This window comes from Paraburkholderia oxyphila NBRC 105797 (assembly GCF_000685075.1).
GTDB classification, from domain to species: domain Bacteria; phylum Pseudomonadota; class Gammaproteobacteria; order Burkholderiales; family Burkholderiaceae; genus Paraburkholderia; species Paraburkholderia oxyphila.
Genome location: NZ_BAYD01000014.1, coordinates 56780 through 114450 on the forward strand (window position 1 = coordinate 56780; position 57671 = coordinate 114450).

The window sequence follows — 57671 nt, forward strand, 5'->3', positions numbered from 1 at the left end:
CGGCCTTGAAACCCGCGAGCGTCGGCTCGTCGTCGCACAGGCTGTAGAGCGAGGCCAGTTGCGTGGGCCAGTCATGAAGCTCCAGCGCGAAGATCTTCAGGCGCTCGACCGTATCGAACGCACCATCCATATTTCCATCCAGTGCCTGCAAGGCGGCATAGCGGCGCAAGACGGTCTCGCCCGGCAGCAGTGCAATCGCGCGCTCGTGCGCAGCGAGCTTGGTGGCGAGCTCCGCGGCGTTGATCGGCATGAGGGTCGCCATGCCGTAATCGCCCCAGGCGCGGAACAGGAACGATGGCTCATCCGCATACTCTTGCGCGGGATGCGAGCCGTAATAGAGGACCTCTGCGCGGTTGTAGTCGCGCACCACCGGCCACAGCGACGCGATCCCGCCGAACACGACCACCGCATACACGGCGCTCGAGACGCCAGGGGACACGAAGCGCAGCGGCCTGGTCTCGAGCAGGCCGAACACGAACATCGCGGGCAGCAGGAAGAACATGTACTGCTGCGGATACTCGACGAGCGCGTGCATGACCAGCGCGCCAATCAGCGCGAAGCCGAAAATGCGCTCTGCCGTATGCGGCGCACGTAGCGCGCGCACAAACCAGGCGACGAGCCCGAGCACGACGATCGCACAGCCCAGCAAGCCGGTCTTGGCCAGCAAGTCGATGAAGATGTCGTGCGAGTTATTGGCGATCTCGACGCCGCCCAGCTTGCGCGCAAGCTCGAACTGATGGATCGGGAAATCTCCCCAACCCACGCCCAGCAGCGGATGCGTCTTGAACATCGTCCAGCCGTAGCGCCATAGGGCGATACGCGGCGCGATCTGGCCGGCATCCTTGAAGCGGTCGGCCGCCGACTGGTCGAGCTGCAACTGATAGTGGACGTTGGCCCAGCGCACGAGCCCATTCACGGCGAAAAAGATCGCGAAAAGCACGACTGGCACGACCCAGGCACGCGCGCTGCCGGCCCACGCCGCTGCGCCGGCGGTATTGCCTGCCTCGCCTTCGGCTCGCACGCCGCGCGTCGCGGACAGCGCCATCCAGAACCCCGCGACCACGATCACGGCCATCTGCAGCCACGGGCCGCGCGACACGGTAAGCGCAAGGCCGCCCGAATAGATGGCCGACAGCACGACCCACAGCAGCACGTTCAGCCGGCGCGTCTGCACGAGATACAGCGCCGCTGCCGTCGCAAACGCGATATAGGTCGCGAGGTGGTTGGCCTGGGCCATGTTGCCGAACGGCCGCCGGTCGAACTGCACGTTATAGGCAACGACGAGCGGCGTGACTTTGGCTTCGAGATGCAGGAGCTGGATGACCTGGCAGAACACCGCAAACAGGCCACCGATCACGAGCGCCCAGGCGCCCCACACCATCGCGGCGCGCGTGAGGTTCACGCGCGTGATGCCGTAGCCCGCGTGAACGGCCATGAAGGCAGCCAGCAGATAGCCCGCGCCCAGCCAGTTCATCGAAGGTTCTGCGACCGGCAGCACGAAAGTCTGCGCGATGAGCAGCAAGCCGAAGGCGAGCGGCACGAGCGCGACTACGGGCGATCTGAACTCGATGGTCGGCCGCGCGGAACGCACCAGCAGCCAGACCCCGGCGCCGACCATCAGATAGAGCGCGAGCGCGGTGAATTCAGCGTAGAACGTCGGGATCGGATAGGTGTGTGCGACGACCGCATAAGGCAGGATCAACGCAACGGCCAGCAAGACGAACGTAAGGTAACGCGCAAAAGGAGAAGGCATGGGTATGGGGGGCGTCAGCAACCGGCGCACTATACAAAACTTTTCCCTCCCTGTGCTGAAGGTTTGCGGACAGCAGACGGACGAAATTCGCCCGCACGTGCCATGGCTTCGATATTTGCGCCGCGCATTGCGCGCCGGCCCCGCATTGGTGCAGCGTGCGTAGCGCATAGCGACACGCACACGCGCGAGCGATCGCGCACCGGACGCCCTCACGGCGTTCGGTGCGCTTGCAAGCGGTCACGCGTGCCTTATACGTACCTTATGGCGTTCCCTATGCGTGCCTGAAACGTACCCTACGCATACCTTTTGCGTGCTCAGGCGCGGCACTCCGGCGGCGCCAGGTTGGCAGGCAGCGTGGCCGCCTCTGCCGGCGTCGGTCCCAGACCCGGTGCGCCAAGCGACGAAGCCGACTTGCCACCCGCGAAGCACTCCCACGTGAGCGTGCCGCCCTGCACGCTGCCTTGCGCGAGCGCTACGCGCGCCGTGGGCGAGTCAGCGTTGTCGGGCACGGAGGGCACCAGCACGATCGTATTGCTGCCCTCGGGTGCGATGCGCGTAGTGAACGCCACGGTGATCTGGCCGGTTGTGTCGTCCACCTGCACCGAGGTGACGTTGCGGGTGGCCGGCGGCGTCGTGTAGCCCGCGCCGAACGCATTGCCGCTCGCAGCGTTCTCGGCCACCGCGAGCCGCGCCGCGGAGGCGAGCGAGAGGCCCTCGCCTACCCGGCTGCGCGCGAGATAGTCCTGATACGCAGGAATGGCATAAGCGGCGATCACCCCGACGATGGCCAGCACGATCATCAATTCGATTAGCGTGAAGCCAGGCGCGGTCCAGCGCCTCGCGAGACGCACGAACGCCCGGCAGGACCGCACGAGTGAAGCCGCGGCATGGGTGGCAAACGCATGTGTTGCGAGAGCGGGCGTTGCAACGGCGGGCATGGCGAAAGCCTCCACAGCACAGACGCGCGAAGCACACGGCCCGGCGGCACGCGAAGCGCGCGGGCCGGAAGCGGAAACGGATGGAGATACGATCATCATCAGGGCTCCTGAAACGAGAAACGCCTGCTCACGAAAAGGTGAACAGGCGCTTCGATCGTATCGGCGGCCCCGTCTGCGCAGCAGTCGGCCGGATGGCTTAGGCGCAGTGCTGTCGGTGCATCGATCGGCGCGCTGGCCGACGCCGTGGTCCGCACGGTGGTCCGCTCAGGACCGCCGGTAAGGCTCCATCATTGCGCTCAATGCGAGCCCTGCGCGCGCCGCTCATGACGGCGCTTGAGCAGATGGCCGAGGGCGACCACGAAGAGCGCGCACGCCACGCTCATTCCATATTCGGCGAGCGGCGTATCGAGCAGCGGCCAGCGGTCGCCGGCCGGATCGTTGATGATCAGCCCGCCCGCGATCCAGCCGAGCAGCGCGGCGCCCAGCGTGATTACCACGGGATAGCGGTCGAGCAGCCTCAGCACGAGCTGGCTGCCCCACACGATCAGCGGGATGCTGACCATCAGGCCGAAGATCACGAGCGCGATGCGGTGGCGCGGATCGGCGGCCTCGGCGGCGCCCGCGATGGCCACGACGTTATCGAGGCTCATCACTGCGTCCGCAACGATTATGGTCTTGATCGCGCCGATCAGCTTGTCGGAGGGCTTCACGTCCGCATGCTCGAGATGCGAAGGCGCAAGCAGGCGCACGCCGATCCACAGCAGCAGCAAACCGCCCGTGAACTTCAGATACGGCACGTTGAGCAGCACGACCGCGAAGGCGATCAGCACGACGCGCAGCACGATCGCGCCGACGGTGCCCCAGACGATGCCGCGCAGGCGCTGCTGCGCGGGCAGGTCGCGGCAGGCGAGCGCGATCACCACGGCGTTGTCACCGCCGAGCAGGATGTCGATGACGATGATCTGAATAACCGCGCCCCAGTGGAGCGACGTGAAGAACTCGAGCATGAAGGCGGGAGCGTGAGTACTGCGATCAGGCGCGACCGCGCGAAAACGCAGCGGCGCACGCCAATAAAAAAGCGAGGCAGCCATGACTGGCTCCCTCGCTTTTCTCCGGAAACCTCGCGAAAGGATTCCGCAAGCATATCAAAAAACGCCTGCGCCCAGCGCGTACGGGACGCGCGAGCACTGGCGAATTTCGAAATTTACAGCGTCGACATTACAGCACCGACTTCAGCAGACGGCCCATTTCCGACGGGTTGCGCGTCACCTTGATGCCGCAGCCGTCCATGATTTCCAGCTTCGCGTCGGCCGTATCCGCACCGCCCGAGATCAGCGCGCCGGCGTGGCCCATGCGCTTGCCCGGAGGCGCCGTGACGCCCGCGATGAAGCCAACCACCGGCTTCTTCATGTTGTCCTTGATCCAGTAAGCGGCGTTCGCTTCGTCCGGACCGCCGATCTCGCCGATCATGATCACGGCGTCCGTATCCGGATCGTCGTTGAACATCTTCATGACGTCGATGTGCTTCAGACCGTTGATCGGGTCGCCGCCGATACCGACTGCCGACGACTGGCCGAGGCCCAGTGCCGTCAGCTGGCCGACTGCTTCATACGTCAGCGTGCCCGAACGCGACACCACGCCGATACGGCCCTTGCGGTGGATGTGACCCGGCATGATGCCGATCTTCAGTTCGTCCGGCGTGATCGTGCCGGGGCAGTTCGGGCCGAGGAGCAGCGTCTTGCGGCCTTCGCGGCGCATACGGTCCTTGACTTCGATCATGTCGCGAACGGGGATGCCTTCCGTGATGCAGATCGCGAGATCGAGGTCGGCTTCCACCGCTTCCCAGATCGCAGCCGCTGCGCCTGCGGGCGGCACGTAGATGACCGAAACGGTCGCGCCGGTGGCTTCCTTCGCTTCACGCACGTTCGCGTAAATAGGAATGCCTTCGAAATCTTCGCCGGCCTTCTTCGGGTTCACGCCCGCGACGAAAGCTTCGCGGCCGTTGGCATATTCACGGCAGGCGCGCGTGTGGAACTGACCGGTCTTGCCGGTGATGCCCTGCGTGATGACCTTGGTGTCTTTGTTGATCAGAATCGACATGTATTGACCTCTGTTCGTTTGGCGTCAAGCGTCGCGCCAGACCGCTTCTTGCGTTGCGGTGTTCGCGCCGTCATCACGCCATTCGTGTCCGCTGAAAATTACTTGCCTTCGGTAGCCGCGACGACCTTCTGCGCAGCCTCTTCCATGCTGTCCGCCGAGATGATCGGCAGGCCCGAATCGGCCAGCATCTTCTTGCCGAGGTCCTCGTTCGTGCCCTTCATGCGCACGACGAGCGGCACATTCAGGTTCACGGCCTTCGAACCGGCGATCACGCCTTCCGCGATCACGTCGCAGCGCATGATGCCGCCGAAGATGTTCACGAGGATCGCCTTCAGGCCCGGGTTCTTGAGCATGAGCTTGAACGCTTCGGTGACCTTCTCGGTCGTCGCGCCACCGCCGACGTCCAGGAAGTTCGCCGGCTCGCCGCCGAACAGCTTGATGGTGTCCATCGTGGCCATTGCAAGGCCCGCGCCGTTCACGAGACAGCCGATGTTGCCGTCGAGCGAGATGTACGCGAGGTCGAACTTCGAGGCTTCGACTTCAGCCGGATCTTCTTCGTCGAGGTCGCGGTAAGCGACGATTTCCGGGTGGCGGAACAGCGCGTTCGAGTCGAAGTTGAACTTCGCGTCGAGTGCGATGACCTTGCCGTCGCCCGTGACGTTCAGCGGGTTGATTTCTGCCAGCGACGCGTCGGTTTCCCAGAATGCCTTGTACAGGCCTTGCAGGATCGCGCGGGCTTGCGGAATCGAAGCAGCCGGCACGCCGATCTTCGCGGCGAGGTCGTCGGCCTGAGCGTCGAGCAGACCCGTCGACGGCTCGACGATGACCTTGTGAATCAGTTCCGGATGCTTTTCCGCAACTTCTTCGATGTCCATGCCGCCTTCGCTCGAACCCATCAGAACGATCTTTTGCGACACGCGATCGACGACGAGGCTGACATACAGTTCCTGCTTGATGTCAGCGCCTTCTTCGATCAGCAGACGATTGACCTTCTGGCCTTCCGGACCGGTCTGGTGCGTGACGAGCTGCATGCCGAGGATCTGGCTCGCGTATTCGCGCACTTGATCCAGCGACTTCGCCACCTTCACGCCGCCGCCCTTGCCGCGACCGCCCGCGTGAATCTGCGCCTTGACGACCCACACCGGGCCGCCCAGCTCTTGAGCGGCCTTGACCGCGTCATCCACCGAAAACACCGGGATGCCGCGCGGGACGGCGACTCCGAATTTCCGCAGGATTTCCTTACCCTGGTACTCGTGAATCTTCATGCGTGATTCCTTCAGTCTGAGAGTTGGAGTGAACTTCGATTCCGCTGTTGTTATTCATGCGCGAGAACGTCGGCCTTGCCCTCCTGGCTCGGGCCTGGGTTGTCGCGCACGCTGGCGGTTTCCGCACCACGCTCTATTGAACGCGGCGCATGGCCATACCAGCGCGGATAAAACTGCTTGACCGCCTCGCCGTCGAACCGCAGCGCGTGGCAGCGGCCGAGCTGGAAAGGCGGCTTTTCGCCGGCGGCTGCGCCGTCGGCAGTCTTGCCAGATTCCGGTCCGGACGCTTCGCCCGGCATTGCGTTCGATGTATCCCACACTGCTCCAACGAACGCCTGGATCGCGACAGTCGGCAACACGCCCAACATTTCGGTGAGGTGCGTGCAACCGGCCGTGCCGGCGAGGAGCCGGCCCGCTTCGCGGCGGAAATTCTGGAGGAGATTGAGCCCGATAAGGGCCCGATAGGCGGGATTGGCGTTCTGGCACTGACCGTCATAAGGCACCCAGTCGGACGACGCTTCTGCGTCGACGACGTTGAGCTTGCGATCGATCGTGATGCGGAGCCAGAGTTCATGGATCGGCAAACCGTTGGGCCGGACACCGGCGGCGAGCGGCACGTCGCGTGGCTTATGGTCGGTCAGACACGCGTCGATGTCCCATAGACCGTCTTCGCGCTCATAGGCGACTGCCCGGATAGCGCGCTGATGACGCAACTGGCGAGGCGCTGGCGAAGAAAGCGGCATGCTAGAGGTAAGACCGGACAGGAAAACCTCTGGATTTTAGCATACCGGGTATTTGAGACAGCGGCGAACCCACAGCGCCCAGCGGGACATGGCCGCAAGCGATTTTTGAGCCAGCCGAATCAGTTTTCCGGCCACTCGCCATCGAAGCTGTCTTCCATGCCCTTCAAAATCTTGCCGATGATCGACATCGAAAAGCCGCGCGCGGCCAGAAAGCGGGCCTGACGGGCACGCTCGGCTGGCGTCTCGGGTAGCTGGCCGTACTTCTTCTGCCAGACGGCGCGGGCACGCGCGAGCTCGGTCTCGCGCAACTGCGCGTTCACTTCTTCGATGAGCGCGTCGCCCACGGCATGACGCTTGAGCTCGCTGACGATGCGCCCCGCCCCCACGCGCGCGGCGCGGCGATACACGACGCTTTCCGCAAAGCGGGCGTCGGAGAGCCAGCCTTCGCGTTCGAGCGCGTCGAGCAGCGCTTCGAGTTCGTCGGCGTTTTCGGTGTAGGGCATGAGCTTGCGCGAAAGCTCCGCGCGGCTGTATTCGCGGCGCGAGAGATAGCCGAGCGCACGCCCCTTGAGCGAGCGCTCGGGACGCTGCTTGCTTGATGCCTCGTTCTTGCGAGCGTTGCGCGACATGCGCGAGGTGGAGCTGCGCTCGAAGCGGTCGGCTTCCGGCGCCGGGGGTTCGTGGTGCGCTTCGTGGTGCGCTTCGTGGTGCGCTTCGTGGTGCGCTTCGTGGTGCGCTTCGTGGTGCGCTTCGTGGTGCGCTTCGTGGTGCGCTTCGTGGTGCGCTTCGTGGTGCGCTTCGTGGTGCGCGTCGTGCTGCGATTCGTGTGGTGCTTCGGATGACCCCGCTGCGGACGCATCGAAAAATGCCTCGAACGGCACTTCGAATACCGCCCCGCCTTCGTCGTCCAGATCGTGGGGGGTTGAATGCGCAAAGCCGCGAGCGCCCGCATGGGCGTCGCGGCTTGGTGTGTCGGTGCGCTGCGTGTCGGTGCGCGCGGGAGCGCGGCGCGTGGCGCGCCGCGCCTCACGCGGGTGTTCCGCCTCGTCTGAAGCGGGAGAAGGCGCCGCGGATGTTGCCGCAGGACTGGCCACATCATGCGGCACCGAGGCGGACCCACCCTTGCGCATCACGGTAGTGCTGACTCTCTGGTGCCGATTTCAGAACTCAACTTCGGGACTTATTCTTCTTCGTCCGCGATTTCCACTTCGCCGGTGTCGTTGGCGCCAGCCGGCATCGTGCTCACGCCAAGCGATTCGCGGATGCGGTTTTCGATCTCACGAGCGATGTCCGCATTCTCACGCAGGAATTCGCGCGCGTTGTCCTTGCCCTGGCCAATGCGCTCGCCGTTATAGCTGTACCACGCACCGGCCTTGTCCACGATCTTGGCCTGCACGCCGAGGTCGATGATTTCGCCCTGACGCGAGATGCCTTCGCCGTAGAGGATGTCGAACACGGCTTCGCGGAACGGCGGCGAGACCTTGTTCTTGACGACCTTCACGCGCGTTTCGCTGCCGATGACTTCGTCGTTCTTCTTGATCGAGCCAATACGGCGAATGTCCAGACGCACCGACGAGTAGAACTTGAGCGCGTTGCCGCCCGTGGTGGTTTCCGGGTTGCCGAACATCACGCCGATCTTCATGCGGATCTGGTTGATGAAGATGACCATGCAGTTGGTCTTCTTGATCGTGCCCGTGAGCTTGCGCAGCGCCTGCGACATCAGACGCGCCTGCAGACCCGGCAGCGAGTCGCCCATTTCGCCTTCGATTTCGGCCTTCGGCACGAGCGCCGCGACCGAGTCGATCACGATCATGTCGATCGAGCCCGAGCGCACCAGCGCGTCGGTGATTTCGAGCGCCTGCTCGCCCGTGTCCGGCTGCGAGATGAGCAGCTCCGGCACATTCACGCCGAGCTTGGACGCGTATTGCACGTCGAGCGCGTGTTCCGCGTCGATGAACGCCGCCGTGCCGCCGAGTTTCTGCAATTCGGCGATCACCTGCAGCGTGAGCGTGGTCTTGCCCGACGATTCCGGACCGTAGATCTCGACCACCCGGCCGCGCGGCAAGCCGCCCACGCCGAGCGCGATGTCGAGGCCGAGCGAGCCGGTGGAGACCACCTGGATGTCCTCGACCGCGTCGCCGTCGCCGAGTCGCATGATCGACCCCTTGCCGAACTGCTTTTCGATCTGCGCGAGCGCGGCGGCCAGCGCCTTGCTCTTTTCAGCAGTCAGCCCAGCCGAGCCTTTCTTGCTATCTTCCATGAATCGTCCTTTGCTATGATGAACGGCGTCTGGTGACGAGGCGTGCGTGCCGCTGGTGACAAACCCCGGGCACATACGCGTGAACGCAGACACTGTATAAAAAAACAGTAGTTTTGGCAAGCGTGTTTTCATCAAACCTGCGTGCCGAAACCGCGAATTTTCGGAGACCGCCGCCCGACGCTCACCGGGCTCGCCCCCTGCCGGGAGCGCTGCGCGCAAACGCGAAGCGCAAAACGTGCAGCCAAACGCGGGCTTCAAAGCGCTTCGTTGGCGACGCTGGCGCACATGCGAATTCTCATTGCCGAAGACGACAGCATACTCGCGGACGGCCTCGTCCGATCACTCCGCCAGTCGGGCTATGCCGTCGATCACGTGCGTCACGGCGTGGATGCCGATACAGCGCTGTCGATGCAGTCGTTCGACCTCCTGATCCTCGATCTGGGCCTGCCGAAAATGCCGGGCCTCGAAGTGCTGCGCCGCTTGCGCGCGCGCAATTCCACCCTCCCCGTCCTGATCCTCACCGCCGCCGACAGCGTGGACGAACGCGTGAAAGGCCTCGACCTCGGCGCCGACGACTACATGGCCAAGCCCTTCGCGCTCAACGAGCTCGAGGCGCGCGTGCGTGCGCTCACGCGGCGCGGCGCGGGCGGCGGCCCCACGGTCGTGCGCCATGGCGCGCTCGCGTTCGACCAGGTCGGCCGCGTGGCGCGCATCAACGACCAGGTGCTCGATTTGTCGGCGCGCGAGCTCGGTGTGCTCGAAGTGCTGCTGCAGCGGCTCGGCCGGCTCGTCTCGAAGGAGCAGCTCGTCGATCATCTGTGCGAATGGGGCGAGGAAGTGAGCAACAACGCCATCGAGGTCTATGTGCACCGGCTGCGCAAGAAGCTCGAAACGGGCGGCGTGCGCATCGTGACCGTGCGCGGGCTCGGGTACTGCCTCGAAAAAGAGGCGAATCCGGCGAACGCGCCTGTGAACGCACCGGCAGCGGCCACGGAAAATTCCGCAGCGGCGGCGCGCACCGATACGCCAGGCGCCAATGTCCCGGGCGACGCCGCGCCACCCGCCATGCCGGCCAGCCACTACTACAAATAGCCAGGCGCAACGATGGCCGAGCCCGCTCCCGCCGCACGCCCTGCGCCGGCCACGTCCGGCGCCTCGCCAAGGTCCGCAGGCGAGGCCGGCGCGCTCGACGACGAGGCGCGCGACGCCCGCTACGCCAACCCCTTCGCCCCACCCGACGAAGCCGAAGCCGCCGCGGCGCGCCCGCGCTCGCTGTTCGGCGAGATCCTCGACTGGATGCTCGCGCCGCTGCTGCTGCTCTGGCCGATGAGCATCGCGGTGACCTATCTTGTCGCCAAGTCGATCGCCAACGGTCCGTTCGACCGCGCGCTCGAAACCGACGCCTACGTGCTCGCGCGCCAGATCCATCCGGTCAACGGCGTGGCGGAGCTGACGCTGCCCGACTCCACGCGCGATTTCCTGCGCGCCGACAACGTCGACAGCGTGTACTACCAGGTGCTCGGCAGCCGCGGCGAGCTGGTGGGCGGCGACCGCGAGATGCCGCTGCCGCGCGACGACGACCGCCCGCCCGCCGGCCTCGTGGAGTTCCGCGACGACATGCTGCACGGCATCGACATCCGGGTGGCCTATACGACAGTCGAGCTGCCGAATCTGGCGGGCTCGCAACCCGTGCTCGTGCAGGTGGCCGAGACGCTCGACAAGCGCCGCACGCTCGCCAACGACATCATCAAGGGCGTGATCCTGCCGCAGTTCGTGATCCTGCCGCTCGCGATCCTGCTGGTCTGGTTCGGGCTCTCGCGGGGCCTCGCGCCCTTGCACGCGCTGCAGTCGAACATCCGCATGCGCCGCCCCGACGACCTCTCGCCGCTCGAAGCGCGCCGCGCTCCGCCCGAGATCGAGCCACTCGTCACGTCGTTCAACGACCTGCTCACGCGCCTCGAACAGAACATGCAGCTGCAAAAGCGTTTTATCGCCGATGCCGCCCACCAGATGAAGACGCCGCTCGCGGGCCTGCGCACCCAGGCCGAGCTTGCACTGCGCCAGGACGCGCCCGCCGAAGTGCACCGCTCGCTCGAGCAGATCGCGACGAGCTCCGAGCACGCCGCGCGGCTCGTCACGCAACTGCTCGCGCTCGCGCGCGCCGAGAACCGCATGACGGGGCAAATCTTCATCCCCGTCGACATCGCCGACGTGGCCCGGCACGCGGTGCGCGACTGGGTGCAGCCCGCGCTCGCCAAGCAAATGGACCTGGGCTACGAAGGCCCCGAGCAAGATTCGCACGACAACTACGATGAGAGCGGCGACCACGCCGCGCAGAACCGCGTGGCGCCGGTGCAAGTCGATGGCAACCCCGTGATGCTGCGCGAGATGCTCTCGAACCTGATCGACAACGCGATCCGCTACACGCCCGCCGGCGGCCGCATCACGGTGCGCGTGCGGCCCGAGCCCATGGCGCACGTGGTGCATCTGGAGGTGGAGGACACCGGCATCGGCATTCCCGCGGCCGAGCGCGAGCGCGTGCTCGAACGCTTCTATCGCATCCTCGGGCGCGACGGCGAGGGCAGCGGCCTCGGACTCGCGATCGTGCGCGAGATCGCGACGATGCACGGCGGCACGCTCGCCATCGAGGACAACGTCTACCAGCTCGAACCGCGTCTTGCCGGCACGCTGGTGCGCGTGACGCTGCGTCTGCGCGGCGCAAGCTGACGCCAGCCGGTCGAAACTGACGGCAAAGCGGCCAGAAATGGGGATGGGACTTACCCTTAGCGCGCGCCCACCCAGCCCGCATGAACCCGTCAGATAGAGACAGATGACCGAATGTTAACCACTGTCCGCTGTTAATTTCCAGAAATTAGCGAATCATCGAACGTCGGGAACACGTCTCAAAAAAGCCCCTCCGCCGTCAGAACCCCGTAAGTTTCCATTCCAATAATGCTTCGCAGGACCGCCTCTCGGGCGGCCCCGACCAGCACGTCGGCATATCAAAAAATGGAGACACATATGGCAACCGTTGGCGGACAAGTCTCACACACGCCGATGACCAGCGACGAAAAACGCGTGATCTTCGCGTCGTCGCTAGGCACGGTGTTCGAGTGGTACGACTTCTACCTGGCCGGCTCGCTCGCGGCCTACATCAGCAAGAGCTTCTTCTCCGGCGTGAACCCCACTGCGGGCTTCATCTTCACGTTGCTCGGCTTTGCGGCGGGCTTCGCGGTGCGGCCGTTCGGCGCGATCGTGTTCGGGCGCCTCGGCGACCTCGTGGGCCGCAAGCATACGTTCCTCGTCACCATCGTCATCATGGGCCTGTCCACCTTCGTGGTGGGCTTCCTGCCGGGCTACGCGTCGATCGGCATTGCCGCGCCCGTGATCTTCATCGGCATGCGCCTCTTGCAGGGTCTCGCGCTTGGCGGCGAGTACGGCGGCGCGGCCACCTACGTGGCCGAGCATGCGCCGCCCGGACGCCGCGGCTTCTACACCTCGTGGATCCAGACCACGGCAACGCTCGGCCTGTTCCTCTCGCTGCTCGTGATCCTCGGCGTGCGCACGACGGTGGGCGAAGAGCAGTTCGGCGCGTGGGCATGGCGCATTCCGTTCGTCGCATCGATCCTGCTGCTCGCGGTCTCGGTGTGGATCCGGCTGCAACTCGACGAGTCGCCGGCCTTCAAGCGCATCAAGGCCGAGGGCAAGGTCTCGAAGGCGCCGCTCTCCGAAGCGTTCGGCCAATGGAACAACCTCAAGGTCGTGATCCTCGCGCTGATCGGCGTGACGGCGGGCCAGGCCGTGGTCTGGTACACGGGCCAGTTCTACGCGCTGTTCTTCCTCACGCAGACGCTCAAAGTGGACGGCGCGAGCGCCAACATCCTGATTGCGCTGGCGCTCCTGATCGGCACGCCGTTCTTCCTGTTCTTCGGCGCGCTCTCGGACAAGATCGGCCGCAAGCCCATCATAATGGCCGGCTGCCTGATCGCCGCGCTCGCCTACTTCCCGCTCTTCAAGGCGCTCACGCACTTCGCGAACCCGGCGCTCGAAGCCGCAACGGCCCGCGCGCCGATCGTGGTGATCGCGAACCCGGACGAATGCTCGTTCCAGTTCAACCCGGTGGGCACCTCGAAGTTCACGAGTTCGTGTGACATCGCCAAAAGCGCGCTCTCGAAGGCGGGCCTGAACTACTCGAACGTGGCCGCGCCGGCGGGCACGCTCGCGCAGATCAAGGTGGGCGACACGACCATCGATACGTTCGACGGCAAGGCGCCTGGCGCGAAGGAGGCGGGGGCAACGTTCGAGAAGACGCTCTCGGGTGCGCTGAAATCGGCGGGCTATCCGCACAAGGCCGACCCGGCGCAGCTCAACTGGCCGATGACCGTGGTGATCCTGACCATCCTCGTGATCTTCGTGACGATGGTGTACGGGCCGATCGCGGCGATGCTCGTGGAGATGTTCCCGACGCGCATCCGCTATACGTCGATGTCGCTGCCCTATCACATCGGCAACGGCTGGTTCGGCGGCTTCCTGCCGGCGACGGCCTTCGCGATCGTGGCGGCCAAGGGCGATATCTACTCGGGGCTCTGGTATCCGATCATCATCGCGCTCGCAACCTTCGTGATCGGCATGCTGTTCGTGAAGGAAACCAAGGACTCGGATATCTACGCGCAGGATTGATGCGTTTGTGTTTGTCGTTCTCCGCCGGGTGGGGCCTCTGGCTTTGAGTTTTGCCATGCCTCGCCGGTGGGTTCGGAGAATCTTGAAAAAAGATGGCGATGGGGGTTGACAGCCTCCGGGCGCATTGTCATAATTCGTCTTCTTCGGCGAATTAGCTCAGCCGGTTAGAGCGACGGAATCATAATCCGCAGGTCCGGGGTTCGAATCCCTGATTCGCCACCAAATGTGGAAGCCCGGTAGATCTTTGATCTACCGGGCTTTTTCATTTTCACTTCCGGATCGCCTGATTCGCCCTACAGCAAAGCTAGGTCGATCCGTCCGGATTGCAGCCACTCGCGCAAGCATCCGCCCCAATCCTCGACTCGCTTCAGCCCCACCGGCATCCGCAAGCACCACCCTCGCGCGCTCCAGCAATCAGGCTGCCTCCACGAACCTGATTTACGCCTGTCTGACCGAGCGCATCCTCGGCCTGCCCAGCTCGTTCTGAGACGGAGCCATCATCACGGTGCGACCGCTACCGATCGTTGGGCGGCAAGCATGCCCCGCCGGTGCGTGACCTCCGGCGACACACCAATAAAAGGAGACCAGTCCGTGACCCTTTTTGAACTTGCAAATCCAACGGAGCAAATTCGCGCTCTCCCCGTTGCTCGACGCATTCGCGCCATCGTCGGCGCCTGCTCCGGCAACCTGGTGGAGTGGTACGACTTCTTCATTTACGCCTATACGGCGATCTATTTCGCGTCCCAGTTTTTCCCGAAGGGGGATCAAACCAGCCAATTGATGGCAACTGCCGGCATTTTTGCCGTCGGCTTTCTCATGCGCCCGCTGGGCGGCTGGATCTTTGGCGCCATTGCGGACACCCACGGCCGCAAGCGAGCGATGATTCTGTCCGTCTTTCTGATGTGCGCGGGCTCGCTGGGCATCGCCGTCATACCGACCTATGAAAGCATTGGCGGCTGGGCCCCCGTGCTGCTGCTGATCGCCCGGCTGGCCCAGGGTCTGTCGGTGGGCGCGGAGTATGGCGCCGGTGCCACGTACATCAGCGAGGTGTCCAGCAAGGGCAACCGCGCTTTCTATGGCTCGTTTCAGTACGCCACCATCATTGGCGGTCAACTTTTAGCATTGCTGACCATTACGCTGCTCCAGCATCTGTTCAGCAAAGACGCCATGCATGAATGGGGCTGGCGGATTCCGTTTTTCATCGGCGCCATCTCGTCAGTCGTGGTCGTCTATCTGCGCCGCTCGATGATCGAAACGCTGGACGCCAAGGAAGCCAAACGCAAGGAAGCGGGCTCGATTCGGGGACTTCTGCCGCACAAGTGGGCCGTGTTCGTGACGCTGTTCATCACCATGGGCTGCTCGCTGTTCTTCTACACCTTCACCACCTATATGCAGAAGTTTCTGGTCGTGTCCTCGGGTATCGACTCCAAGACCGTCAGCTTGATCATGACCTCGGCCCTGGTCATCTTCATGTTGCTGCAACCGGTGTTCGGCCTGCTGGGCGACCGCATCGGGACACGCGCGATGATGATGCTGTTTGGCGCACTGGCTGCGGTGGTCGTCGTGCCCCTGATGATGGCGCTCAAGCAAACCACCAGTCCCTGGATCGCATTCGGGCTGGTCATGGTCGGGATGGTGATCGCGGCCTTCTATACCCCCGTCACCGGCATTCTCAAGGCGGACCTGTACCCGCCAAGCGTGCGCGCGCTGGGCGTTGGCTTTCCCTATGCGATTGGCAACGCCCTGTGCGGGGGCACCGCCGAATACGCCGCCCTCTGGCTGCGCTCCGTCAACGTTGAAAGTGCCTTCTTTTACTACGTGGCAATCATGGCCACCCTCACGTTCCTGGCGGCCTGGCTGATGCCCGACTTGCGCAGGCACGGTTATCTGGATGGTGACGGCCAGGTCGAGCAAAACGCAGGCTTACGCTAATGCACGCGCTGGCGCCCGTGTGGAGGAAGATGCTTGCTCCCGCTGACACATGAGACGACTCGCTCCGCTCAACCCTTGATGATCTCGACCCATGCAGCTCTACGATCCTTACTGCAGCGACATCCGCGATGAGATTGCGGTTCTGAAAGACGCCCTCGAGCCGCTACACGCGCAGGGACAATTGCGTAACGTGCTGGAAATCGGCTGTGGCACCGGCGACATGACGCGTCGAATCGCCGACACCTGGCCCGACGCCAAGGTCTGCGGATTGGAGATCGACGCGATACAACTCGAGAAGAACCAGCTGCGCAATCGCCACGGCAACATCACGTATCTCAGCGGACCCGCCGAAGCCATACCGTTTGCAGCGCAGATGTTCGATGCCGTGCTGATGTTCAAGTCGCTTCACCATGTACCCGGCGCATTGCTCGATCAGGCACTGGACGAAATTCACCGCGTGCTGCGGCCGGGCGGTGTCGCGTATTTCGCCGAACCTGTCTTTGCGGGGGAACTGAACGAAATCATCCGCCTGTTTCACGACGAGGAAAATGTCCGGCAAGCCGCGTTCGACGCACTCGTGCGCGCATCGGACGATTCGCGCTGGGACCGCGCGAGAGAAACGCACTACCGCGTTTCCGTCCGGTTTCTGGACTTTGACGACTTCGAGCGCAAGGTCATGCGCGTCACGCACAGCGATTTCCAGCTCACGCCAGAGCGAATCAGCAAGGTCCGGTGCGCGTTCGAGCAGCACATGACGAACGATGGGGCGCATTTCGTGAGACCCATGCGTGCTAATACCCTGGTTAGTGCCCTGTCCAGGGAGCAGCGCTAGCGCCACTCGCAAGTTCCTTCAATAACCAGGAAAGGAGCTAGAACATGCCATTTCGTTATTACGTTTGTTGCTTCAGCGGGAGCAATAAGGTCATCGGGTGCATCGGCGATGAACGAAAACCGTAGTGCTCATAGAACTGCTTCGCACGCTCATTCAACGCATGGACGAGCAGCGCCCGGACACCCGCGTGCTCTGCGACGGACCGCACACGCATTACGGCATCCTGAAGCAAGGCCGCGCCAAGCTTGAAGCCTTGGGCGCGAGCGTCAACCGCGAGCCTTGCGAGCACCATCACCGGCACTGGGTCAGGCATGTTGCGCCGGACGGCGCTAGTCGCCTCCTGGTGTGCAACGGCCCCTGCAGCCAAAGCGTAATACCCGAGTACGTACTGCTCGGGGTTGACCACGACGAAGGTGCGGCTAGCCCCGCTTAGATGGTTGGTCAATGCACGCCGCTTCAGCCAATCATCCAGTGATGGCTCGCCGCAATTGAAATCATCGAGTCGATGCGTCGCGGCGAGCGACTGCGGTGCCGAAAGTTGCATGCTCACGCCTTACCTGAACTCCACGGCGCCTTGACCGCCATCAGGCGCTCAAGGCCCGGATTAGCGTCTTGCGGTGCATCGAGCAACGCGGTGAACTGCCGGAACCTATCTTCGTCCAGGCTGAAAAAGACTTGATCCAACACAATGGTTTGCGCGCGTTCGCACGCGGCTTCCAGCATGAAGTCCGAGCGATTCTTGCCCAGCAGACTAGCGGCATGGTCAATCAAATCTCGCTGCTCGGGCAGCGCACGCAGGTTGATGGAGGCGTCACGCATGGCTTCCCCTTTTTACGTATAGACAACAGATATACATGGTAAGCTTATGTGTAGCTGTTGTCAACACGCGAAAGTTAGGTAAACGCCACACCTCACCCCACCGCCTTCCTCCCCCGCTTGGCCTCATACATCGCCTGATCGGCGCGATCGATCAGCCCGGTCATCTCCACACCGTCCTCGGGCAGCACCGCGAACCCCACGCTCACCCCCAGCTCGATCGACCGCCCCTCGAACTCGAACGGCTCGCGCACTTTCGCCTCGATGCGCCGGCTATGCGCCTCGGCATCCAGACGCGTGCCGATGCCGGGCAGGATCATCGCGAATTCATCTCCGCCCACGCGCGCGGCCGTATCCACGCGGCGGCAATTCTTCGCGATGCGCGCAGCCGTCTCCTTGATCGCCGCGTCTCCGGCCCGGTGGCCGTAGCGGTCGTTGATCGGCTTCAGGCCATCCATGTCGAGATTGAGCACACCCAGCCCGCCCGCCGAACGCGCCGCGAGATCGACCGACTGGCGCAGACGGTCGTAGAACAGCGCGCGGTTCGGCAAGCCCGTGAGCGCGTCGTGCGTGGCCTGCAAGTAAAGCTCGCTCGTCTCGTAGCGCGCGGCATGGAACATCGCGGCGGCGATCAGTCCGGAGATCAGCGAGAGCGCCTCGATATCCTCTTCGCCGAATGCGTCCACTTCGGGCGCCACCACTTTCAGCACGCCCACCGTCGTTTCCAGGTGCTTGAGCGGCGTGACGATCATCGAGCGCAGTCCCGCGCGCCGGCAGGCTTCTCGATCCACGCGCGGGTCGGCTTCCGAGTCGTCGCAGCGCAGGATTTCGCCCGTGCTCACACACAGCCCGGAGAGGCTCGTCTCGCGCGCGAGACGCAGGCCCAGCATGTTCTCGACACTGCCCGAGGCCGCGCGATACACCATGTCGGCGCCTTCGGCGAGCTCGACCGCGGCGCCTTGCGCGCCGGTCAGCTGTTCGGCCCGTTCGGCGACGAAGGCCATTACGCCGCCGAGATCGAGCCCGAGCCGCGCGATGTCGGATTGCGCGCGGATGATTTCAAGAAGCGTTGCGTTATCGAGTCGAGGGTCGCCGTCTTTCATTGCGTCAAACGTTTGCGGAATTTGCTGGACTGCGGTGCGGGATTGCAGTACCTGACGCGCCGAAAGGTGCGGGAAAGGCGCGGTACTGGCACGACGCACAAGAGGATAGCAAACCTGGACGTCCTTTCCCTCACCCTTCGATACGCTCGCGCGTCACGCGCAGGAGCGCCGCCATCGCGGCGCGCGCCGCGTGCGCATCGCGTTGCTCGATGGCTTCGAACACCGCCGTGTGGTCGGGCAGCGCCGCGTTGAACACCTCCGCGCGCTTTGCGTTCACGCGCAACTGGCCTTCGAGCGTGCGCTCGATCAGCGTGCCGAGCGGCACCAGCAGCTCGTTGCGGCACGCCGCCAGCACGGCCAGGTGAAAGCGCAGGTCGGCGCGCACCCATTCGTCCACGTTGCGCGCTTGCGCCATTGCCGTGTGCGCCTGCGCGAGCCGTTCGAGGGCGTGCGCATCGTGCGCGCTCGCGGCCAGTCCGGCCGCAAACGGCTCAATCATCTCGCGCATTTCCTGGAGCTTGAGCGCAAATGCGAGCGGCGGCGCGACACGCGCGTACCAGTCGAGCACGTCGGCATCGAGCAGGTTCCACGCCGCGCGCTCGCGCACCCGCGTGCCCACCTTCGGACGCGATTCCACGAGCCCCTTCGAGGTGAGCGTGCGCAACGCCTCGCGCAACACGGTGCGGCTCACGTCGAAGGCCGCCATGAGTTCGGCCTCGCGGGGCAGTATTTCGGCGGGCGCGTAGTCGCCGCGCAGAATCGCGCTGCCAAGTTCGAATGCCACCGTGCCATGCAGATCGCGCTGAATCGCCGTTCTCCCGGGTGTGATGTCCGTCGTCAAAGTCGTCAAAGCCCAGATACTGGGAGCTTTCGCGAAATAATACTATTAATAGCACTTAAAGGCGATTTTTGCAGTAGCATGGGCTCCTCGACGTGATGCTTCATCGAAAAGGAGACACCGCATGAAAATCACCCGGCTCGAAACCTTCGTCGTGCCGCCCCGCTGGCTCTTTCTCAAGATCGAAACGGACGAGGGGATCGTCGGCTGGGGCGAGCCTGTTGTCGAAGGCCGCGCGCACACGGTTGCAGCCGCTGTCGACGAGCTCGCCGACTATCTGATCGGCAAGGACCCGCTGCTCATCGAAGACCACTGGCAGGTGATGTACCGCGCGGGCTTCTATCGCGGCGGCCCCATCTCGATGAGCGCGATCGCGGGCGTCGACCAGGCGCTCTGGGACATCAAGGGCAAGCATCATGGCGTGCCCGTGCACGCGCTGCTCGGCGGCCAGGTGCGCGAGAAGATCAAGGTCTATTCGTGGATCGGCGGCGACCGTCCGAGCGACGTCGCGAACAACGCGCGCGCCGTGGTCGAGCGCGGCTTCAAGGCCGTCAAGATGAACGGCTCCGAAGAGCTGCAGATCATCGACACCTTCGACAAGGTGCAAGGCGTCATCAACAACGTCGCGGCGGTGCGTGAGGCCGTGGGTCCGAACGTCGGCATCGGCGTGGACTTTCATGGCCGCGTGCACAAGCCGATGGCCAAGGTGCTCGCGAAGGAGCTCGATCCGTACAAGCTGATGTTCATCGAGGAGCCGGTGCTCTCGGAGAACGTCGAGGCGCTGCGCGACATCGTCAATCAGACGAGCACGCCGATCGCGCTGGGCGAGCGTCTCTATTCGCGCTGGGACTTCAAGCACATCCTCGCGGGCGGCTATGTGGACATCATCCAGCCCGATGCCTCGCACGCGGGCGGCATCACCGAGTGCCGCAAGATCGCCGCTATGGCCGAGGCCTACGACGTCGCGCTCGCGCTGCACTGTCCGCTCGGGCCCATCGCACTCGCGACCTGCCTGCAGATCGACGCGGTGAGCTACAACGCGTTCATCCAGGAACAGAGCCTCGGCATCCACTACAACAAGGGCAACGACCTGCTCGACTACATCCGGAACCCCGAGGTCTTCAAGTACGAAGACGGCTTCGTGTCGATTCCGCAGGGCCCGGGCCTCGGTATCGAGGTCAACGAGGAGAAGGTGCGCGAGATGGCGAAGACAGGGCATCGCTGGCGCAATCCGGTCTGGCGTCACGAGGACGGCAGCGTCGCCGAGTGGTGATCTCGAAACGATCGAATTAGCCAGCGCGATCGAGACAGAGGCACCGCGTTGCGTGGCCCCGGCGCGCCGGGGAATCGGCCGCGCTTGCAGTCGTGCCATGCGCGTTACGTGACGCCCTGGCGGCGGCGCGTTTCAGCGCCGTAACGTTTGAGGCCTCTTTACGGCCTTGCAGCCGCACCCCGCCTTCGAGCGGGTCCTGCGAATGGCGCTTTCGCACATAGCGAAAGCGGCTGCGAAGGCCCGCCGCGCAAGGCGCCGGCGCCCTTCGCGCATCGCCCGCACGCAACGTGCGGCGCGACCTGGCCCTCTCTGGCCTGCTCCTTGCTGAATTCCCTGCGAGACCCCTACCCCGCCGCAGGGACACACATGGAAGCGATGCTCCCCGACTATCTGATCCGCGAACAGGCCGCGGTCGGCGCCCTGGTTGTCTTTGGCCTGTTGCGCGTGATCGTGGCCGCCGTCGCGTGCACGCGCGGCTGGCGCATCCTCGTTGTCGAGCAGAGCTTCATCGGCATCGCGGTCCTGTGGTGCGCGCCGCAGCTCGTCGACCTGATCGCGCATCCTTCGTCAGTGCTCGCGCTCGCCGAGCTCGAGGGCAAGGCCATCGGCTGCGCCATCGCCCTCTTCTTCTCGCCCATCCTCAGTCATCGGCTCGGCTACGAGTGACGCTGCGTTAGCGCACGACATCGCTGCGCGCCAACGCACGAGCGATGCGCCGGTGCATATCCGCTGCACAGGCGCGTATCGATACCTGGACGTCGCCCGGCGTTTCAGCCCTGCAACACATAGCCCGGCGCACTGTGCCCGAGCACGGCCGCGACGATGAGCACAGCCATCATCACCAGCGCTTCGAGATGCAGCACGTTGACGAAGCGGCGCGCCGCGCCCGTCGACGCCGCGCGGCGCAGCTCGGGCATCGCCACCATGCGGTTGAAGCCGCCCAGCAGCATGGCCAGCACGACGAGCGCGAGCTTGGCGATCAGCACGTGGCCCCACGCGCTCGTTGCGAGCGCTTCGAACGAGCCGCCGGTCCCGCGCACGGCATTGAACACGCCCGTCGCGAGCACGAGGCCCACGGCGAAGAGCGCCACGTTCGATACCTGCCCCGCTGTGCGGATCAGCACGCCGCGCGCCGTCGATGCGCCCAGCGCCGGCAGCACGGCCAGGCCACCCGCCATCACGATGCCGCTCCATGCGCTCGCGCTCAGCACGTGCAGCGTGTGCAGGCCGAGTGCCGCGGAGGCAAATCCGGCGTCGGCGGCATGGCCGATTCCCGCGCGCCCGGCAGCAGTGGCGATGAGCGCGAGCCACAGCACGCCGTCGCGCAGCGGGCTGGCCGGCATCAGCGCCGTGATGAGCACCACCAGCGCGCCCGCGAACGCGACGCTCCATGCGTGACCCACGTGTGTTTGCGCGAGCACCGTCGGCACGACGCCGAATGCGTCAGGCAAGGTCCCGCCGCTGATCGACGCGCTTTCGTACAACAGCCAGATTGCGAGCGCAATCACGAGCACGAGCGAAGCCGCCCGCAGCGATATTTGCGCGCGCAGCCATGCGGGCCGCGCAGGCGCGACCGCGCTGCGCGCGTCCTTCTCGAGCCACGCGCCATAGAGCGTCGAGCCCAGTGCGAACGCATAGGCGATGTTCACGAGGGCGGCCATCGCGACCTGCCCGATCCACAGCCAGTCAGCTTTCATCGGACCGCGTCCTCCCGGCGTTCATGACAGACGAGGAGCGGGGCGAAGCCTGCGGCGCGTGCCTGCAGCATCGAAAGGGAAAGTGCAATTGGAGTCATCGAGACGAGTGGCAAGGAAACAACAAGAAAACAAGGTGGAATCGATATCAACGTTGGCGCAACGGCGCAAGCTCGACGCAAGCGCGTGACGCAACCGTGACGCAACCGCGCCGGCGTGCTCGCGTGCGCGCCATTTCAAGACGCGCCTGCTTCGATAGCCGTCGCGCCGATCGGTTCAACGGCGCTTCGCATACACATTCAACGCGCGCCCAACGCCGGCGATGCGCATGGCATGCAGTAACGCGCAAGCAGGGTCAATCCCGAGTCACGGATCGGCCAACAGGTGCAGAATCATAACCGGCGACGTTGCGACCCTCTGCCGCAATCGTGTCCGGGCAAGCCCGCGTAGGCGGCGCCGTGGCGCGTGTGGCAAATGGTCACTATCAGGCCGCGATGATAGAATCGGCTGCGTCGCCGCAGCGCGCACGGTCTACGGCTTTCATCGCGCGCAGCCTACAAGCCGGGTCGTTCGAAGCCTGGTCAGGTCCACGATAAAGAATGGAGTCACGCGTGTCCCCAAGACGTATCTCCAGACCGCTCATTCCGCTCGCCGCGCCGCTTTTGGCCGCATTGCTGTTCGGCACGACCGGAATCTTCAGCGCAGCGTCCGCCCAGACCCCACAGCCCAAAGCCCCCGACACGATAGAAGCGCGCGTGCAGGGCTGCACCGCGTGTCACGGCTCGCACGGCCAGGGGACCGACAACGACTACTTCCCGCGCCTCGCCGGCAAACCGGCGGAGTACCTGTACAACCAGTTGATGAATTTTCGCGAGGGCCGCCGCAAGTACCCTCCGATGAATTACCTGGTCACCTATCTCTCCGACGACTACCTGCACGAGATCGCGACGTACTTCTCGCAGCAGCGGCCGCCCTATCCGGCGCCTTCCAGGCCGACGGTCGGAGACAGCACGCTCGCGCACGGCCGCGAGATCGTGCTGCACGGCGACCCGGCGCGGCAGGTGCCCGCGTGCGCGGCCTGCCACGGCATGAAGCTCACGGGCATGGAGCCGGCCATTCCAGGTCTCGTCGGCCTGCATTCGGACTACATCAGCGCGCAGATCGGCGCCTGGCGCTCGGGCTCGCGCCATGCCAAGGCGCCCGATTGCATGCATGAGGTCGCCACGCGCCTCACGGACGATGACGTGAACGCGGTCGCGGCCTGGCTCTCGACGCAAAGCGCGCCACAAAATCCCGTGCCGGCAGCGGCTGGCTCGTTGAAGACGCCGCTTGCCTGCGGCAGCGAACCGCAATAAGGCGCCGGGGGAGACAGCCATATGAACCGCAAGTCCCTGTTCGCACTTTCCGCAGTCGTCGTCACCGCCCTCGCCGCGCTCGTGCCGGTGCTGTGGACCGGCAACGACTATCTGCGCAACAGCTCGGCGCAGGCGGCCACGCCCGTCGATCAGTCCGATCTCATCAAGAAGGGCGAGTATCTCGCGCGCGCTGGCGACTGCGTCGCCTGCCATACCGTGCGCGGCGGCCAGCTCTTCGCGGGCGGCCTGCCGATGGCGACGCCGTTCGGCACGCTCTATACGCCGAACATCACGCCCGACGACCAGTACGGCATCGGCAAGTGGAGCGCCGACGACTTCTATCGCGCCATGCACACGGGCCGCTCGAAGGACGGCAGCCTGCTCTATCCGGCCTTCCCGTTCACGAGCTACACGAAGGTCTCGCGCGCCGACGCGGACGCGATCTACGCGTACCTGCGCTCGGTGCCGCCGGTGAACGTGCCGAGCCGCCCGCACGAGCTCAAGTTCCCGTTCAACAACCGCAACCTGCTGATCGGCTGGCGCACGCTGTTCTTCCGTGAAGGCGAGTACAAGCCCGACCCGACCAAATCGGTCGAATGGAACCGCGGCGCGTATCTGGTCGAGGGCCTCGGCCACTGCGCCATGTGTCACACGTCGATCAACATGATGGGCGGGCCGGTCAACTCGTCAGCGTTCGCAGGCGGCCTGATCCCGTTGCAGAACTGGTATGCGCCCTCGCTCACCTCGAGCGAAGGCGGCCTCGGCGACTGGGACATCAAGGACATTACGAGCCTGCTGAAGACCGGCGTCTCGGAACGCGGCGCGGTGTTCGGCCCGATGGCGGACGTCATTCATAACAGTCTGCAATATCTCTCGGAAGACGATATCCAGGCGATGGCGACGTATCTCAAGACGATTCCGCAAAAGAAGGAAGCGCCTGAGCAGATGCAGATGGAAACGTCCGAAGCGTTCGGAGGCGAACTCTTACAGCAAGGTCAGAAGATCTACCATGACCAGTGTGCAAAGTGCCACGCGGAAAACGGCCTCGGCATGCCGCCGAACTTCCCGCCGCTCGCGAACAATCAGTCGATCCAGATGAAATCGGCTGTGAATCCGATCCGTATGGTGCTCAACGGCGGCTATCCGCCCAGCACGCAGGGCAATCCGCGCCCGTACGGCATGCCGCCGTTCGCACAAGCGCTGTCCAACCAGGAGGTGGCGGCGGTCGTGACGTTCATCCGCATGACGTGGGGCAACAAGGGCACGCCGGTGTCCCCGCAACAGGTGGCCGATCTGCGCTCCGCGCCGCTCGACTGACGCGCGTTTGCTATAGTGGCGTCTGCCTGACAAGGGCGCAGCCGGCAAAGCACCGCCGGCTGCGCCCTTCGCTATTGCTGGAGCAAGAAGAACAAGGAGTTGTCGTCATGAAAGCGGGTGAGCGTCTGAACAGCATTACGCACCTCGTGGGCGCGTTGCTGTCGGTCGCAGGGCTGGTATCGCTCGTCACGCTCGGGGCGCTCGATCACGACGCGTACAAGGTCGTGAGCTTTGCCGTCTACGGCGCGATGCTGTGCGCGCTGTACACCGTCTCCACGCTGTATCACGGCGTGCGCGGGCCGCGCGTGAAGGCCGTGCTGCAGAAGTGCGATCATGCCGCGATCTATCTGCTGATCGCGGGCAGCTATACTCCGTTCTCGCTCGTCACGCTGCGCGGGCCGTGGGGCTGGTCGCTCTTCGGCGTGAGCTGGGGGCTTGCCGCGCTCGGCATCGTGCAGGAGCTCACGCTCGGACGCCGTACGCGCGTGCTTTCGATGGTGCTCTACGTGGTGATGGGCTGGCTCGCGCTGGTCGCGGTCAAGCCGCTCATCGGGGCGCTGCCGGCCGCCGGCACGGCGTGGCTGCTGGCAGGCGGCATCGTCTATAGCATCGGCATTTATTTTTTCGTCAACGACGAACGTATCCGGCACGGACATGGTATCTGGCATCTGTTCGTGCTCGCCGGGAGCGTCTGTCAATTCGTGAGCGTCGCGGGCTACGTCGCTTGATGCGCCCCGCCGGGGCCACATCAGGCAACTGCGGGAGGCAACCCCAAGGCAACCCTGGTCAGCCACCGGGCGGCCATGGCGCACGAAGCAAATGCGAAGACCATCGCGCGGCGGCCGCAGTGTCCGCGGCCGCGCGATGCAACTTTACGCCAGCCGGCGGGTCTGCATAGACCGTCGACACGCGGCGCGCGCACTGGCGCGCCGTCCGAATGAACGCGAGCGGGCGCATCCGCAGCGCTCGCGGCGCGCCGTAACCGGCAGCGCCGCGCCGCTCGCGCCACTGCAATACAACAGGTCTTTATGTCTTTCGATTCTCTCGGCTTGTCCGAACCGCTGGTCCGTGCTGTCAATGAGCTTGGCTACACCACTCCCACGCCCATCCAGTCGCAAGCCATTCCCGCCGTGCTGAACGGCGGCGACCTGCTCGCCGGCGCCCAGACCGGCACCGGCAAGACCGCAGGCTTCACGCTGCCCATCCTGCAACGTCTGACCGACATGCCGCCGGCCGCTACGGCCAAGCGCGTCGTGCGTGCCCTCATTCTCACGCCCACGCGCGAGCTGGCCGCCCAGGTCGAGGAAAGCGTGCGTGCCTACGGCAAGTATCTGAAGCTCAAGTCGACGGTGATGTTCGGCGGCGTGGGCATCAATCCGCAGATCGACGCCCTCAAGCGCGGCGTGGACATCGTGGTCGCGACGCCGGGCCGTCTGCTCGATCACATGCAGCAAAAGACCATCGATCTCTCGCATATCGAGATCCTCGTGCTCGACGAAGCCGACCGCATGCTCGACATGGGCTTCATCCACGACATCAAGCGCGTGCTCGCGAAGCTGCCGCCGAAGCGCCAGAACCTGCTCTTCTCGGCCACCTTCGCCGACGAAATCAAGGCGCTCGCCGACAGCCTGCTCGACTCGCCCGCGCTCATCGAAGTCGCGCGACGCAATACCACGGCGGAAACGGTCGCGCAGAAGGTCTACCCCGTCGATCGCGACCGCAAGCGCGAGTTGCTCACGCATCTGATCCGCCAGCACAACTGGTTCCAGGTGCTCGTGTTCACGCGCACCAAGCACGGTGCGAACCGCCTGGCCGAGCAGCTCACCAAGGACGGCATCAGCGCGCTCGCGATCCACGGCAACAAGAGCCAGTCGGCCCGCACGCGCGCCTTGAGCGAATTCAAGGACGGCACGCTGCAGGTGCTCGTGGCCACCGACATCGCGGCGCGCGGCATCGACATCGACCAGTTGCCGCATGTGGTCAATTTCGACCTGCCGAACGTGCCCGAGGACTACGTGCACCGCATCGGTCGCACGGGCCGCGCGGGCGCGACGGGCGAAGCGGTGTCGCTCGTCTGCGTGGACGAGCATCAGCTACTGAAGGACATCGAAAGGCTCATCAAGCGTCCGGTGCCGCAAGAGGTCATTGCGGGCTTCGAGCCGGACCCGAACGCGAAGCCCGAGCCGATCCTGCGCCGTGGTCAGCAGCAAGGGCGCGGGCAGCGTCAGGGGCAAGGCCAGGGACGTGGCGCTGCAGGTAATGGGGTCAATGCGGCAGCGGCCAAGCCTGCACAGGGACGCGACTCGCGTGACGGCAACCGCGAGGGTGGCCGCGAAGGTGGTCGTGAAGGCAACCGCGCGCAGTCCGCCAACGGTGGCGGCAATCGCCAAAACAACGGTGGCAACGGCGTTGGCAACAACGGCGGCCAGCGCCCGGCCAAGCCCGCCGCGCCGAACGGCGTGCGCACGGCCAAGCCGGTGAAGCAGCAAGGCGCGAATCACGGCGCCCAAGGCGGCCGTGGCGAACACACGCGCCGCGAAAGCCAGCGCGGCGTGTCGCACGAAAGCGCGCTGGGCCGTCCGCAGCGCAAGCCGCAATCGAATCCGGGCGCACTGCTCGGCGGCCGTCCGGGCGGCTCACGCCGCGACGGCAACGGCCAGCGCGACCGTTAATCGACATTGGCGCCGCGCGCGAGCAATGCCTCGCGCAAGTGCAAGTACAAAGGCCCGCTTTCTAGCGGGCCTTTGTGTTTTCTGCCTGGCAAGAAGCGCCCACTGGCGCGTGCAGGGGGCGTACTTCAGCGGAAGAACACGTGCTGCGTGATCTTCGCGAGCGGATAGTGCACGCTCGGCTGAATCTTCGCGGGAATGTCGAGCGGCTTGAGCAGCATCTTCACGCACATATCGGCGGAAAGATTGTGGCGCACGAGCTTGTTCACACGCGCCGTGAGCTCACGGTTGTAGGCGTGATCCTTCACGCGGTCGGGATAGCGAATCGCGAACACGTGACGCAATGCGATCTCCGAATCCTCGTTCTTGATCTCCATCACGCGACGCGTGAGCGCACCGAGCACGGCGAGACGCCCGTGCCCGTCGACCTGGTTGTATTTCTTGAAGTAGCGGAAAAAGTGCTTGTAGTGGCGCACTTCGTCGCTGCGGATGTTGTCGGTGATTTCCTTGAGCACCGGCTCGTCCGAGCATTCGCCAATTGCGCGATAGAGCGTAGCCGTGCCCGTCTCCACCACGCAGCGCGCGACCATTTCGAGCGCCCGCGTGCGCTCGAACTCCTCAAACGAACAGGTCTTCGAATACTCTTCGATGAAGTTCTGGAAGGCCGTGTCCCAGTCGAATTCGGGCCACACGTACTGGATATAGGTCTTCAGCGCGCGGCCATGCTGAAGTTCCTCATGCTCCCACTCGTTGTTGAGCCACTCGGAGACTTCCGGATCGCCGTTGAAGAAGACGCTGAGGTTGCTCGTGTAAAGGTCCGAGCCGCTTTCGATGAACGAGGACGCACAGAGCAGCAGCAGCAGGTCTTCGTTGGCGCGGGCACGCTGACGGTCAATCCGCGTAAGGTCGATATCTTCGATGCGCCAGGGCATCACATAGCCAGGTTCAATGTCATTGCGCATTCTGTCGTGCTCCAAAGCGGTAGCTCTGTGCGCGGCACGCCACCGGTTTGGCGACCCGGTCTTGCGTTCCCGCCGCGTAGTGAAAGGTACCAGCCGTGATTACTTCATCTTAGCTGTTGTTTCGCGAAGCTGCAGTCTGAGAGCACAGACCGATCCCGCTTGCCGCAGTTCCGGGAAGAGTCAACTTGTAAGGCGCCTGCGAGCGCATTGTCATGCCTTCATCCGGCACTCATGGGCGTCGCGGCAGGGACATCGACCGCTTCGCTAAAGGTACATCTCGCCGTCCCCGTCTGCGCCGGATGCCCGCAAAGCCGCATCCGGCGGGCCTGGCACGCCCCGCGACGCGACCGAGAACGCGCGCTTGCGGCAAATGCACGCGCGACATCGTCTGCCGTTACACCTGCCGCCGCCCCGGAACCGAGGAATACCTCCACGCTGCCCGCTTGACGGCCTCGCACATGCACGAGCTGATGGGGCACGAGTGCGCACCCGCGCAATCGGAGAACCCTGCGCGGATTTGCACCGGCATCGAATCCGGCTCTCTGCGCATTGCGCACTGCGGCAAGAACTTGAAGTGAAATCAAGGATTTGCGCGCGCGGCACCACCGCCGCGACGCACACGGAATGTCAAACAGAATATTTTCGGGGTGTGGTTTGTACAACGCAGGGCGGTTGACTACACTCCAGTTCCCCGGCGCCGATCCGGGCTGGATGCCGTTTGGACTGTTTGCCGCCACCTGCCGGATCCGTGGCGCATGACAACCAAAGGACCGCACATCCGGCACCTCGCGCGCTGTTGCAGGCTTTCGCTCACGCCCACCGCATGATTGTCATCACGCCGCCCCGCGGGCCGCGATGCATGACCTCTGATGCGGCAACATGGAGAGAACGATGCTGAGTCCGCATGAATTCGCCACCCTGCTGCTAGTGAAGGACGCCCCTAACCAGATCGACATGGAACGCGAAGAACTCGACGCCCTCCTCGAACGACAGCTCGTCCAACTGGAGCGGCTCGCTTCCGGCCTCCAGCAATGGCGACTTACAGAAATCGGCGACTCTGCGTTGCGCGCCATCAAACGATTTTCATAACGGGACGGGCTGGCGGTTCTCACGCGCCGGCCTGATTCCCCTGCTGATGCTTCGCTAATTTTCTCGACCCGCTCGGACGCGGGAACCGTCCGCCAGCGTGGTTTGTCGAGACCTTCCCCGATGCAGGCGCACGGCTGTAGACGTTCGCCTGCAGTGCATGGTCACGCGGACCCGCGCGCTTCATGCCCGCGTGACCATTTTTTTCCGCGCCCGAGCATCCAGAAGGTGCCCGGTGCGGGGCGCTTGCCCTGCCCGGTGCGTGAATGCTCTCTGTCGATTCCGCTTCTACCCGCCTCGCCCTGCTGCGCTCAGCCGCCGCGCAGGGTCGAATCGGCCGACGCGCGCCAGGAGAGCGCCTGGGCGCGCTGCTCGTTGAGATACGTCACCCATTGGTTGCGCCCCTGCGCTTCTGCGAGCGCGCCGTGAGCGGCGTATTGCTGCGCGAGACCCGCCTGGAAGCTGCAGAACTGCGCCTGGGGCAGCTTGCCGTGGCGGGTGGCCACCCAGGCGTCATAGACCGCCGAATAGACGGCCTGCGTGTCGGCGCCGTAGTCGGTCGGCTGGCCGCACGTCTGCTGCAACTGAGCGAACGGCGGCGCGCGCCAGCCGCCGATGAGCCCCGACGTATTGGCGCATCCGGCACACGCGGCGGCCAGCACCGCTGCGCCGATCATCGCAAGTCCACGCATAGCGTTCCCCTTGTCCTCATTGCCCTCGTTGTCCTCATTGCCCTCGTTGCCCTTGATCTGCGGGTTTCAGGCGGTTTCGATCATGCAGACTATTGTCGCATCGCGCGGCGCGCGCCACACCCTGGCCGTACGGCCAAAGTGCCATGGCATGTACAGGCCGCCCGCGCGCCCACCCGCCGCGAGCCCCGACAAGAGGGTCGCCACGCCCGTCGTCCGGCCCCTGCAAAAGCACGTATCATGGCATTTTCAACCTTCCCGCCTCGCCGGCTCACGCGGCCCCGCCGCCTGGCCTGGCCATCCTGCCTCCCGCACTTTCGTCTTGCGCATGATCGACCATCTCATCTGCGACTGTGACGGCGTACTCGTCGACAGTGAAGTCATTGCCGACCACGTCCTCTTCGATACGCTCAGCCGCACCTTTCCCGGTGTCGACTTTCGCGCCGCCGTGGCGACCGCATTCGGCCAGCAGACCTCGCGTTTTCTCGCCGATGTCGCCGCACGCTTCAATCTGACCCTGCCCGAGCATTTTCTCGAAACGATCGATCACAACTGCGAAGTCGCCATCGCCGAATCGGTGTGTCCGATCAACGGCGTGCGCGACGCGCTGCGTCAGGTCGCGCTGCCGGCCGCAGTGGTCTCGAACAGCCGGCTCACGCGCGTGCACGCTTCGGTGCGGCGCGCCGGGCTCGACGCGATCTTCGGCGAGCGCATCTTCAGCGCCGAGCAGGTCGAGCGGCCCAAGCCTTATCCGGACATCTATCTGCACGCGGCCTCGGCGCTCGGCGTGGAGCCGGCGCGCTGCCTCGTCGTCGAGGACAGCCTTTCGGGCCTGAACGCCGCGCGCTCGGCGGGCATGAAGACGATCGCCTTCGTCGGCGCGAGCCATATCCCGTCGGGCTATGCCGACGTGCTGCGCGAGATGGGCATCACGCGCATCATGAAGCACATGGATGAGTTGCCTGCGCTCGTCGAGGCCGGCGTGCGCGGCGAATTCGGCGATCAACAGTCGTAAGCGCCGCCGTAACTGCGGTCATAAACGTGGTCGTAACTGCGGCCGTAACCGTAAGGTGTAACCACGCGTTACCTCCTGCGAGGGGTAGCGCGGCGCGCGCTGCCCGCGCCGGCGTTTGCGCGCGCAAAACGACAAGCGGCGCGTGAGCCGCAAGGCCACGCGCCATTATCGAAACTGTGATGCCGGCGGCGTCCGGACCGACGCGTCAAGGCGCTTTCCGGCCCGGCAGCGCCGAGCGCCTTACGCCGGCTCGGCGCAGCGCTCGCGCGCCTGCGCGAGCGACTCGCGGAACGCCACCAGCTCGGCGATCGTCAGCATCGGCAGGTTGTGCAGCTTCGCGAAATCGTCGACCTGCTGGCCGCGCGCCATCGTGCCATCCGGATTCATCAGCTCGCACAGCACGCCGGCGGGCGCGAGGCCCGCGAGCACGGCCAGATCGACGGTGCCTTCGGTATGGCCGCGGCGCGCCAGCACCCCGCCCGGCTGCGCGCGCAGCGGGAACACGTGGCCGGGGCGCACGATGTCGGCAGGCTTCGCGTTCGGGGCGATGGCCGCGCGGATCGTCGTCACGCGGTCGGCGGCGGACACGCCCGTGCTCACGCCGTCGCGCGCCTCGATCGACACCGTGAACGCGGTACGGTTGCGGCTTTCGTTGTGCGGAACCATGGGCGGCAGCTCGAGCGCGCGCACCTTCTCGTCGGACAGGCACAGGCACACGATGCCGCTGCATTCGCGGATGAACAGCGCCATCGTCTCGGGCGTAAGGCGCTCGGCGGCCAGCACGAGATCGGCTTCGTCTTCGCGGTCGTGGTCGTCCTGCAGCACGACCGGACGGCCTTCGCGCATGGCCTGCAGCGCGGCGGCAATGCGGGGCGGCACCGGTTCGGTGTCGAGCAGGGGAAGATCGTCGATGGCGTCGAGCAGCGGCTCGACAGTTACAGCATTGCGGGTAAAGGACATGTGAAACGCTCCTCGCAAGAGTTGGGCGAAAAACGTTTCAGGGCATTGCAAACAGACAGGAATCCCCGGCGCGCGGCATCAGGCGCGCGCCGCCGGAACACGACGCCAGGGCGTCGCGCGCAGGCCGGCGCGGGCTGAAAAGCCGCGGCGGATGGGCAAACATGACCATCTGCACATCTTCTTCCATCCGGACTATGACCGTCGGCTCTGGCATCGCACCAGATCTGCTGACCCTGCGCGAAAAACGATGCGCAGGCGCTCGCGGGCTCGTCGGCCTTGCCTTGCGGCGCGGCCGGCATACCGCCGGTGGGGAATTTCACCCCGCCCTGAAGACGCACTGATTACCGGTTGAACCGGCCGGCAAAGGATACAACAGAGCGCGCCGTCGTGCAGCGCGGAAAAAAAACCGTAGACAGCCGTCGCGCGCCACGTCTTGTGCACGGCGGGATGCCCGAGCGCGCAGTGGGTGGGCGCGTGCGAGCCTCCACTGTGAAACGCGCGGCGTATGCCGCAGTGCGCAACATCGCACTCATTCAGGCTGCGCGGGCGCGACCGCCTGGGCGCCGCCCGGCAGCGGCGCATCCCAGCGCGGTGGCGTTTCGGCGTTCAGCGTCACGCGAAAAACGCGCGCCTCGGTGTCGCCGGGATTGCGCAGGCTGTGCGGCTGGTCCGCGTCGAACACGATCGCATCGCCGGTCGCGAGCAACTGGCGCCGGTCGTGCACGCTCACCTCGAGCGTGCCTTCGCTCACCACGAGGTTCACGGTCGTGCCCGGCGCGCGGCGCGTGCCCGGCTCGGTGTGCAGCGGCGCGATGCGCAGTTCGTGAAACTCGGCGGCGGCGGGACCGTCCTCGGGATAGAGTGCGCGCGCCGAGTAGCGTCCGTCGGCGCTCACGCGGCGCGACGCGCGCTCGGCAGGCAGATGCTCGAAGCCGCTCACCGCATGCCGCCGCAAGAACGCCGACACCGATACCTTGAGCGCCGCCGCCACCTTGCAGAGCACCTTGATCGACGGCACGCTGCGCGCGGACTCCACTTGCGCGAGCATCGCACGCGAGACGCCCGATGCACGGGCGAGCGCGTCGAGCGAGAGCTGGCGCTCGGCACGCAAGCGCGCCAGGTTCACGCCGACGAGATATTCGAGCGCATCGAAAGGACCGTCGGCGCGCGCGGCGCCGTTAGAACCCGCGGACGCATGGGCGGCGAGATCCTGCTCATCCCGTTCGTCAGTTCTGCGATCGATGTGCGGATCGACGATCTGTCGATCATCGGCGAGATGATTCGCACTCCGATACGTGACCGGACGATCGGCCTGCGCGTCCCTCACGAGCGCGAGCGTTGAATGCATGGCATGCCTCCCAGACGCGCCGTGAACCGGCGCAAGTGCTTGAATGGAGGCAAGACTAGCATCGCGTCCGGCCACGCCCAACGAAGTTATCTTCACACTGTTATCAGCATTGCAGAGCGCGAATTCGGGAATGCTTTTGCGTCGTGGCGATATATGCGCAGGCCGCGCGCGCCCAGCCGCCGCGTGCGGATGGCTACGGCCACGCGCGGCTGGCCGCAGCCTCGCGCTGCTCAGCAGGCGTCCTGGCGCACGGCCATGCCCGCGGCGCGCAGCGGCGCCGTGCGCGCGTCCAGGCGCGCCGCCGCCCACGTGAGGATGAGCGCCGCAATCGCGACGGCAGCGGCCACCCATGGCAACGCCGCGAGCGCGATGCCGTGCGTGATCGCGAGGCCACCGAGCCAGGCGCCCATCGCATTGCCCATGTTGAACGCGCCGATGTTCAGCGTCGATGCGAGGTTGGGCGCCGCAGACGCCTTCGCGACCACGCGCATCTGCAGCGGCGGCACGGTGGCGAAGGCGGCGATGCCCCACACGAACACGGTGATCGCGGCGGGCACGCTTGCGTGGCTCGTCTTCGTGAAGATCGCCATGACCACGGCGAGCGCCGCGAGTATGCCCATCAGCGAAGGCATGAGCGCGCGGTCCGCGAGCTTGCCGCCAAGCGTATTGCCGAGCGTGAGGCCAACGCCGAACAGCACGAGCAACAGCGTGACGCCTCGCGGCGAGAAACCGCTGACCTGCTCGAGAATCGGCGCAATGTAGGTGAACACGACGAACACGCCGCCAAAGCCGAGCACCGTCATGCCAAGCGCGAGCCACACTTGCGGGTCGCGCAGCACGCGCACTTCATGGCCGAGGCTCGCGGGCGCGATGTCGTGGCGGTTCGGCACCAGCGCCGTCACGCCGATGAGCGAAACCACGCCCAGCCCACTCACGATCCAGAACGCGACGCGCCAGCCGAACTGCTGGCCGATGGCTGTGCCGAACGGCACGCCGAGCACGGTGGCGAGCGTGAGGCCCGTGAACATCATCGCGATGGCGCTCGCGCGCTTTTCCTGTGGCACGAGCGAGGCCGCCACCACGGCGCCGATGCCGAAGAACGAGCCGTGCGCGAACGAAGCCACGACGCGCGCGACCATCAGCAGCGCGTAGTTGCCGGCGATCGCGCACATCACGTTGCCGACGATGAACACGCCCATCAGCAGTTGCAGCGCGAGCTTGCGCGGCATGCGGCTCGTGAGCACGGCGAGCAGCGGCGCACCGACCGCGACGCCGAGCGCGTAGCCCGACACGAGCAGGCCCGCGGCGGGAATCGTCACGCTCAGATCGCGCGCGACGTCGGGCAAGAGGCCCATGATGAGGAACTCGGTGGTGCCGATGGCAAAGGCGCTGATCGCCAGCGCGAGCAAGGGAAGGGGCATCGAAATCTCCGAATGGCAGCCTGGGTTCGCATGGCGCGCGCCGCGCGGGGTGGTCCGGCGTCGGTCCGGCATTGGCCAGGAAAACACGCGCATTGTCGCGGCCACTCGTCAATTTGATAATTGGCGTAGCATTTGAAGCATTTTCAATTGTGATCGAATAATCGCCATGGACAATCTCGGCGACGTGCGCCTCTTCGTGGAGGCGGCGCGGCTCGGCAGCCTTTCGGCGGCGGGCCGCAAGCTCGGGCTCACGCCCGCGGCCGCGAGCGCCCGGCTCGCGCGGCTCGAGGCGGAGCTGCATGCGCGCCTGTTCGAGCGCACGACCCGCCAACTGCGGCTGACGGACGAAGGCCGTCTCTATCTGACCTGCAGCGAGCACGCCTTGCGCTCGCTCGATGATGCCAAGGCCGCGCTGCAGGAGGGCCAGAACGCGGTGCGAGGCAAGCTGCGCATTTCGGCGACTTCGGACTTCGGCCGCAATCTGCTGATGAAATGGCTCGACGAATTCCGGGTGCTCTACCCCGATGTGCGCTTCGCGCTGACGCTCACCGACACCATTTCGAATCTCGTGCTCGATGACATCGATCTCGCGATCCGCTTCGGCACGCCGGCCGACAGCTCGCTCGTGGCGCGGCCGCTCGCGCCGAACCGGCGCGTGCTCTGCGCCTCGCCCGCGTACCTCGCGCGCAAGGGCGTGCCGCACGAGCCCAGCGATCTGGCCCGATTCGATTGCATCGTGATCAGCTCGGTGGCCGGGCCGGTGAACGAATGGAGCTTCACGCGTGATGGCCAAACGCAGACCTACACCGTGCCGATGGAGGACGCCCTCGAAACCACCGACGGCGCAGTCGCGCGCCAATGGTCGCTGTGCGGCTACGGCCTTGCCGTGAAATCGATCTGGGACGTGGCCGACGACCTGCGGGCCGGGCGCCTGAAGATCGTCATGCCGGACTGGCGCTATCCTGACGCGCCGCTGCACGCGCTCTACCACCGCAACCGCTTTCTCGCGCCGCGCGTGCGGGCGCTGCTCGAGTTCCTGACCGAGCGCTTCGCGCAGACCGCCGGCGAGCTCAATGCGCTCGTGCCCTGCACCGACGAAGCGGCGCCCGGCGAGCGGCGGCGCAACGCGCCGCGGGCAGCGCGCGGGCCCAACCGTCGACCCAACCGCGTCGGCGCATAAGGCTATAATGCTGGATTGCGCTGAATGACGATTCGCGCCGCGAACTGGCGGCAAAAATACGCAAAAGCACGCGAATCGCCCCTATTGGGACACGCCACGGCCCGCGCGGCCCGGCTCTCGTTTCAGCCCTCTTTTTATCACCGTAGTCCCGAAGTGCACGCGTGCATCAACCGGACGACGCCCCCAGGTAAACCACTGCGAACGGCGACCCCGATGACCAAGAAAGTTTATGTAAAGACCTTTGGCTGCCAGATGAATGAGTACGACTCCGACAAGATGGTCGACGTACTCGGCGCCGCTGAAGGCCTCGTGAAAACCGATACCCCCGAAGACGCGGACGTCATTCTCTTCAACACCTGTTCGGTGCGCGAAAAGGCCCAGGAGAAGGTGTTCTCCGACCTCGGCCGCGTGCGCGAACTGAAGGAAGCGAACCCGAACCTGCTGATCGGCGTGGGCGGCTGCGTGGCGAGCCAGGAAGGCGCGGCCATCGTGCAGCGCGCGCCGTACGTCGACCTCGTGTTCGGCCCGCAGACCCTGCACCGCCTGCCGCAGATGATCGACGCGCGCCGCGCCTCGGGCCGCGCGCAGGTCGACATCACGTTCCCCGAAATCGAGAAGTTCGACCACCTGCCGCCCGCGCGTGTGGAAGGCCCGAGCGCGTTCGTCTCGATCATGGAAGGCTGCTCGAAGTACTGCAGCTATTGCGTCGTGCCGTATACGCGCGGCGAGGAAGTCTCGCGACCGCTCGACGACGTGCTCACGGAAGTCGCCGGCCTCGCCGACCAGGGCGTGCGCGAAGTCACGCTGCTCGGCCAGAACGTCAATGCCTATCGCGGCGCGCTCACGCAAGGCGCGCAGGACATCGCCGATTTCGCCACGCTGATCGAATACGTCGCCGACATCCCCGGCATCGAGCGCATCCGCTACACCACTTCGCATCCGAAGGAATTCACGCAGCGCCTGATCGACGCCTATGCGAAGGTGCCCAAGCTCGTGAGCCATCTGCACCTGCCCGTGCAGCACGGCTCGGACCGCGTGCTGATGGCCATGAAGCGCGGCTATACCGTGCTCGAATACAAGTCGGTCATCCGCAAGCTGCGCGCGATTCGCCCCGACCTGTCGCTCTCCACGGACATCATCGTGGGTTTCCCCGGCGAGACCGAAGAGGACTTCGAGAAGACCATGGCGCTCGTCGAGGAGATGAAGTACGACACGAGCTTCTCGTTCATCTATAGCCCGCGCCCCGGCACGCCGGCTGCGAATCTGCACGACGACACGCCGCGCGAGGTCAAGCTCAAACGCCTGCAGCACCTGCAGGCCACGATCGAAGAGAACGTGCAGCGCATCAGCCAGTCGATGCTCGGCCGGGTCGAGCGCATTCTGGTGGAAGGGCCGTCGCGCAAGGACCCGAGCGAACTCTCCGGCCGCACCGAGAACAACCGCGTCGTGAACTTCCCGGCGCCGCTCGCCTCGCACGCGCGCCTGATCGGCCAGATGATCGACGTGAAGATCAACCACGCCTACCCGCACTCGCTGCGCGGCGAGCTCGTGCTCGCGCACGAGGACACTTCGGCGCTCACGCACTGACCGGCGCCTGAACGGAGTTCACTGATACCTTGAAGCCCAATCAGCAGCATCTGGAATTCACCGCGCCGCGCGACGACAACGCGCGGCTCGCCAATCTCTGCGGCCCCCTCGACGAAAACCTGCGGCAGATCGAACAGGCGCTCGACGTGACCCTCGCGCGACGCGGCCATCGCATCTCGATTCGCGGACGTGGCGCGAAACTCGCGCTCGCCGCGCTCGAAAACTTCTACAACCAGGCGCGCGATCCGCTTTCCGTCGACGACATCCAGCTCGCGCTCGTTGAAGCGCGGCATCCCGCCAACGGTGCGCGCGCGAGCGGCAACGGCGGACTGCGGGCGAACGGCGTCAACGACGCCACGGAGATCGACCCGCGCTTCCGCGGCGACCCCGATCACCCGTTCGACGAGCCCGCGCGCGAAGGCGTCGACGTCGAGGAGCTCGGTCCGAAGCTCTACACGCGCCGCGCCGACCTGCGCGGCCGCACGCCCGCACAGCGCGAGTACCTCAAGCAGATCATCTCGCACGACGTGACGTTCGGCGTCGGGCCGGCGGGCACGGGCAAGACCTATCTCGCCGTCGCCTGCGCGGTGGACGCGCTCGAGCGCGACCAGGTCAAGCGCATCGTGCTCACGCGTCCGGCCGTGGAAGCGGGCGAGCGCCTCGGATTCCTGCCGGGTGACCTCGCGCAGAAGGTGGACCCGTATCTGCGTCCTTTGTATGACGCGCTCTACGACCTGCTCGGCTTCGACAAGACCGCGAAGATGTTCGAGCGCCAGATGATCGAGATTGCGCCGCTCGCCTACATGCGCGGACGCACGCTCAATCACGCGTTCATCATCCTCGACGAGGCGCAGAACACCACGCCCGAGCAGATGAAGATGTTCTTGACGCGTATCGGCTTCGGCTCGAAGGCCGTCGTGACCGGCGACACCACCCAGGTGGACCTGCCGCGCGGCCAGAAGAGCGGGCTGATCGAGGCGCAGCAGGTGCTCGCCAACGTGCGCGGCATCGCGCTCACGCGCTTCACCAGCGCCGACGTCGTGCGCCATCCGCTCGTCGCGCGTATCGTCGAGGCCTACGACGCGCACTCGAAGAAGGACGAAGGCAACGGCGACGCGCGCTGATCCGCACGCTCGAGACGACACGCCACCACGCACCATGCCCCGCGCACCGAAACTCAAACTGAACGTGCAGTTCCCCGCCGCGAAGGCGTTTCCCGAGCACAAGGCCGCGCTGCCACGGGCGACCGTGGCAGCGTGGGTGAAGGCCGCCCTCTTCGCCGATGCCGAGCTGACCGTGCGCTTCGTCGACGCCGACGAAGGCCGCACGCTCAACCGCCAGTATCGCGGCAAGGACTATGCGACCAACGTCCTCACCTTCGCCTACGCCGAGAGCGAGGACGACCCCGTGACGGGCGACCTGATCCTCTGCTGCCCGGTGGTGGAGAAGGAAGCCGCCGAGCAGGGCAAGCCGCTGTCGGCGCACTACGCGCACCTGCTCGTGCACGGCACGCTGCACGCGCAAGGCTACGATCACGAGGACGACGCCGAAGCCGAAGAGATGGAAGGCATCGAGACCGAAGTCCTCAACTCGCTCGGCTTTCCCGATCCGTACAAGTAAGGCCTCGGCTGGTCTTTCCCGCCCTGCCACGTCCGATATGAACGACAAGCGCGCGAACGATTCCGGTGATGTTTCCGAACCGCTGATGGATGGCGGAGCGCCCTCTGGCGGGGCGCCCTCTGGCGGAGCGCCCTCCGGCGGAGCGCCCTCCGGCGGAGCGCCCTCCGGCGGGGCGGCCTCCGGCGAGAAACCCTTGTCCGCGGGCGGCAAGCCCTCCGGGCGAGTGTCCCACGCCAGCACGGCGCTGCCTTGCCCCGGCTATCCGCCGTCGCTCGGCGAGCCGCGCCTGCTCAGCGAAGACGAACTGCGCGCGTCGCTCGACTGCACGCTCCAGCAATGGGACCGCACGAGCGACATCTGGCTGTTCGGCTATGGCTCGCTGATCTGGAACCCGGGCCTGCCGACCGTCGAAAACGTGCGCTCTCGCGTGCACGGCTACCATCGCGGGCTCTATTTGTGGTCACGCGTGAATCGCGGCACGCCCGAGCAACCGGGCCTCGTGCTTGCGCTCGACCGTGGCGGCTCGTGCGCCGGCGTGGCCTTTCGCTTGGGCGCCGATGGCGTCATGCCGCATCTGGAAGCGCTCTGGCGCCGCGAAATGCCGATGGGATCGTATCGGCCCGCCTGGCTGCCCTGCGCGCTCGCCGACGGCCGGCGCGTCGCGGCGCTCGCCTTCGTCATGCGCCGCGATGTGCCCACTTACACCGGCAAGCTCGATGAAAACACGGTGCGCACCGTGTTCGGCTGTGCCGAGGGCCGCTATGGCACGACGCTCGACTACGTGCGGCGCACCGTGGAGGCGCTGCGCGAGAGCGGCATGCCCGACCGGGCGCTGGAGCGGCTGCTCGCGCGCTGCGCGTGAGCCGGTGCCGTCGCGCCGGGCCGCGGGTTTGTTCCATCGCACGAGCGCCCCGCATCCAGGTTAGGATTGATCTGCGGGCATGCCCTACACGGGCGTGCCACATGCATGTTGTATCCTTTCCTATCCGCAACAGCGCGCCCCGCCATCAAGAGGCCCAGGGCGCACCACCATGAACGACTCCTATCCCAGTCGACGACAAACCGACAAACCGCAGGAAAAGCGCTCCCTCCTCGAGCGGCTGACCGACTTCATCTCGCCCGAGCCCGACTCGCGCAGCGAGCTTCTCGAAATCCTCCAGGACGCGCACGCGCGCAATCTGATCGACGCCGATTCGCTTTCGATGATCGAGGGCGTATTTCAGGTGTCCGAGCTCTGCGCGCGCGACATCATGGTGCCGCGCGCCCAGATGGATGCGATCAACATCGCCGAGACCCCCGACCAGTTCATCCCCTTCGTGCTGGACAAGGCGCACTCGCGCTATCCAGTCTACGAAGGCAACCGCGACAACGTGATTGGCGTGCTGCTCGCGAAAGACCTGCTGCGCTACTACGCCGAAGAGGAATTCGACGTGCGCGGCATGCTGCGCCCGGCCGTGTTCATCCCCGAGTCCAAGCGCCTGAACGTGCTGCTGCACGACTTTCGCCAGAACCGCAATCACATCGCCATCGTCGTGGACGAATACGGCGGCGTGGCCGGCCTCATCACGATCGAGGACGTGCTCGAGCAGATCGTCGGCGACATCGAGGACGAATACGACTTCGACGAGGAAAGCGGCAACATCATCGCCTCGCCCGACGGGCGCTTCCGCGTGCGCGCGCTCACCGAGATCGAGCAGTTCAACGATGCGTTCGGCACCCATTACTCGGACGATGAAGTCGATACCATCGGCGGGTTCGTCACGCACCATTTCGGGCACGTGCCGCATCGCGGCGAAAAAGTGCGCATCGACGACCTGATTTTCGAGGTCCTGCGCGCCGACGCCCGCCAGGTGCACATGCTGCTCGTGCGCCGCGACCCGCTCGCGGGCCAGCGCGAAGCCGCGCTGCAGCCGCCGGGGACCTGACACCACCAGCGCAAAGCGCTTTAAGCGCTATCGGTACGCCAAGCACTTCGGACGACGCCGGCCCTCGGGCCGGCGTTTTACCTTGTGGCACGCGTAGCGTGAGCCGCGCGCGATCGGTCCCCAAACGACCGCCCCGACGCCACACATTGCCGACGCGCGAAAATGCTATCGTTGCGCTCGCTGCACGCACGGCGCGTGCGGCGAACGTTTTGCAACCCGCGCCCCGAGCGCCCCTGCAGCCGGACTGCAGCGCCCAAGCACATTCATGGCTGAACCGATCGATTCCCGCGCGCGCAACGGCGCGCGCACCGCTGACACCACCGCCGCCGGCAAAGGCGACGCTGCGGCGCGCCGCGCCCTGCCCACGTGGCACTACCTCGCCGCCGCCGCACTGGGCGCGCTCAACACGCTCTCGTTCGCCCCCACGCCACACGGCGGGTGGCTCGAAATCGCGATCTTCGCGGGCTTTTACTTCTGGCTCACGCGCACCACGGGCTGGAAGAGCGCGCTCTTCACCGGCTGGGCATTCGGCTTCGGCAACTTCGTGAGCGGCGTCTGGTGGCTCTACGTGAGCATGCACTTCTACGGCGGCATGCCCGCCGTGCTCGCGGGCGCGGCGGTTGTGCTCTTTTCGCTCTACCTGGGCCTCTATTCGGCGCTCGCTGCGTTCGTCTGGTCGTTCTGCGCGGGACACGCGAGCAACGCACGCGTGAGCAACGGCACGCTGCCGTTTTCGCCGACATGGCATGGCGCCTTCGCATTCGCGAGCGCCTGGGCGCTCGGCGAATGGGCGCGCGGCTATGTCTTCACCGGCTTCCCGTGGCTCTCCAGCGGCTACGCGCAGGTGGACGGGCCGCTCGCCGGATTTGCGCCGATCGTTGGGGTTTATGGCGTGGGCTGGGTGCTCGCGCTCGTCGCGGCGCTGGCCGTGCAGGCGCTCATGCAGGTGCGCAAAGCGCGTCCGGATGCGCTCGCGCCTGCCACCGGCGGCGCGCCGCGCGGCGGGATCGCTACGCCTGTCGTGGCCGCCATTGCGGTGATCGCCGCGGGCTTGCTGCTGCCGCTCGTCAACTGGACGCACCCCGAAAACACGCCGCTGAACATACGCCTCCTGCAAGGCAACGTGAAGCAGGACATGAAGTTCTCCGAGTCCGGCCTCGTGGACTCGCTCGCCGAATTCCAGAAGCTGATCACCGAAAAACCCGCCGACCTCGTCGTCACGCCCGAGACCGCGATTCCCGTGCTCATGCAGGAAATCCCCGAGAAGTTCGGCCGCGACGTCCGCGCGTTCGCCGACGGCACCGGCACGTCAATCCTGTTCGGCGCCGTGGGCGGCACCATCACGCCGGATGGGCGCGTGGTCGACTACACCAACAGCCTGTTTGGCATCACACCGGGGCACAACGGCCTGTACCGCTACGACAAGCACCACCTCGTGCCCTTCGGCGAATTCGTGCCCTGGGGCTTCCACTGGTTCGTGAATCTCATGAACATCCCGCTCGGCGACTTCGCGCGCGGCGCCCCCGTGCAACCGCCGTTCCTCGTGCACAACCAGCCGGTGGCCGTCGATATCTGCTACGAGGACATCTTCGGCGAGGAAATCGCGCGCACCGTGCGCGAGAGCCCGACCTCGCCGGGCATCCTCATCAACTCGACCAACCTCGCCTGGTTCGGCGACACCATCGCGCTCGACCAGCATCTGCAGATCGCGCGCATGCGCTCGCTCGAAACCGGCCGGCCGATGCTGCGCGCGACCAACACGGGCGCCACCGCCGCCATCGACGCCCACGGCAACGTGATCGCGCGCCTGCCCAGCTTCACCGTGGGCTCGCTCGACGTGCGCGTGGAAGGCACGCAAGGCTTCACGCCCTACGTGAGGAGCGGCAACGACATCGTGATCGCCGCGTCGCTGCTGTTGCTGGCGCTCGGCTTTGCGTTCGGGCCGGTGCGGCTAGGGCGCAAGAAGGCGTGATGACGCGCGAAGCGGCGGCCCCTCGCGTGGCTGCCGCTACTTCGTTACGGCACCGGTAATCGATGCCGCTGCAGCGCAACGTCAACACAGAAATTCCCCCGGAACCCCGCAGCGGTCTCAACGCCCCGCCAATCCGGTAAAATTCAAGGTTTTAGCACCGGGCCGCCCCTTCTGACCGGGGGCCGGGACCGCAGCACGCAAGGGACGCCGCCACGCGCCGAAAGCCACACCCGGCCGCGCCTGGCCGCCCTCGCCGCCGCAGCCCACGCCTTTCGCCCTAAAAGACACTGCAGGCACACATGCTCACGTTTCAGCAAATCATCCTGACGCTCCAGTCTTACTGGGACAAGCAGGGCTGCGCGCTGCTCCAGCCGATCGACATGGAAGTCGGCGCCGGCACCTCGCACGTCCACACCTTCCTGCGCGCGATCGGCCCCGAGCCGTGGCGCGCGGCCTACGTGCAGCCGTCGCGCCGTCCGAAGGACGGCCGCTACGGCGAGAACCCGAACCGCCTGCAGCACTACTACCAGTATCAGGTGGTGCTCAAGCCCGCGCCGGAGAACATCCTCGACCTGTACCTCGGCTCGCTCGAGGCGCTCGGCTTCGACCTGAAGCAGAACGACGTGCGCTTCGTCGAGGACGACTGGGAGAACCCCACGCTCGGCGCCTGGGGCCTCGGCTGGGAAGTCTGGCTGAACGGCATGGAAGTCACGCAGTTCACCTACTTCCAGCAGGTGGGCGGCATCGACTGCAAGCCGGTGCTCGGCGAAATCACCTACGGTCTCGAACGCCTCGCGATGTACCTGCAGAAGGTCGAGAACGTCTACGACCTCGTCTGGACCGAGTGGGAAGAGGAAGGCCCGAACGGCCCCGAGCTGCGCCGCCTCACCTACGGCGACGTCTACCACCAGAACGAAGTCGAGCAATCCACGTACAACTTCGAGCACGCGAACGTCGACCTGCTGTTCACGTTCTTCAACGCGTACGAGAGCGAAGCGAAGCGCATGATCGACCTGCAGCTCGCGCTGCCCGCCTACGAGCTCGTGCTCAAGGCCGGCCACACGTTCAACCTGCTCGACGCACGCGGCGCGATCTCCGTGACGGAGCGCGCGGCATACATCGGCCGCATTCGCGCGCTCTCGCGCAGCGTCGCGCAGTCGTACTACGACTCGCGCGAGAAGCTTGGCTTCCCGATGCTCGGCAATCCGGTGCACGGCGTGCCGGGCCTGACCACCGACGAACAGGACGCCGCGATGCCCGCCTGGGCGCCGCCGCTGAAGGTCGAACGCAAGTTCGACGAGGAATGACCGGATCTCCAGAACAATGACCCAAGCTCATCACGCCACTCTCCTCGTTGAACTGCTGACCGAGGAATTGCCGCCGAAGGCCCTCGCACGCCTTGGCGACGCGTTCGCCGAAGGCATCGCGCAGCGCCTCGCCGCGCGCGACCTGATCGAAGGCGACCTCTCGTTCGAACGCTTCGCCACGCCGCGCCGCCTCGCCGTGACGATCAAGAACGTGCGCAGCGTCGCGCCCGAAAAGCAGGTGCGCGAAAAAGTGCTGCCCGTTTCGGTCGCTCTCGACGCCAACGGCCAGCCCACCGCGCCGCTCGCGAAGAAACTCGCGGCGCTCGGCTTCCCCGACTTCCCCGTGAGCGACCTCGAACGCGCCAGCGACGGCAAGAACGAGGCGTTCTTCCTGCGCTACTCGGCGCCGGGCGCCACGCTCGCCGACGGCCTGCAGGCCGTGCTCGACGAAGCGCTCGCCAAGCTGCCGATCCCGAAGGTCATGACCTACCAGCGCCCGGACGGCAGCAACGTGCAGTTCGTGCGCCCCGTGCACCGCCTGACGGTCCTGCACGGCGACCAGATCGTGCCCGTGACGGCATTCGGCATCGACGCCGGCGACACCACGCGCGGCCACCGCTTCCTCTCGCATGGCCCGGTCGCCATCACGCGCGCCGACGACTACGCGCACACGCTGCAGCACAAGGGCCACGTGATTGCGAGCTACGCGGACCGCCGCGAAGCGATCCGCGAACAGCTCATCGAACAGGCCGGCGACGACAAGGTCGTGATGCCCGAAGCGCTGCTCGACGAAGTGAACTCGCTCGTCGAATGGCCGGTCGTCTACGCGTGCAAGTTCGAGGACGAATTCCTGCAAGTGCCGCAGGAATGCCTGATCCTCACGATGCAGACGAACCAGAAGTACTTCGCGCTCACCGACGACGCAGGCCGCCTGCGCTCGCGCTTCCTGATCGTCTCGAACATCGAGACCGAAACGCCGGGCGAGATCGTGGAAGGCAACGAGCGCGTCGTGCGCCCGCGCCTCGCAGACGCCAAGTTCTTCTTCGAGCAGGACAAGAAGAAGCCGCTGGCCGAGCGCGTGCCGCTGCTCGCGAACGTGGTCTATCACAACAAGCTCGGCTCGCAGCTGCAGCGCGTGGAGCGCCTCGAAGCGCTCGCGGGCGCCATCGCCTTGATGAGCGGCGCCAACATCGCGCTCGCCGAACGCGGCGCGCGCCTCGCCAAGGCCGACCTGCTGACCGACATGGTGGGCGAGTTCCCCGAGCTGCAAGGCACGATGGGCACCTACTACGCGCGTCACGACGGCGAAGCGGAAGAAGTGGCGCTCGCGTGCACCGAGCACTACCAGCCGCGCTTCTCCGGCGACGCCCTGCCGGGCACGGCCACGGGCACGATCGTCGCGCTCGCGGACAAGCTCGAAACGCTCGTGGGCATCTGGGGCATCGGCCTCGCGCCGACCGGCGAAAAGGACCCGTTCGCACTGCGCCGCCACGCGCTGGGCGTGCTGCGCATCCTGGTCGAGAAGCAACTGCCGCTCGACCTCGTCGAACTGCTGCGCGCCACGTACACGCAATTTGCCGGCATCGAAGCGGTGACGGAATCGACGCAAGCGATCTACGAATTCTGCATGGACCGCCTGCGCGGCCTGCTGCGCGAACGCGGCTACGCGGCGCAGGAAATCGACGCGGTGCTCGCGATGAACCCCACGCGCCTCGACGACATCGTCGCGCGACTCGACGCCGTGCGCGAATTCGCTGCGCTCGAGGAAGCGGCCTCGCTCGCGGCGGCCAACAAGCGCATCTCGAACATCCTCAAGAAGTCCGAGGGTGTGGAGGACGCAGGCGTGCAGAGCGCCCTCTTCGTGGAAAACGCGGAAAAGGCGCTCTTCGCGCAGCTCGAGCAGGTCACGCCGCGCGTGCAGACGCAACTGGCCGCGCGCGAGTACACGGGCGCGCTCACGGCGCTCGCGGCACTGCGCGAAACCGTCGACACGTTCTTCAACGACGTGATGGTGAACGCGGAAGACCCGGCGCTGCGTGCGAACCGCCTCGCGCTGCTCAAGGCGCTGCATCGCCAGATGAACAGCGTGGCCGACATCTCGCGCCTCGCCGCGTGATGGCCGTCGTGACCCTCAACTGAACGCGACGCCATGCCGACCAGCACCAGCCGCAAACTCGTGATCCTCGACCGCGACGGCGTGATCAACGTCGATTCCGACGCGTTCATCAAATCGGCCGACGAATGGATTGCGCTTCCGGGCAGCCTCGAAGCGATAGCCCGCCTGAACCAGGCGGGCTATCGTGTGGCCGTCGCGACGAATCAGTCCGGCATTGGCCGGGGCCTGTTCGACACGACGGCGCTCAACGAAATGCACGCGAAGATGCAGCGCCAGGCCGCCGCGGTGGGCGGGCGCATCGACGCCGTGTTCTTCTGCCCGCACACCGCGCAGGACCATTGCGACTGCCGCAAGCCCAAGCCCGGCATGCTCAAGATGATCGCCGACCGCTTCGAGATCGATCCCGCCGACACGCCCGTGGTGGGCGATTCGCTACGCGACCTGGAAGCGGGCGCGGTGCTTGGCTTTCCCACGCACCTCGTGCTCACGGGCAAGGGCGAGAAGACGCAAGCGGCCGGCGGCCTGCCCGAAGGCACGAAAGTGCACGCCGACCTGCGCGCGTTCGTGCTCGACTTCCTCGCGAACGAGCCGGCTTGACACCGCCCTGGCCCACTGCCGCCCTGCCCTCCGAACGGTCCCAATCGATGCGCTTCATCCGCTCCCTGCTGCTGTTCATCTACCTGATCGTCTACACGATCCCTTACGCGACGGCATGCTTCATCGCGTTCCCGTTCATGAACGCCGCACGGCGCTACTGGATGGCCGTGGGCTGGTGCCGCTCGACGCTGTTCGTCGCGCGCTGGCTCAACGGCATCCGCTACCGCATCGAAGGCAAGGAGAACCTGCCCAACGGACCGGCCGTGCTGCTCTCGAAGCACCAGTCGGCCTGGGAAACGCTCGCGTTTCCCGCGCTGATGCCGCGGCCGATGTGCTATGTGTTCAAGCGCGAACTGCTGTACGTGCCGTTCTTCGGCTGGGCGCTGGGCATGCTGAAGATGGTTCACATCGACCGTAAGGAAGGCAAGTACGCGTTCGCCTCCGTGACGCGCCAGGGCAAGGCGCGCATGGCCGAAGGCGCATGGGTCATCATGTTCCCCGAAGGCACGCGCACGCCGGTGGGCAAGCAGGGCAAGTACAAGACCGGCGGCGCGCGCTTTGCGATTTCCACCGGTGCGCCCGTCGTGCCGATCGCGCACAACGCGGGACACGTCTGGCCCCGTAACTCGTTTATCAAGTATCCGGGTATAGTCACGGTGTCGATCGGCAAGCCGATCGAGACAACCGGACTCACGCCCGACCAGGTGAATACGCGTGTGGAGCAGTGGATCGAGGCCGAAATGCGGCGTATCGATCCGGATGCCTATCGCGAAACGGATGGCGCTTCGGCGGACGCCGCGAGGATTTGACGCTCCAGCGGTAAGCCGACCGGGCGCGCCACGCGCGCAATCCCGCAACAAGACTGAAGATGCAGAAGTCACCTCCGCCGCGCCCTACTGCGGCGCTCGATAACGGGCAACTCGATTTGCCGCTCTTTGCGGAGCCGGCGACGAGTGGTACGCCCTCGCCTTCGGTGCCGTTTTCTGCTGCTCCTTCTCACACGCAGTCGCCTTTCAGGGCGCCTTCAGGGCCGCTTGCGCCTGATGGGACGCGGCTGCGCACGCTCGAGCTGGGAGCGCGCACGCTGCGGTATCGGCTCAAGCGGTCTTCGCGCAAGTCGATCGGGTTTGCTATTGATGGGACCGGGCTCACGATTACGGCGCCTCGGTGGGTGACGATTGCGGATATTGAAACTGCGATTGCTGAGAAGCAGAGATGGATCTTTGCAAAGCTGATTGAGTGGCAGACGCGGGTTGAGCAACGAGCGTTGCCGCGCGTGGAATGGGGGGATGGTGCGGAGTTGCCGTTTCTCGGGAAGCCGTTGCGGGTGAGGCTTGGAGCTTCTGTGCTGGCGTTTGATCAGGAGACGCGCGTGCTGGCGTTGCCGCTGCCGCTGCATGCGGATGCGCAGCAGATCAAGGATCGTGTGACTGGGTGGCTTCAGGGAGAGGCTACGCGGGTTTTTGGGGAACGGCTCGCGGTTTATGCCGCCAAGCTTGGCGTTACGTTTCGGTCTTATGCGCTTTCTTCGGCTATGACGCGGTGGGGGAGTTGCTCAAGCGAAGGCAGAATCAGGCTCAACTGGCGGTTGATTCATTTTCCGCTTTCGGTTGTGGACTATGTTGTGGCGCATGAGCTCGCGCATTTGCGCGAGATGAACCATAGTCCGCGGTTCTGGCAGACCGTGGAGTCTATTTTTCCTGAGTTTCGTGAGGCAAGGAAGCAGCTCAAGCAGCATCCGCCGGAGATGGTGCCGGGGATGTGAGGGCAGACGTCCTATCGAGCTTTGGCTCTTATTACCGGCACCGGCTTGCAGCGCCTACGTGCGAACATTCCCCCATGGTTGTTTTCCGGTTTTTCCTTTTTCCGCCCTGCCCACACGGCAGGCGCGCGAATCCATAAAATCCACGCGATTTGATCGAGCGCGACACCTGAAGCAATTCCCGGATTCTTTCAGAAATCGCTGATATCGCCATCGCCGACAACAGCGATACGGTAAAAGCCGCCTCGATTCGAGACGTTCTAATGCGCGACGGTCTTCGCACTTGATGCGGCTCGCCGTGTCTCGAGAATTGGGGCTGGGCACACATCTGCCTAATCTGATTTCAACACCCCGAGCTCCCGGAGGCTTCTGGATTCATGAAAGTCACAATCGTTGGAAGCGGTTACGTCGGCTTGGTCACAGGCGCGTGCCTTGCCGAATTGGGCAATCACGTTCTCTGCCTTGACGTCGACCGGTCCAAGATCGACCTGCTCAACAATGGCGGCGTTCCCATCTACGAGCCTGAAGGCCGCGGCGCGGCACGGTCTGAAGCTGAGGCAGAACTACAACCGCGAGGCGCCGCGTCTGGGCCTGCAGATTGGCCGCTACGCACATGCGAAGCAGTACAAGCGCATGAGGAAAGCGTTGCGCACGCTGCGTTCGCGCGTTGGGCGGGTAATGCGTGACGTCGAGCGGCAACTCGTCTCGGTTGCCGATCATGGCCGCACTGCGTTGCAGGAGTTGATAGACCGAACAAAGCGCATCCTGACGCAAAAGCCGAAGGACAAGAACAAGCTTTATGCGCTGCATGCACCGGAAGTCGAGTGTCTGGCCAAGGGTAAGGCCCGCAAGCCGTACGAATTCGGGGTGAAAGTGTCGATCACGACGACCCACAAGGAAGGACTGGTGGTTGGCATGCGCTCGATGCCGGGCAATCCTTACGACGGTCATACGCTGGCTGAAGCGCTGGAACAAGCGGCAATCCTGAGCGACGCCACGCCGGAAGTCGCCATCGTCGACCGCGGATACAAGGGTGTCGCGGTTGATGGCGTGAAGATCTACCACCCGGGATTGCGGCGGGGCATCACTCGCGGACTACGCACGATGATTAGACGGCGAAGCGCAATCGAGCCGGCCATAGGTCACATGAAGACAGACGGAAAACTCGATCGCAACTGGCTCAAAGGCGCGCTCGGCGACGCGATGCACGCGGTGCTGTGTGGCGCGGGCCACAACCTGCGCATGATCCTCAGGAATCCCCGGCGCACGGGCTGTCAGTAGCGCGCCACCTGCGATTGCAACTACATCGGACAAACGCGCGAATATGCCGCCATTTCGGATAGCTACTGAAGCATCAGTATGGATGGTCGAATGCATGGACTCTTCTTCGCCGAGGCAGAGAACGCAGTAGGTACGATGCAGCCGGTCCACACTGGCGTGAACAGGGCTGGTCAAGGACGCCTTGAGCTTCCTGCTACCGGGTCACGCGCTGCCGAATACACGGTTGTGCGCTTCACCGAACCGGTTTCTGCTTAAGGGCCGAATGCGGAGTCTCGGTTATTGCTACTTTTACGTATATAGGAATGCTCTGAAATGGGCACTGGGAACAACGCCAGAATGTCCAGAATTTGTCTCAATATTCGCGCCGATACGCATCCTGCAGCTTATGAGATGGCGCCCAACCATCTTTAAATTAGGATGTCAAAATATTTGTATCGATTTGTATCCTATGCTATACGCAAGAAATAATATTCTCGGTTTTAGCAAGAGTTTGCAGCGCTAGCGAACGCCTTCTAATAGCGTCCGAATTTTCATTCGATCTTCAGGAAGAATATTTAAATTTGTACAAATCGCTTTTTATTTATTCTCTATTGTCGGGCGATTCTTTGAATGGCAATACTTTTTAGCAAACACAGCGGCGATATCAGAACAATCCGATAGCGCCGTAAGGACAATCCCTACTTCCTCTGAATAAACTCGATCTTATACCCATCCGGGTCCGTCACAAACGCGATCACCGTCGTGCCATGCTTCATCGGACCAGCCTCACGCACGACCGTACCACCCTGCGCCTTGATCTTCTCGCAGGCGGTGTAAGCATCATCCACTTCCACCGCCAGGTGACCAAAACCAGTCCCAAGGTCATAAGCAGGCGTATCCCAGTTATGCGTAAGCTCGATCACCGTGCCATCACGCTCATCGGTATAGCCAACAAACGCCAGCGTGAACTTGCCATCGGGATAGTCATCGCGGCGCAGCAGTTTCATGCCGAGCAATTCGGTATAGAACTTGATCGATCGGTCCAGGTCGCCAACCCGGATCATCGTGTGCAGAAGGCGCATCGTGTACTCCGTTTTGCCGTCGTCAAAAACGCGACTGTACCAAAATCCCGCCCGCCCTGCCCACGCCGGCAGGATGCGCCAGCCAAACCGCCCCAAGCAAACCGCCCCAAGCAGGCCGCACCGATTTGCTCTAGCATGGACGCCATCTCGAAATGGCCGGTGCCGCATGCGCGCAGTCACCGGCCAGCGTTACTGACAATGAAAGGAAGCAAAGGAGTCGACATGCGGATTCTGGTGGTAGGTGCAGGAGCGACGGGCGGCTATTTCGGCGGACGCCTTGCCGCGGCGGGACGCGATGTGACGTTTCTGGTGCGCGAGGCGCGCGCGGAGCAGTTGCGCAAGGATGGCCTCGTGATCCGCAGTCCGCACGGCGGCGATCTCACGCTGCGCGATCCGAAGACGGTGACGCGCGAAGCGCTCGAGTCGCAGAGCGTGCAGCCATTCGACGTCGTGCTGCTCAGTTGCAAGGCGTACGACCTCGACAACGCCATCGATTCGTTCGCGGCGGCCGTCGGGCCCCAGACGGTCATCCTGCCGCTGCTCAACGGCATGCGCCATCTGGACGTGCTGCAGGCGCGCTTCGGTACGCAGGCCGTGCTCGGTGGTGTCTGCCTGATCGCCTCCACGCTCAACGACAAGCGCGAAATCGTCCATCTGAACGACGCGCATGCCATCACGTTCGGCGAACTCGGCAACGGCGTCTCGCCGCGTGTACAGGCCATCGCCGATACGTTCAGCAACGCCGGCTTCAACGTGAAGGCCAGCGCTCAAATCCTGCAGGAAATGTGGGAAAAGTGGGTGTTCCTTGCGACGCTCGCGGGCAGCACGTGTCTGTTCCGCGCGCCCGTGGGCGTCATTGTCGCGACGCCTGACGGCGCGGCAACGGTCGAGCGTCTCTTCGCGGAATGCCGCACCGTGGCCGCCGAGCACGACCACGCGGTCCGCGACAGCTTCGTTGAACGCTCGCGCGCGATGCTGTTCGCCACCGGCTCGACGCTAACCGCTTCGATGCTGCGGGACGTGCAGAACGGCGCACGCATCGAGGCCGACCACGTTCTGGGCGATCTGATCCGGCGCGGCGGCGCGGCGCAGCGCGCATCGAGCGAGCTTTCGGTGCTGCGGATCGTCTACAGCCAGCTCAAGGCGTACGAGGCACAACGCCCGGAAGCGGGTTGACCTCTTATTGAGCCAAGCAGACGGCAACGCGTGAGCGTCGCCGTCTGGGAGCCCGAGCGCGCCGCCCTGCCCCTGATGCTTGAACATTATTAAGCTGCTGGCGCTTTACCGAGCGCCTGGGCGACGCGCACATACTCCTCCACCGGCACGTCTTCCGCGCGGCGCGCGAGATCGAAGCCGAGCGCCTCGAAATCCACCCGGTCGCGATAATCGCCAAGCGTGTTGCGCAGCATCTTGCGGCGTTGCGAGAACGCCGCCGTCACGAGTTCGCCGAGAATCGCCTCGTCCACTTGCGGCAGTTCGTGCGGCGCATACGGAATCATGCGCACGATGGCCGAATCCACCTTGGGCGGCGGCTGGAACGACTCGGGCGGCACGTCGAGCAGCTTGTCTATCACGTAGCGATACTGCAGCATCACCGTGAGGCGGCTGAACGCCTTGCTGCCCGGCTCCGCCACCATGCGCTCGACCACTTCGTTCTGCAGCATGAAGTGCTGGTCGATCACGCGCTCCGCGAAAGTCGCCAGGTGAAACAGCAGCGGGCTCGATATGTTGTACGGCAGGTTGCCGACGATGCGCAGCGAGGGCTTGTCGCCCGGCGCGGCGAGCGAGCCGAAGTCGAACGCGAGTGCGTCGCCCGCATGCAGCTCGAGCAGCGGCCCGAACTTCTTGGTGAGGCGCGCGATGAGGTCGCGGTCGAGCTCGACCGCGTGCAGCGGCGCCTCGGGCGTCGCGAGGCGCTCGATCAGCGGCTCGGTGAGCGCGCCGAGGCCCGGCCCGATCTCGACCATGCGTTCGCCGCGCTGCGGGCGAATGACGTCGACGATCGAGTCGATCACGCCCGTGTCGACGAGGAAGTTCTGGCCGAAGCGCTTGCGCGCGAAGTGGCCCTGGTGCTGTCTGCTGCTATTGGACATCTTGGTCTGGTTAATCAGATGGCGCGCCGGTGGCGCGCCATCGAAACGGCGGTGTCGATGGCGGCGATCAGGCTGCCCGCGTCCGCGCGGCCCGTGCCGGCGAGGTCGAGCGCGGTGCCATGATCGACCGAGGTGCGCACGATCGGCAGGCCCAGCGTCACGTTGATGCCTTCGCCAAACGTTGCGTATTTCAGGACCGGCAGGCCCTGGTCGTGGAACATCGCCAGCACGCAGTCGGCCTCGTTGAGGTAGCGCGGCTGGAACAGGGTATCGGCGGGATACGGGCCGCGGGCGTCGATGCCTTCAGCCGTCGCTTTCGCGAGCGCCGGCGAGATGACGTCGATCTCCTCGCGCCCGAGGTAGCCGTTCTCGCCCGCGTGCGGATTCAGGCCCGTCACGAGGATGCGCGGCGTGGCCACGCCAAAATGGTGGCGCAGGTCGTGATCGACGATGCGCAGGGTCTCGAGCAACCCGTCGATGGTCAGCGCCGCCGAGACGTCCTTGAGCGGCAGATGCGTGGTGGCCAGCGCGACGCGCAAGGGTCGCGCGCCCGTGCCCGCGAGCATCATGACCACGCGCGGCGTCTTCGTGCGCTCGGCGAGGTATTCGGTGTGGCCGGTAAAGGGCACGCCGGAATCGTTGATCGTGCTCTTTTGCAGCGGCGCGGTCACGATGGCGTCGAACTCGTGCGCCATGGCGCCGTCGATGGCGCGGTCGAGCAGCGCGAGCACGTACGGTCCGTTGGCGGCGTCGAGCTTGCCGGCTTTCACCGGCGCGGCGAGCGCGATGTGCTCGACGCTCACGTGCTGGCCCGCCAGCACGGCGGCCCAGTCGACGTTGGAGGCCGCGGCGCGCCGCTCCATGAGCGTCTCGTCGCCGAGCACGACGAATTCGGCGCCCGGCCAGTGCGCCGAGGCGCCTGCGAGCGCCGCGGCGGTGAGTTCGGGACCCACGCCGGCCGGCTCGCCGGTGGTGATGGCGATGCGGACCGGCCGCGGCCCCCGCGGCGCAGATGACGAAGTGGCGGGAGCGTTCACGGCGCGGTTCCTTGGTGGGCGGGTCAGTGCGTCTGCGGCGGCGTCAGGCCGCTGATCTTGTAGTCGACGTAGGCCGTGTCGCGCAACTCGCGCAGCCAGTCGGCGTAAGCCTGCTCCGCCTTGCGCTGGCCGATGGCCTGGCGCGCGAGATCCATCTGCTGCGCAACCGAGCCTTCCGCCTCGCGGCGGCCCAGCACCTGGATCAGGTGATAGCCGTATTCGGTGCGCACCGGGTCGCTGATCTGACCGTCCTGCAGCGTGTTCATCGCGCGCTCGAACTCGGGCACGGTTTCGCCCGGGCTGATCCAGCCGAGGTCGCCGCCTTGCGAGGCCGAGCCGTCCTGCGAATAAGTGTGAGCAAACTTGGCGAAGTCGCCGCCCGCCTGCACTTCCTTCTTGATTTCCAGCAGCTTCTCGCGCGCCTGCGGCTCGGACATGCCGTCACCCACGCGCAGCAGAATGTGGCGCACGTGCGTCTGCACGAGTTGCGGTGCCGAGGCGCTCGTGCCCTGCCCCTGGCGGCGCTCGACGAGACGGATGATCTCGAAGCCGTCGTTGGTGCGGATCACCGCGGGGTTCACCTCGCCCGGACGCAGCGTGGAGGCGGCCGTCACCCACTCGGGCGGCAGCTTCGAAGGCGGCAGGAAGCCCATGTCGCCGCCGTTGCTGGCGTCGGCAGCCTGCGAGTTCGACTTCGCGAGGCTCGAGAACTTGCTGCCCGATTGCGCCTCTTTCAGCAGATCGTCGGCTTTCTTCTGCGCGGCTTCGATGTCGGTCTGCGACGCGTTCAGCGGCGCCTTGATGAGGATGTGCTCGAAGTGCAGGTCGTTTTGCTGGCCTGCGTTCGGCCCGCGCTGGCTAGCGATGTAGTTCGCGACTTCGGCGTCCGAGACCGAGATCTTGCTGTCCACTTCCTTCTCGCGCAGCTTCGAGAGCGTGAGTTCGGTGCGCGCGTCCTTCGTGAACGTGTCCCACGGCACGCCGGCCGCTTCGATGCGCGCGCGGTAGGTGGCGAGGTCCATGCCGTTGGCCTGGGCGAGGCGCTCGAGGGTGCGCTGCACGGCGGCGTCGTCGACCGAGATGCCGTCTTCCTTCGCCTTTTGCAGCTGGATGCGCTCGAGCACCATCTGGTTGAGCACCTGCGCCTGCAACTGGTCCATGGGCGGAACCGGCGCGTTCTGCTGGTTCAGACGGCGCGTGATGAGCCCGACGCGGTTGTCGAGCTCGCGCTGCGTAATCACGCCGTCGTTGACGATCGCCGCGATCGTGTCGGCCGTCTGGCCAGCAGCGGCGGGCGCGGGCGCGAGCGCCTGCGCGAACACCGGCGTGGCCGGCAACAGTCCCGCGACGGCGAAGATACTCGCAGCGAACGCTGCCAGGCGAAGCTTTTTCATGATTCCCACAGATACTCCAAAGTTGGCGGGCCGCTTCGCCCGTCTCTATGCCACCGACCCCGCACTGCACCGGCTCGCGAGGCTCTGGGGCCGCATGCGCCGGTTCACGCGTTATTGATAATCTGTAAAGCGCGACGGCAGCGGCGGTTGCCCCGGCGGCTGCGTATAGCCCGGCACGCCGGCCTTGAACGCCGCGACGAGGCCGTTGTCCACGTTCGACAGCCCCTTGAGCGTCAGCTGCGCGAGAAAACGCGTGGCCGAATTATTCCCGCCCGTGGTGTTGATCCCGTTCGCGTAGCGCTGGATGCCGACGCCGAGCGCCCAGCAATCCGCGTCGTACTGCATGCCGAGCAGGCCGTCGACGATCTTGTGGCCGTTCAGATCGTAATTGAAGCGGCCCACAGCGTACACCCGATGCGAGAACGGCCATTGAGCCGAAATCAGAATCTGGTTGATGGGCTGATTGTCGAGCGTGCTGCTGTTCTCGCGCGTGTACCGGTAGGCCACGTTGAGCACGCGGCTCGGCCCCGGGCTATAGCCGAAGCCCACGCTCGCCTTGGTCAGCTGGCCCTGGTCGGCATTATATTGGAACGCCGTTTCCGAAGCGAAACCGCCCCCGATCTTCAGCGACATGCCGGCAATCAGGTCCGAATGCGCGGTGCCCGTGTCGGGCGACTCGCCCGGGATCAGCGTGACGCGCTGGTCGGTGAAATAGTATTGCTGCGCGATCACGAAGCGCGCGCGCTCGTCGCCGGAGGCCGCGTCGATAAAGCGCGTGGTCAGCGCCGCCGTGAGCCGGTTCGCATCGGCAATGCGGTCGTTGCCGACGAAGGTGTTCGGCGTAAAGATCTCCGCGAGGCCGAAATCGGCATCGGCGGTGTCGAAAAGGGGCGCGAACTCCTGGTTGCGGTACGGCGTGTAGACGTAGTACAGGCGCGGTTCCAGGGTCTGGATGTAATCCGTGCCGAACAGATTCACCGAGCGGTCGAACACGAGCCCCGTGTCGAAGCTGAAGGTGGGGATCGATTCGGTGAAGCTCTTGGGCGTGCCGACGGGCACGTCATTGCCGATATTGCTCAGGTTGTAGTCCGCGAAGTGCCATTGCACCTTCGGCGTGACGAAGTAACCCGGCCCCGTGACCGAGTACGACAGGTACGGGTTGAAGACGACCCGGTCGCCTTCAGTCGCATCCGCCGTCGTGATGCGAAAACGCGAGTAGTCGGCTTCCATGCCGTAGTCGAAGCCGCCCACGTTGTACTTCGCGTACTTCACGTTGAGCTCGGGCTCGCGGCCATACGGCGCGGTCGACGGCGACAGCGTCTGCCAGTGCTGATAGCGGCCGAGCACGGACCAGGGCCCGTTGTTGTACGTGATGCCCGCTTCCTGCTGGTACAGCGTCTGCGTGCCGTTCAGGAACTGATTGGCGGGCGACGCGAGGTCTTCCGGATAGGTGTTGTCCGAGACCTTGTTGTAGTAGATGTAACCGCCGAACCCGTTGCCGAAGTTCTGGTTGTGCTGGATGAACAGCGCGTAGCGGTTGGTCTTCGTGATCGCGTCGTCGGGCAGGAACGTGCCGGTGATCGTGCCCGAGTAGTTCGTCGAGAGATACCGGTAGTTGGCCTGCATGAACACGCCGCGCTTCGAGATGATCTCGGGCGTGAGCGTGAGGTCGCGGTTCGGCGCGATGTTG

Annotated in this window: 49 protein-coding genes, 1 tRNA gene, 2 pseudogenes and 1 riboswitch (2 of these 53 running past the window's edge); of the genes and pseudogenes, 29 read left to right on the top strand and 23 right to left on the bottom strand. The window is 65.2% G+C overall.

Features of this window, described 5'->3' with window-relative positions:
• From BO1_RS12430 to recA, 8 genes are all read right to left on the bottom strand, one after another.
• Positions 1 to 1753, bottom strand: the 5' portion of a protein-coding gene (locus BO1_RS12430; protein ID WP_028217840.1) for a PglL family O-oligosaccharyltransferase. It extends 68 nt beyond the left edge of the window; only the first 1753 of its 1821 coding nucleotides appear in the window; the start codon lies at positions 1751 to 1753; its stop codon lies beyond the left edge, outside the window.
• A 314-nt stretch (positions 1754 to 2067) separates the two neighbouring features.
• The gene (locus tag BO1_RS12435; RefSeq protein ID WP_028217841.1) at positions 2068 to 2691 is read right to left on the bottom strand and encodes a pilin; all 624 of its coding nucleotides are present in this window, start codon (positions 2689 to 2691) and stop codon (positions 2068 to 2070) included.
• A gap of 296 nt (positions 2692 to 2987) precedes the next feature.
• Positions 2988 to 3698, bottom strand: coding sequence for a TerC family protein (locus BO1_RS12440; RefSeq protein ID WP_028217842.1), 711 nt, complete (start codon positions 3696 to 3698; stop codon positions 2988 to 2990).
• A 211-nt stretch (positions 3699 to 3909) separates the two neighbouring features.
• On the bottom strand, positions 3910 to 4791 hold the full coding sequence (gene sucD, locus BO1_RS12445; protein ID WP_028217843.1) for a succinate--CoA ligase subunit alpha: 882 nt from the start codon (positions 4789 to 4791) through the stop codon (positions 3910 to 3912).
• 98 nt (positions 4792 to 4889) lie between these two features.
• The gene (sucC, locus tag BO1_RS12450) at positions 4890 to 6056 is read right to left on the bottom strand and encodes an ADP-forming succinate--CoA ligase subunit beta (protein WP_028217844.1); all 1167 of its coding nucleotides are present in this window, start codon (positions 6054 to 6056) and stop codon (positions 4890 to 4892) included.
• Positions 6057 to 6106: 50 nt separating this feature from the next.
• Positions 6107 to 6799, bottom strand: coding sequence for a DUF2889 domain-containing protein (locus tag BO1_RS50750; RefSeq protein WP_043284634.1), 693 nt, complete (start codon positions 6797 to 6799; stop codon positions 6107 to 6109).
• A gap of 119 nt (positions 6800 to 6918) precedes the next feature.
• On the bottom strand, positions 6919 to 7680 hold the full coding sequence (gene recX, locus BO1_RS62000) for a recombination regulator RecX (protein WP_407669942.1): 762 nt from the start codon (positions 7678 to 7680) through the stop codon (positions 6919 to 6921).
• Between the two features lie 299 nt (positions 7681 to 7979).
• A complete protein-coding gene (gene recA / locus BO1_RS12465; protein WP_028217845.1) occupies positions 7980 to 9059 on the bottom strand; it encodes a recombinase RecA in 1080 nt (359 codons plus the stop codon).
• A 285-nt stretch (positions 9060 to 9344) separates the two neighbouring features.
• Between recA and BO1_RS12470 the strand changes: the two genes are divergently transcribed.
• The 6 genes from BO1_RS12470 to BO1_RS12495 all read left to right on the top strand — a co-directional run bounded on the left by BO1_RS12470 (position 9345) and on the right by BO1_RS12495 (position 16503).
• Positions 9345 to 10151 carry a response regulator transcription factor gene (locus BO1_RS12470; protein ID WP_028217846.1) on the top strand — a complete coding sequence of 269 codons (807 nt, stop codon included), beginning with the start codon at positions 9345 to 9347 and terminating at the stop codon, positions 10149 to 10151.
• Positions 10152 to 10163: 12 nt separating this feature from the next.
• Entirely contained in the window at positions 10164 to 11786 is a 1623-nt protein-coding gene (locus BO1_RS50760; RefSeq protein ID WP_043284636.1) for a sensor histidine kinase, read from the top strand.
• Between the two features lie 294 nt (positions 11787 to 12080).
• Positions 12081 to 13739 (top strand): MFS transporter, encoded by a 1659-nt coding sequence (locus BO1_RS12480; RefSeq protein ID WP_028217847.1) that lies wholly within the window; start codon positions 12081 to 12083, stop codon positions 13737 to 13739.
• A 145-nt stretch (positions 13740 to 13884) separates the two neighbouring features.
• A tRNA-Met gene (locus BO1_RS12485) sits at positions 13885 to 13961 on the top strand.
• A 315-nt stretch (positions 13962 to 14276) separates the two neighbouring features.
• Entirely contained in the window at positions 14277 to 15671 is a 1395-nt protein-coding gene (locus BO1_RS12490; RefSeq protein WP_084687910.1) for an MFS family transporter, read from the top strand.
• Between the two features lie 91 nt (positions 15672 to 15762).
• Complete coding sequence (locus BO1_RS12495; RefSeq protein WP_028217849.1) at positions 15763 to 16503, top strand: class I SAM-dependent methyltransferase; 741 nt, start codon at positions 15763 to 15765, stop codon at positions 16501 to 16503.
• A 58-nt stretch (positions 16504 to 16561) separates the two neighbouring features.
• On the opposite strand, the gene BO1_RS12500 is transcribed toward BO1_RS12495, so the two are convergent.
• The 4 genes from BO1_RS12500 to BO1_RS12515 form a co-directional block, all read right to left on the bottom strand.
• A complete protein-coding gene (locus BO1_RS12500; protein WP_028217850.1) occupies positions 16562 to 17053 on the bottom strand; it encodes a GNAT family N-acetyltransferase in 492 nt (163 codons plus the stop codon).
• Positions 17050 to 17322 carry a type II toxin-antitoxin system TacA family antitoxin gene (locus tag BO1_RS12505; protein ID WP_028217851.1) on the bottom strand — a complete coding sequence of 91 codons (273 nt, stop codon included), beginning with the start codon at positions 17320 to 17322 and terminating at the stop codon, positions 17050 to 17052. The genes BO1_RS12500 and BO1_RS12505 overlap by 4 nt, the downstream gene beginning before the upstream one ends.
• 92 nt (positions 17323 to 17414) lie before the next feature.
• Positions 17415 to 18422 (bottom strand): sensor domain-containing diguanylate cyclase, encoded by a 1008-nt coding sequence (locus tag BO1_RS12510; protein ID WP_028217852.1) that lies wholly within the window; start codon positions 18420 to 18422, stop codon positions 17415 to 17417.
• 130 nt (positions 18423 to 18552) lie between these two features.
• Positions 18553 to 19263, bottom strand: a complete 711-nt coding sequence (locus tag BO1_RS12515; RefSeq protein WP_043284640.1) for a FadR/GntR family transcriptional regulator — start codon at positions 19261 to 19263, stop codon at positions 18553 to 18555.
• 121 nt (positions 19264 to 19384) lie between these two features.
• On the opposite strand from BO1_RS12515, the gene dgoD reads away from it, so the two are divergent.
• Both dgoD and BO1_RS12525 read left to right on the top strand, forming a co-directional pair.
• A complete protein-coding gene (gene dgoD, locus BO1_RS12520) occupies positions 19385 to 20533 on the top strand; it encodes a galactonate dehydratase (protein WP_028217854.1) in 1149 nt (382 codons plus the stop codon).
• Positions 20534 to 20899: 366 nt separating this feature from the next.
• Complete coding sequence (locus BO1_RS12525; protein WP_028217855.1) at positions 20900 to 21199, top strand: hypothetical protein; 300 nt, start codon at positions 20900 to 20902, stop codon at positions 21197 to 21199.
• A gap of 104 nt (positions 21200 to 21303) precedes the next feature.
• Here the strand turns inward: BO1_RS12525 and BO1_RS12530 are convergent, their stop codons facing one another.
• Complete coding sequence (locus BO1_RS12530; protein ID WP_028217856.1) at positions 21304 to 22230, bottom strand: copper resistance D family protein; 927 nt, start codon at positions 22228 to 22230, stop codon at positions 21304 to 21306.
• 596 nt (positions 22231 to 22826) lie between these two features.
• On the opposite strand from BO1_RS12530, the gene BO1_RS12540 reads away from it, so the two are divergent.
• The 4 genes from BO1_RS12540 to BO1_RS12560 all read left to right on the top strand — a co-directional run bounded on the left by BO1_RS12540 (position 22827) and on the right by BO1_RS12560 (position 27571).
• A complete protein-coding gene (locus tag BO1_RS12540; RefSeq protein WP_028217857.1) occupies positions 22827 to 23582 on the top strand; it encodes a c-type cytochrome in 756 nt (251 codons plus the stop codon).
• A 21-nt stretch (positions 23583 to 23603) separates the two neighbouring features.
• A complete protein-coding gene (locus tag BO1_RS12545) occupies positions 23604 to 24899 on the top strand; it encodes a c-type cytochrome (protein WP_028217858.1) in 1296 nt (431 codons plus the stop codon).
• A 107-nt stretch (positions 24900 to 25006) separates the two neighbouring features.
• Positions 25007 to 25627, top strand: a complete 621-nt coding sequence (trhA, locus tag BO1_RS12550) for a PAQR family membrane homeostasis protein TrhA (RefSeq protein ID WP_028217859.1) — start codon at positions 25007 to 25009, stop codon at positions 25625 to 25627.
• Between the two features lie 300 nt (positions 25628 to 25927).
• Positions 25928 to 27571: a DEAD/DEAH box helicase gene (locus tag BO1_RS12560; protein WP_028217861.1), complete on the top strand. Its 1644-nt coding sequence runs from the start codon at positions 25928 to 25930 to the stop codon at positions 27569 to 27571.
• Positions 27572 to 27696: 125 nt separating this feature from the next.
• On the opposite strand, the gene BO1_RS12565 is transcribed toward BO1_RS12560, so the two are convergent.
• On the bottom strand, positions 27697 to 28500 hold the full coding sequence (locus BO1_RS12565) for a ferritin-like domain-containing protein (protein WP_028217862.1): 804 nt from the start codon (positions 28498 to 28500) through the stop codon (positions 27697 to 27699).
• A 921-nt stretch (positions 28501 to 29421) separates the two neighbouring features.
• On the opposite strand from BO1_RS12565, the gene BO1_RS12575 reads away from it, so the two are divergent.
• Entirely contained in the window at positions 29422 to 29619 is a 198-nt protein-coding gene (locus BO1_RS12575) for a hypothetical protein (protein WP_028217863.1), read from the top strand.
• A gap of 308 nt (positions 29620 to 29927) precedes the next feature.
• On the opposite strand, the gene BO1_RS12580 is transcribed toward BO1_RS12575, so the two are convergent.
• The gene (locus tag BO1_RS12580) at positions 29928 to 30308 is read right to left on the bottom strand and encodes a hypothetical protein (RefSeq protein WP_028217864.1); all 381 of its coding nucleotides are present in this window, start codon (positions 30306 to 30308) and stop codon (positions 29928 to 29930) included.
• A gap of 325 nt (positions 30309 to 30633) precedes the next feature.
• Here BO1_RS12580 and BO1_RS12585 point away from each other — a divergent pair, with 325 nt between their 5' ends.
• On the top strand, positions 30634 to 31320 hold the full coding sequence (locus BO1_RS12585; protein WP_028217865.1) for an HAD family hydrolase: 687 nt from the start codon (positions 30634 to 30636) through the stop codon (positions 31318 to 31320).
• A 240-nt stretch (positions 31321 to 31560) separates the two neighbouring features.
• Here the strand turns inward: BO1_RS12585 and ribB are convergent, their stop codons facing one another.
• The 3 genes from ribB to BO1_RS12605 all read right to left on the bottom strand — a co-directional run bounded on the left by ribB (position 31561) and on the right by BO1_RS12605 (position 35049).
• Positions 31561 to 32280 (bottom strand): 3,4-dihydroxy-2-butanone-4-phosphate synthase, encoded by a 720-nt coding sequence (ribB, locus tag BO1_RS12590; RefSeq protein WP_028217866.1) that lies wholly within the window; start codon positions 32278 to 32280, stop codon positions 31561 to 31563.
• Between the two features lie 171 nt (positions 32281 to 32451).
• Positions 32452 to 32618, bottom strand: a riboswitch (FMN riboswitch).
• A gap of 191 nt (positions 32619 to 32809) precedes the next feature.
• Positions 32810 to 33628, bottom strand: a complete 819-nt coding sequence (locus BO1_RS12600; RefSeq protein ID WP_028217867.1) for a helix-turn-helix domain-containing protein — start codon at positions 33626 to 33628, stop codon at positions 32810 to 32812.
• 230 nt (positions 33629 to 33858) lie between these two features.
• Positions 33859 to 35049: an MFS transporter gene (locus BO1_RS12605; RefSeq protein ID WP_028217868.1), complete on the bottom strand. Its 1191-nt coding sequence runs from the start codon at positions 35047 to 35049 to the stop codon at positions 33859 to 33861.
• 166 nt (positions 35050 to 35215) lie between these two features.
• Between BO1_RS12605 and BO1_RS50765 the strand changes: the two genes are divergently transcribed.
• From BO1_RS50765 to BO1_RS50775, 14 genes and pseudogenes are all read left to right on the top strand, one after another.
• Positions 35216 to 36229, top strand: coding sequence for a LysR family transcriptional regulator (locus BO1_RS50765; RefSeq protein WP_084687912.1), 1014 nt, complete (start codon positions 35216 to 35218; stop codon positions 36227 to 36229).
• A 213-nt stretch (positions 36230 to 36442) separates the two neighbouring features.
• Positions 36443 to 37816, top strand: coding sequence for a tRNA (N6-isopentenyl adenosine(37)-C2)-methylthiotransferase MiaB (gene miaB, locus BO1_RS12615; protein WP_028217869.1), 1374 nt, complete (start codon positions 36443 to 36445; stop codon positions 37814 to 37816).
• A 29-nt stretch (positions 37817 to 37845) separates the two neighbouring features.
• Positions 37846 to 38940: a PhoH family protein gene (locus BO1_RS12620; protein ID WP_028217870.1), complete on the top strand. Its 1095-nt coding sequence runs from the start codon at positions 37846 to 37848 to the stop codon at positions 38938 to 38940.
• 34 nt (positions 38941 to 38974) lie between these two features.
• Positions 38975 to 39436: an rRNA maturation RNase YbeY gene (gene ybeY / locus BO1_RS12625; protein ID WP_028217871.1), complete on the top strand. Its 462-nt coding sequence runs from the start codon at positions 38975 to 38977 to the stop codon at positions 39434 to 39436.
• Between the two features lie 193 nt (positions 39437 to 39629).
• Positions 39630 to 40298, top strand: coding sequence for a gamma-glutamylcyclotransferase (locus BO1_RS12630; RefSeq protein WP_245643778.1), 669 nt, complete (start codon positions 39630 to 39632; stop codon positions 40296 to 40298).
• Positions 40299 to 40467: 169 nt separating this feature from the next.
• Positions 40468 to 41361 carry an HlyC/CorC family transporter gene (locus BO1_RS12635; RefSeq protein WP_028217873.1) on the top strand — a complete coding sequence of 298 codons (894 nt, stop codon included), beginning with the start codon at positions 40468 to 40470 and terminating at the stop codon, positions 41359 to 41361.
• Positions 41362 to 41626: 265 nt separating this feature from the next.
• Positions 41627 to 43333, top strand: coding sequence for an apolipoprotein N-acyltransferase (gene lnt, locus BO1_RS12640; RefSeq protein ID WP_028217874.1), 1707 nt, complete (start codon positions 41627 to 41629; stop codon positions 43331 to 43333).
• A 299-nt stretch (positions 43334 to 43632) separates the two neighbouring features.
• Complete coding sequence (gene glyQ / locus BO1_RS50770) at positions 43633 to 44640, top strand: glycine--tRNA ligase subunit alpha (protein WP_084687913.1); 1008 nt, start codon at positions 43633 to 43635, stop codon at positions 44638 to 44640.
• Between the two features lie 16 nt (positions 44641 to 44656).
• A complete protein-coding gene (glyS, locus tag BO1_RS12650; RefSeq protein WP_028217875.1) occupies positions 44657 to 46756 on the top strand; it encodes a glycine--tRNA ligase subunit beta in 2100 nt (699 codons plus the stop codon).
• 33 nt (positions 46757 to 46789) lie between these two features.
• Positions 46790 to 47353: a D-glycero-beta-D-manno-heptose 1,7-bisphosphate 7-phosphatase gene (gmhB, locus tag BO1_RS12655; protein ID WP_028217876.1), complete on the top strand. Its 564-nt coding sequence runs from the start codon at positions 46790 to 46792 to the stop codon at positions 47351 to 47353.
• 47 nt (positions 47354 to 47400) lie between these two features.
• The gene (locus BO1_RS12660) at positions 47401 to 48162 is read left to right on the top strand and encodes a lysophospholipid acyltransferase family protein (RefSeq protein WP_028217877.1); all 762 of its coding nucleotides are present in this window, start codon (positions 47401 to 47403) and stop codon (positions 48160 to 48162) included.
• 59 nt (positions 48163 to 48221) lie between these two features.
• Positions 48222 to 49118, top strand: a complete 897-nt coding sequence (locus BO1_RS12665) for a M48 family metallopeptidase (RefSeq protein ID WP_028217878.1) — start codon at positions 48222 to 48224, stop codon at positions 49116 to 49118.
• Positions 49119 to 49492: 374 nt separating this feature from the next.
• Positions 49493 to 49693 (top strand): annotated as a pseudogene (locus tag BO1_RS57395) (2-dehydropantoate 2-reductase N-terminal domain-containing protein); the annotation flags it as partial.
• Positions 49638 to 50396, top strand: a pseudogene (locus BO1_RS50775) (IS5 family transposase); the annotation flags it as partial. The pseudogenes BO1_RS57395 and BO1_RS50775, both read left to right, overlap by 56 nt.
• A 677-nt stretch (positions 50397 to 51073) precedes the next feature.
• Here BO1_RS50775 and gloA read toward each other — a convergent pair.
• Positions 51074 to 51457: a lactoylglutathione lyase gene (gene gloA, locus BO1_RS12675; RefSeq protein ID WP_028217879.1), complete on the bottom strand. Its 384-nt coding sequence runs from the start codon at positions 51455 to 51457 to the stop codon at positions 51074 to 51076.
• A gap of 222 nt (positions 51458 to 51679) precedes the next feature.
• Between gloA and panE the strand changes: the two genes are divergently transcribed.
• Positions 51680 to 52633 carry a 2-dehydropantoate 2-reductase gene (gene panE / locus BO1_RS12680; RefSeq protein WP_028217880.1) on the top strand — a complete coding sequence of 318 codons (954 nt, stop codon included), beginning with the start codon at positions 51680 to 51682 and terminating at the stop codon, positions 52631 to 52633.
• A gap of 89 nt (positions 52634 to 52722) precedes the next feature.
• Here the strand turns inward: panE and rsmA are convergent, their stop codons facing one another.
• From rsmA to BO1_RS12700, 4 genes are all read right to left on the bottom strand, one after another.
• Positions 52723 to 53550, bottom strand: a complete 828-nt coding sequence (rsmA, locus tag BO1_RS12685) for a 16S rRNA (adenine(1518)-N(6)/adenine(1519)-N(6))-dimethyltransferase RsmA (protein ID WP_028217881.1) — start codon at positions 53548 to 53550, stop codon at positions 52723 to 52725.
• Positions 53551 to 53564: 14 nt separating this feature from the next.
• Positions 53565 to 54587 carry a 4-hydroxythreonine-4-phosphate dehydrogenase PdxA gene (gene pdxA / locus BO1_RS12690; RefSeq protein ID WP_028217882.1) on the bottom strand — a complete coding sequence of 341 codons (1023 nt, stop codon included), beginning with the start codon at positions 54585 to 54587 and terminating at the stop codon, positions 53565 to 53567.
• A gap of 23 nt (positions 54588 to 54610) precedes the next feature.
• Positions 54611 to 55990, bottom strand: coding sequence for a peptidylprolyl isomerase (locus tag BO1_RS12695; RefSeq protein ID WP_028217883.1), 1380 nt, complete (start codon positions 55988 to 55990; stop codon positions 54611 to 54613).
• 102 nt (positions 55991 to 56092) lie between these two features.
• Positions 56093 to 57671, bottom strand: partial view of an LPS-assembly protein LptD gene (locus BO1_RS12700; RefSeq protein WP_028217884.1) — the 3' portion only. 797 nt of this gene lie beyond the right edge of the window; 1579 of the gene's 2376 nt are visible here — the last part of the coding sequence; the start codon falls outside the window, past its right edge; the stop codon is at positions 56093 to 56095.

What these genes read in the sequence shown, in the direction of transcription:
- BO1_RS12435 (WP_028217841.1), bottom strand. Translation starts at nt 2,691, where the DNA reads ATGCCCGCCGTTGCAACGCCCGCTCTCGCAACACATGCGTTTGCCACC.
- BO1_RS12440 (WP_028217842.1), bottom strand. Translation starts at nt 3,698, where the DNA reads ATGCTCGAGTTCTTCACGTCGCTCCACTGGGGCGCGGTTATTCAGATC.
- sucD (WP_028217843.1), bottom strand. Translation starts at nt 4,791, where the DNA reads ATGTCGATTCTGATCAACAAAGACACCAAGGTCATCACGCAGGGCATC.
- sucC (WP_028217844.1), bottom strand. Translation starts at nt 6,056, where the DNA reads ATGAAGATTCACGAGTACCAGGGTAAGGAAATCCTGCGGAAATTCGGA.
- BO1_RS50750 (WP_043284634.1), bottom strand. Translation starts at nt 6,799, where the DNA reads ATGCCGCTTTCTTCGCCAGCGCCTCGCCAGTTGCGTCATCAGCGCGCT.
- recA (WP_028217845.1), bottom strand. Translation starts at nt 9,059, where the DNA reads ATGGAAGATAGCAAGAAAGGCTCGGCTGGGCTGACTGCTGAAAAGAGC.
- BO1_RS12470 (WP_028217846.1), top strand. Translation starts at nt 9,345, where the DNA reads ATGCGAATTCTCATTGCCGAAGACGACAGCATACTCGCGGACGGCCTC.
- BO1_RS50760 (WP_043284636.1), top strand. Translation starts at nt 10,164, where the DNA reads ATGGCCGAGCCCGCTCCCGCCGCACGCCCTGCGCCGGCCACGTCCGGC.
- BO1_RS12480 (WP_028217847.1), top strand. Translation starts at nt 12,081, where the DNA reads ATGGCAACCGTTGGCGGACAAGTCTCACACACGCCGATGACCAGCGAC.
- BO1_RS12490 (WP_084687910.1), top strand. Translation starts at nt 14,277, where the DNA reads ATGCCCCGCCGGTGCGTGACCTCCGGCGACACACCAATAAAAGGAGAC.
- BO1_RS12495 (WP_028217849.1), top strand. Translation starts at nt 15,763, where the DNA reads ATGCAGCTCTACGATCCTTACTGCAGCGACATCCGCGATGAGATTGCG.
- BO1_RS12505 (WP_028217851.1), bottom strand. Translation starts at nt 17,322, where the DNA reads ATGCGTGACGCCTCCATCAACCTGCGTGCGCTGCCCGAGCAGCGAGAT.
- BO1_RS12510 (WP_028217852.1), bottom strand. Translation starts at nt 18,422, where the DNA reads ATGAAAGACGGCGACCCTCGACTCGATAACGCAACGCTTCTTGAAATC.
- dgoD (WP_028217854.1), top strand. Translation starts at nt 19,385, where the DNA reads ATGAAAATCACCCGGCTCGAAACCTTCGTCGTGCCGCCCCGCTGGCTC.
- BO1_RS12525 (WP_028217855.1), top strand. Translation starts at nt 20,900, where the DNA reads ATGGAAGCGATGCTCCCCGACTATCTGATCCGCGAACAGGCCGCGGTC.
- BO1_RS12530 (WP_028217856.1), bottom strand. Translation starts at nt 22,230, where the DNA reads ATGAAAGCTGACTGGCTGTGGATCGGGCAGGTCGCGATGGCCGCCCTC.
- BO1_RS12540 (WP_028217857.1), top strand. Translation starts at nt 22,827, where the DNA reads ATGGAGTCACGCGTGTCCCCAAGACGTATCTCCAGACCGCTCATTCCG.
- BO1_RS12545 (WP_028217858.1), top strand. Translation starts at nt 23,604, where the DNA reads ATGAACCGCAAGTCCCTGTTCGCACTTTCCGCAGTCGTCGTCACCGCC.
- trhA (WP_028217859.1), top strand. Translation starts at nt 25,007, where the DNA reads ATGAAAGCGGGTGAGCGTCTGAACAGCATTACGCACCTCGTGGGCGCG.
- BO1_RS12560 (WP_028217861.1), top strand. Translation starts at nt 25,928, where the DNA reads ATGTCTTTCGATTCTCTCGGCTTGTCCGAACCGCTGGTCCGTGCTGTC.
- BO1_RS12565 (WP_028217862.1), bottom strand. Translation starts at nt 28,500, where the DNA reads ATGCCCTGGCGCATCGAAGATATCGACCTTACGCGGATTGACCGTCAG.
- BO1_RS12575 (WP_028217863.1), top strand. Translation starts at nt 29,422, where the DNA reads ATGCTGAGTCCGCATGAATTCGCCACCCTGCTGCTAGTGAAGGACGCC.
- BO1_RS12580 (WP_028217864.1), bottom strand. Translation starts at nt 30,308, where the DNA reads ATGCGTGGACTTGCGATGATCGGCGCAGCGGTGCTGGCCGCCGCGTGT.
- BO1_RS12585 (WP_028217865.1), top strand. Translation starts at nt 30,634, where the DNA reads ATGATCGACCATCTCATCTGCGACTGTGACGGCGTACTCGTCGACAGT.
- ribB (WP_028217866.1), bottom strand. Translation starts at nt 32,280, where the DNA reads ATGTCCTTTACCCGCAATGCTGTAACTGTCGAGCCGCTGCTCGACGCC.
- BO1_RS12600 (WP_028217867.1), bottom strand. Translation starts at nt 33,628, where the DNA reads ATGCATTCAACGCTCGCGCTCGTGAGGGACGCGCAGGCCGATCGTCCG.
- BO1_RS12605 (WP_028217868.1), bottom strand. Translation starts at nt 35,049, where the DNA reads ATGCCCCTTCCCTTGCTCGCGCTGGCGATCAGCGCCTTTGCCATCGGC.
- BO1_RS50765 (WP_084687912.1), top strand. Translation starts at nt 35,216, where the DNA reads ATGGACAATCTCGGCGACGTGCGCCTCTTCGTGGAGGCGGCGCGGCTC.
- miaB (WP_028217869.1), top strand. Translation starts at nt 36,443, where the DNA reads ATGACCAAGAAAGTTTATGTAAAGACCTTTGGCTGCCAGATGAATGAG.
- ybeY (WP_028217871.1), top strand. Translation starts at nt 38,975, where the DNA reads ATGCCCCGCGCACCGAAACTCAAACTGAACGTGCAGTTCCCCGCCGCG.
- BO1_RS12635 (WP_028217873.1), top strand. Translation starts at nt 40,468, where the DNA reads ATGAACGACTCCTATCCCAGTCGACGACAAACCGACAAACCGCAGGAA.
- lnt (WP_028217874.1), top strand. Translation starts at nt 41,627, where the DNA reads ATGGCTGAACCGATCGATTCCCGCGCGCGCAACGGCGCGCGCACCGCT.
- glyQ (WP_084687913.1), top strand. Translation starts at nt 43,633, where the DNA reads ATGCTCACGTTTCAGCAAATCATCCTGACGCTCCAGTCTTACTGGGAC.
- glyS (WP_028217875.1), top strand. Translation starts at nt 44,657, where the DNA reads ATGACCCAAGCTCATCACGCCACTCTCCTCGTTGAACTGCTGACCGAG.
- gmhB (WP_028217876.1), top strand. Translation starts at nt 46,790, where the DNA reads ATGCCGACCAGCACCAGCCGCAAACTCGTGATCCTCGACCGCGACGGC.
- BO1_RS12660 (WP_028217877.1), top strand. Translation starts at nt 47,401, where the DNA reads ATGCGCTTCATCCGCTCCCTGCTGCTGTTCATCTACCTGATCGTCTAC.
- BO1_RS12665 (WP_028217878.1), top strand. Translation starts at nt 48,222, where the DNA reads ATGCAGAAGTCACCTCCGCCGCGCCCTACTGCGGCGCTCGATAACGGG.
- gloA (WP_028217879.1), bottom strand. Translation starts at nt 51,457, where the DNA reads ATGCGCCTTCTGCACACGATGATCCGGGTTGGCGACCTGGACCGATCG.
- panE (WP_028217880.1), top strand. Translation starts at nt 51,680, where the DNA reads ATGCGGATTCTGGTGGTAGGTGCAGGAGCGACGGGCGGCTATTTCGGC.
- rsmA (WP_028217881.1), bottom strand. Translation starts at nt 53,550, where the DNA reads ATGTCCAATAGCAGCAGACAGCACCAGGGCCACTTCGCGCGCAAGCGC.